At 67.7% G+C, this 55950-nt stretch carries 54 protein-coding genes and 1 pseudogene (1 of these 55 only partly in view); 33 read left to right on the top strand and 22 right to left on the bottom strand.

Features of this window, described 5'->3' with window-relative positions; translation table 11 throughout:
• The 7 genes from LVY72_RS11590 to LVY72_RS11560 form a co-directional block, all read left to right on the top strand.
• On the top strand, positions 1 to 374 hold the 3' portion of the coding sequence (locus LVY72_RS11590; RefSeq protein WP_237820972.1) for an MBL fold metallo-hydrolase. The gene continues 448 nt to the left of window position 1, outside the view; 374 of the gene's 822 nt are visible here — the last part of the coding sequence; the start codon falls outside the window, past its left edge; its stop codon occupies positions 372 to 374.
• Entirely contained in the window at positions 371 to 1177 is an 807-nt protein-coding gene (locus LVY72_RS11585) for an MBL fold metallo-hydrolase (protein ID WP_237820970.1), read from the top strand. The genes LVY72_RS11590 and LVY72_RS11585 overlap by 4 nt, the downstream gene beginning before the upstream one ends.
• A 66-nt stretch (positions 1178 to 1243) precedes the next feature.
• The gene (locus LVY72_RS11580) at positions 1244 to 2164 is read left to right on the top strand and encodes a polysaccharide deacetylase family protein (RefSeq protein WP_237820968.1); all 921 of its coding nucleotides are present in this window, start codon (positions 1244 to 1246) and stop codon (positions 2162 to 2164) included.
• A 26-nt stretch (positions 2165 to 2190) separates the two neighbouring features.
• Entirely contained in the window at positions 2191 to 2589 is a 399-nt protein-coding gene (locus LVY72_RS11575; RefSeq protein WP_237820966.1) for a cupin domain-containing protein, read from the top strand.
• A 54-nt stretch (positions 2590 to 2643) separates the two neighbouring features.
• Positions 2644 to 3369, top strand: a complete 726-nt coding sequence (locus LVY72_RS11570; RefSeq protein ID WP_237820964.1) for an aldolase/citrate lyase family protein — start codon at positions 2644 to 2646, stop codon at positions 3367 to 3369.
• 107 nt (positions 3370 to 3476) lie between these two features.
• Positions 3477 to 4085 carry a cupin domain-containing protein gene (locus LVY72_RS11565; RefSeq protein ID WP_237821146.1) on the top strand — a complete coding sequence of 203 codons (609 nt, stop codon included), beginning with the start codon at positions 3477 to 3479 and terminating at the stop codon, positions 4083 to 4085.
• On the top strand, positions 4085 to 4804 hold the full coding sequence (locus tag LVY72_RS11560) for a maleate cis-trans isomerase family protein (RefSeq protein ID WP_237820962.1): 720 nt from the start codon (positions 4085 to 4087) through the stop codon (positions 4802 to 4804). The genes LVY72_RS11565 and LVY72_RS11560 overlap by 1 nt, the downstream gene beginning before the upstream one ends.
• On the opposite strand, the gene LVY72_RS11555 is transcribed toward LVY72_RS11560, so the two are convergent.
• Positions 4801 to 5739 carry a polysaccharide deacetylase family protein gene (locus tag LVY72_RS11555; protein ID WP_237820960.1) on the bottom strand — a complete coding sequence of 313 codons (939 nt, stop codon included), beginning with the start codon at positions 5737 to 5739 and terminating at the stop codon, positions 4801 to 4803. The two genes, LVY72_RS11560 and LVY72_RS11555, sit on opposite strands and share 4 nt — an antisense overlap.
• 100 nt (positions 5740 to 5839) lie before the next feature.
• Here LVY72_RS11555 and LVY72_RS11550 point away from each other — a divergent pair, with 100 nt between their 5' ends.
• The 3 genes from LVY72_RS11550 to LVY72_RS11540 are packed head-to-tail and all read left to right on the top strand — an operon-like array spanning position 5840 to position 8803.
• Positions 5840 to 7213 (top strand): amidohydrolase family protein, encoded by a 1374-nt coding sequence (locus LVY72_RS11550; protein WP_237820958.1) that lies wholly within the window; start codon positions 5840 to 5842, stop codon positions 7211 to 7213.
• Positions 7210 to 7398, top strand: a complete 189-nt coding sequence (locus LVY72_RS11545) for a hypothetical protein (RefSeq protein ID WP_237820956.1) — start codon at positions 7210 to 7212, stop codon at positions 7396 to 7398. The genes LVY72_RS11550 and LVY72_RS11545 overlap by 4 nt, the downstream gene beginning before the upstream one ends.
• A complete protein-coding gene (locus LVY72_RS11540; RefSeq protein WP_237820954.1) occupies positions 7391 to 8803 on the top strand; it encodes an amidase in 1413 nt (470 codons plus the stop codon). The genes LVY72_RS11545 and LVY72_RS11540 overlap by 8 nt, the downstream gene beginning before the upstream one ends.
• Before the next feature lie 53 nt (positions 8804 to 8856).
• On the opposite strand, the gene LVY72_RS11535 is transcribed toward LVY72_RS11540, so the two are convergent.
• Together LVY72_RS11535 and LVY72_RS11530 are read right to left on the bottom strand one after the other, a co-directional pair.
• Complete coding sequence (locus tag LVY72_RS11535) at positions 8857 to 10077, bottom strand: MFS transporter (protein WP_237820952.1); 1221 nt, start codon at positions 10075 to 10077, stop codon at positions 8857 to 8859.
• 161 nt (positions 10078 to 10238) lie between these two features.
• Positions 10239 to 10805: a hypothetical protein gene (locus tag LVY72_RS11530; RefSeq protein WP_237820950.1), complete on the bottom strand. Its 567-nt coding sequence runs from the start codon at positions 10803 to 10805 to the stop codon at positions 10239 to 10241.
• 558 nt (positions 10806 to 11363) lie between these two features.
• On the opposite strand from LVY72_RS11530, the gene LVY72_RS11525 reads away from it, so the two are divergent.
• Positions 11364 to 11645 carry a DUF3040 domain-containing protein gene (locus tag LVY72_RS11525; protein WP_237820948.1) on the top strand — a complete coding sequence of 94 codons (282 nt, stop codon included), beginning with the start codon at positions 11364 to 11366 and terminating at the stop codon, positions 11643 to 11645.
• Positions 11646 to 11690: 45 nt separating this feature from the next.
• Complete coding sequence (locus LVY72_RS11520) at positions 11691 to 12005, top strand: hypothetical protein (RefSeq protein ID WP_237820946.1); 315 nt, start codon at positions 11691 to 11693, stop codon at positions 12003 to 12005.
• A gap of 78 nt (positions 12006 to 12083) precedes the next feature.
• Here LVY72_RS11520 and LVY72_RS11515 read toward each other — a convergent pair whose 3' ends face one another.
• Positions 12084 to 13982: an FAD-binding monooxygenase gene (locus LVY72_RS11515; protein ID WP_237820944.1), complete on the bottom strand. Its 1899-nt coding sequence runs from the start codon at positions 13980 to 13982 to the stop codon at positions 12084 to 12086.
• A gap of 320 nt (positions 13983 to 14302) precedes the next feature.
• Here LVY72_RS11515 and LVY72_RS24890 point away from each other — a divergent pair.
• The 3 genes and pseudogenes from LVY72_RS24890 to LVY72_RS11500 form a co-directional block, all read left to right on the top strand.
• Positions 14303 to 14557, top strand: a pseudogene (locus LVY72_RS24890) (hypothetical protein); the annotation flags it as partial.
• Positions 14558 to 14622: 65 nt separating this feature from the next.
• Complete coding sequence (locus LVY72_RS11505; protein ID WP_308190770.1) at positions 14623 to 15234, top strand: helix-turn-helix domain-containing protein; 612 nt, start codon at positions 14623 to 14625, stop codon at positions 15232 to 15234.
• Positions 15231 to 15779 (top strand): DUF6036 family nucleotidyltransferase, encoded by a 549-nt coding sequence (locus tag LVY72_RS11500; protein ID WP_237820940.1) that lies wholly within the window; start codon positions 15231 to 15233, stop codon positions 15777 to 15779. The genes LVY72_RS11505 and LVY72_RS11500 overlap by 4 nt, the downstream gene beginning before the upstream one ends.
• Positions 15780 to 15894: 115 nt before the next feature.
• Here the strand turns inward: LVY72_RS11500 and LVY72_RS11495 are convergent, their stop codons facing one another.
• The 4 genes from LVY72_RS11495 to LVY72_RS11480 are packed head-to-tail and all read right to left on the bottom strand — an operon-like array spanning position 15895 to position 22605.
• Entirely contained in the window at positions 15895 to 17055 is a 1161-nt protein-coding gene (locus tag LVY72_RS11495) for a Wadjet anti-phage system protein JetD domain-containing protein (RefSeq protein ID WP_237821144.1), read from the bottom strand.
• Positions 17056 to 17060: 5 nt separating this feature from the next.
• Positions 17061 to 20456 (bottom strand): ATP-binding protein, encoded by a 3396-nt coding sequence (locus LVY72_RS11490; protein ID WP_237820938.1) that lies wholly within the window; start codon positions 20454 to 20456, stop codon positions 17061 to 17063.
• Positions 20453 to 21154, bottom strand: coding sequence for a DUF4194 domain-containing protein (locus LVY72_RS11485; protein ID WP_237820936.1), 702 nt, complete (start codon positions 21152 to 21154; stop codon positions 20453 to 20455). Before LVY72_RS11485 ends, LVY72_RS11490 begins: the two co-directional genes overlap by 4 nt.
• Entirely contained in the window at positions 21151 to 22605 is a 1455-nt protein-coding gene (locus LVY72_RS11480; RefSeq protein WP_237820934.1) for a DUF3375 domain-containing protein, read from the bottom strand. The genes LVY72_RS11485 and LVY72_RS11480 overlap by 4 nt, the downstream gene beginning before the upstream one ends.
• Before the next feature lie 578 nt (positions 22606 to 23183).
• On the opposite strand from LVY72_RS11480, the gene LVY72_RS11475 reads away from it, so the two are divergent.
• The 12 genes from LVY72_RS11475 (at position 23184) to LVY72_RS11420 (ending at position 33110) form a co-directional block, all read left to right on the top strand.
• Positions 23184 to 23966: an ABC transporter ATP-binding protein gene (locus tag LVY72_RS11475; protein WP_237820932.1), complete on the top strand. Its 783-nt coding sequence runs from the start codon at positions 23184 to 23186 to the stop codon at positions 23964 to 23966.
• Between the two features lie 191 nt (positions 23967 to 24157).
• On the top strand, positions 24158 to 24847 hold the full coding sequence (locus LVY72_RS11470; RefSeq protein WP_237820930.1) for an ABC transporter permease: 690 nt from the start codon (positions 24158 to 24160) through the stop codon (positions 24845 to 24847).
• Between the two features lie 72 nt (positions 24848 to 24919).
• Positions 24920 to 25969 (top strand): ABC transporter substrate-binding protein, encoded by a 1050-nt coding sequence (locus LVY72_RS11465; RefSeq protein ID WP_237820928.1) that lies wholly within the window; start codon positions 24920 to 24922, stop codon positions 25967 to 25969.
• Between the two features lie 28 nt (positions 25970 to 25997).
• Complete coding sequence (locus tag LVY72_RS11460) at positions 25998 to 27140, top strand: FAD-dependent oxidoreductase (RefSeq protein ID WP_237820926.1); 1143 nt, start codon at positions 25998 to 26000, stop codon at positions 27138 to 27140.
• Positions 27137 to 27727 (top strand): amino acid synthesis family protein, encoded by a 591-nt coding sequence (locus tag LVY72_RS11455; protein WP_237820924.1) that lies wholly within the window; start codon positions 27137 to 27139, stop codon positions 27725 to 27727. The genes LVY72_RS11460 and LVY72_RS11455 overlap by 4 nt, the downstream gene beginning before the upstream one ends.
• Positions 27728 to 27759: 32 nt before the next feature.
• On the top strand, positions 27760 to 28506 hold the full coding sequence (locus LVY72_RS11450) for a class II aldolase/adducin family protein (RefSeq protein ID WP_237820922.1): 747 nt from the start codon (positions 27760 to 27762) through the stop codon (positions 28504 to 28506).
• Positions 28507 to 28535: 29 nt separating this feature from the next.
• Positions 28536 to 29468: a 3-hydroxyacyl-CoA dehydrogenase NAD-binding domain-containing protein gene (locus LVY72_RS11445; protein WP_237820920.1), complete on the top strand. Its 933-nt coding sequence runs from the start codon at positions 28536 to 28538 to the stop codon at positions 29466 to 29468.
• Between the two features lie 3 nt (positions 29469 to 29471).
• Positions 29472 to 30329, top strand: a complete 858-nt coding sequence (locus LVY72_RS11440; RefSeq protein WP_237820919.1) for an alpha/beta fold hydrolase — start codon at positions 29472 to 29474, stop codon at positions 30327 to 30329.
• A complete protein-coding gene (locus LVY72_RS11435; RefSeq protein WP_237820917.1) occupies positions 30305 to 30751 on the top strand; it encodes a YbhB/YbcL family Raf kinase inhibitor-like protein in 447 nt (148 codons plus the stop codon). The genes LVY72_RS11440 and LVY72_RS11435 overlap by 25 nt, the downstream gene beginning before the upstream one ends.
• Positions 30752 to 30828: 77 nt before the next feature.
• Complete coding sequence (locus LVY72_RS11430; protein ID WP_237820915.1) at positions 30829 to 31605, top strand: IclR family transcriptional regulator; 777 nt, start codon at positions 30829 to 30831, stop codon at positions 31603 to 31605.
• A gap of 256 nt (positions 31606 to 31861) precedes the next feature.
• Positions 31862 to 32053, top strand: coding sequence for a hypothetical protein (locus LVY72_RS11425; RefSeq protein WP_237820913.1), 192 nt, complete (start codon positions 31862 to 31864; stop codon positions 32051 to 32053).
• Positions 32054 to 32153: 100 nt separating this feature from the next.
• A complete protein-coding gene (locus LVY72_RS11420; RefSeq protein WP_237820911.1) occupies positions 32154 to 33110 on the top strand; it encodes a hypothetical protein in 957 nt (318 codons plus the stop codon).
• Between the two features lie 79 nt (positions 33111 to 33189).
• Here the strand turns inward: LVY72_RS11420 and LVY72_RS11415 are convergent, their stop codons facing one another.
• From LVY72_RS11415 to LVY72_RS11395, 5 genes are all read right to left on the bottom strand, one after another.
• Positions 33190 to 33771 (bottom strand): hypothetical protein, encoded by a 582-nt coding sequence (locus LVY72_RS11415; protein WP_237820909.1) that lies wholly within the window; start codon positions 33769 to 33771, stop codon positions 33190 to 33192.
• Positions 33772 to 33825: 54 nt separating this feature from the next.
• Positions 33826 to 35814 (bottom strand): primary-amine oxidase, encoded by a 1989-nt coding sequence (locus LVY72_RS11410; RefSeq protein ID WP_237820907.1) that lies wholly within the window; start codon positions 35812 to 35814, stop codon positions 33826 to 33828.
• A gap of 224 nt (positions 35815 to 36038) precedes the next feature.
• Positions 36039 to 37553 carry an APC family permease gene (locus tag LVY72_RS11405; protein WP_237820905.1) on the bottom strand — a complete coding sequence of 505 codons (1515 nt, stop codon included), beginning with the start codon at positions 37551 to 37553 and terminating at the stop codon, positions 36039 to 36041.
• Between the two features lie 37 nt (positions 37554 to 37590).
• Positions 37591 to 37728, bottom strand: coding sequence for a hypothetical protein (locus LVY72_RS11400; protein ID WP_237820903.1), 138 nt, complete (start codon positions 37726 to 37728; stop codon positions 37591 to 37593).
• Between the two features lie 84 nt (positions 37729 to 37812).
• Entirely contained in the window at positions 37813 to 39303 is a 1491-nt protein-coding gene (locus LVY72_RS11395) for an aldehyde dehydrogenase (protein ID WP_237820901.1), read from the bottom strand.
• A gap of 159 nt (positions 39304 to 39462) precedes the next feature.
• On the opposite strand from LVY72_RS11395, the gene LVY72_RS11390 reads away from it, so the two are divergent.
• Positions 39463 to 40056, top strand: coding sequence for a TetR/AcrR family transcriptional regulator (locus LVY72_RS11390; RefSeq protein ID WP_237820899.1), 594 nt, complete (start codon positions 39463 to 39465; stop codon positions 40054 to 40056).
• A gap of 81 nt (positions 40057 to 40137) precedes the next feature.
• On the opposite strand, the gene LVY72_RS11385 is transcribed toward LVY72_RS11390, so the two are convergent.
• The 7 genes from LVY72_RS11385 to LVY72_RS11355 form a co-directional block, all read right to left on the bottom strand.
• Complete coding sequence (locus LVY72_RS11385) at positions 40138 to 41586, bottom strand: aspartate ammonia-lyase (RefSeq protein ID WP_237820897.1); 1449 nt, start codon at positions 41584 to 41586, stop codon at positions 40138 to 40140.
• A complete protein-coding gene (locus LVY72_RS11380) occupies positions 41576 to 42793 on the bottom strand; it encodes a M20 family metallopeptidase (RefSeq protein WP_237820895.1) in 1218 nt (405 codons plus the stop codon). Before LVY72_RS11380 ends, LVY72_RS11385 begins: the two co-directional genes overlap by 11 nt.
• Positions 42790 to 43464, bottom strand: coding sequence for a DUF1028 domain-containing protein (locus LVY72_RS11375; RefSeq protein ID WP_237820893.1), 675 nt, complete (start codon positions 43462 to 43464; stop codon positions 42790 to 42792). The genes LVY72_RS11380 and LVY72_RS11375 overlap by 4 nt, the downstream gene beginning before the upstream one ends.
• A 33-nt stretch (positions 43465 to 43497) precedes the next feature.
• On the bottom strand, positions 43498 to 43914 hold the full coding sequence (locus tag LVY72_RS11370; protein ID WP_237820891.1) for a RidA family protein: 417 nt from the start codon (positions 43912 to 43914) through the stop codon (positions 43498 to 43500).
• Complete coding sequence (locus tag LVY72_RS24680) at positions 43911 to 45371, bottom strand: 4-hydroxyphenylacetate 3-hydroxylase family protein (RefSeq protein ID WP_237820889.1); 1461 nt, start codon at positions 45369 to 45371, stop codon at positions 43911 to 43913. The genes LVY72_RS11370 and LVY72_RS24680 overlap by 4 nt, the downstream gene beginning before the upstream one ends.
• A complete protein-coding gene (locus LVY72_RS11360) occupies positions 45368 to 45973 on the bottom strand; it encodes a flavin reductase family protein (RefSeq protein WP_237820887.1) in 606 nt (201 codons plus the stop codon). Before LVY72_RS11360 ends, LVY72_RS24680 begins: the two co-directional genes overlap by 4 nt.
• Before the next feature lie 213 nt (positions 45974 to 46186).
• Complete coding sequence (locus LVY72_RS11355) at positions 46187 to 47095, bottom strand: LysR family transcriptional regulator (protein ID WP_237820885.1); 909 nt, start codon at positions 47093 to 47095, stop codon at positions 46187 to 46189.
• A 111-nt stretch (positions 47096 to 47206) separates the two neighbouring features.
• Between LVY72_RS11355 and LVY72_RS11350 the strand changes: the two genes are divergently transcribed.
• From LVY72_RS11350 to LVY72_RS24675, 3 genes are read left to right on the top strand one after another with little or no spacing between them, the layout of a single operon-like run.
• Entirely contained in the window at positions 47207 to 48352 is a 1146-nt protein-coding gene (locus LVY72_RS11350; protein WP_237820883.1) for a M20 family metallopeptidase, read from the top strand.
• Between the two features lie 19 nt (positions 48353 to 48371).
• Positions 48372 to 49244 carry an ABC transporter substrate-binding protein gene (locus tag LVY72_RS11345; RefSeq protein WP_237820881.1) on the top strand — a complete coding sequence of 291 codons (873 nt, stop codon included), beginning with the start codon at positions 48372 to 48374 and terminating at the stop codon, positions 49242 to 49244.
• Between the two features lie 2 nt (positions 49245 to 49246).
• Complete coding sequence (locus LVY72_RS24675) at positions 49247 to 50800, top strand: amino acid ABC transporter permease/ATP-binding protein (RefSeq protein ID WP_308190767.1); 1554 nt, start codon at positions 49247 to 49249, stop codon at positions 50798 to 50800.
• A gap of 404 nt (positions 50801 to 51204) precedes the next feature.
• Here LVY72_RS24675 and LVY72_RS11330 read toward each other — a convergent pair whose 3' ends face one another.
• Positions 51205 to 52581: an MFS transporter gene (locus tag LVY72_RS11330; RefSeq protein WP_237820879.1), complete on the bottom strand. Its 1377-nt coding sequence runs from the start codon at positions 52579 to 52581 to the stop codon at positions 51205 to 51207.
• 315 nt (positions 52582 to 52896) lie between these two features.
• Between LVY72_RS11330 and LVY72_RS11325 the strand changes: the two genes are divergently transcribed.
• Both LVY72_RS11325 and LVY72_RS11320 read left to right on the top strand, forming a co-directional pair.
• Complete coding sequence (locus LVY72_RS11325; protein WP_237820877.1) at positions 52897 to 53433, top strand: type 1 glutamine amidotransferase domain-containing protein; 537 nt, start codon at positions 52897 to 52899, stop codon at positions 53431 to 53433.
• Complete coding sequence (locus LVY72_RS11320; protein ID WP_237820875.1) at positions 53426 to 54433, top strand: PDR/VanB family oxidoreductase; 1008 nt, start codon at positions 53426 to 53428, stop codon at positions 54431 to 54433. The genes LVY72_RS11325 and LVY72_RS11320 overlap by 8 nt, the downstream gene beginning before the upstream one ends.
• 176 nt (positions 54434 to 54609) lie before the next feature.
• On the opposite strand, the gene LVY72_RS11315 is transcribed toward LVY72_RS11320, so the two are convergent.
• Entirely contained in the window at positions 54610 to 55914 is a 1305-nt protein-coding gene (locus LVY72_RS11315; RefSeq protein ID WP_237820873.1) for an amidase, read from the bottom strand.
• Positions 55915 to 55950: the final 36 nt, after the last annotated feature.

The following is a 55950-nucleotide window of genomic DNA, read 5'->3' as shown; positions in this document are numbered from 1 at the left end:
GGGTCTCGGTGGAGCCCGGCAGTTCCCTTGAGGTCGAAGTGATCGACGGCGTCGTCCTCGAGTTCGTTTCCCCGCTGCTCCGCCTGCTGCCGACGTTGTGGATCTTCGATCCGGAGTCGGGGGTGCTGCTGACCTCCGACGCCTTCACCCACGGCACAGACGCCGGCGCGGACCCGCGTGACGGACTGCGGAAATTCCGCTGGTTCACCCAGGCCGACACGCGGCCGATCGCCCATGACGTGCTGCGCAATGTCCGCAACCGGCAAGTGGCCGCCATCGGGCCCGGTTACGGGGTGCCGTTCACCGGCGTCGCGGAATGCGCCCGGGAAGCCGAAGGCCTGGCGGTAGCCATCTTTGAAATGGGGGGCCGATGAGCGCAGCACATGAGGCCCGGCTGATTGCCGACGGCGTGCATTGGCTGGGCGGATGCCTGGTCGCCAATGCCCCGGGCCAGGAGGTCCACTACCACGTCTCCGCCTATCTGGTGGTGGGGGCCAGGGCCTCGATCCTGGTCGATACCGGGGACCCGGCCCACCTGCCGGTGGTCATGGAACAGCTGGACACGGCGCTGGGTGGGCGTCCGTTGGACTATATCTTCCCCACCCACCCGGAAATACCCCACGCCGGCAACCTGCCCGGGCTGCTCGAGAGATATCCCTCGGCGCTCGTCGTCGGCGACGTGCGCGACTACCTCCTGCACTTCCCCGAATACGAGGACCGGTTCATTTCCAAGGCAGCCGGTGAGTGCCTCGATCTCGGCGGCCGCGAGTTCCGGTTCCTGACTGCCTTCATCCGCGACCTCGAGAACACGCTCTGGGGCTACGACAGCGGGGCCGGGATGCTGTTCGTCTCGGACGGGTTCTCCTACATCCACGACGTGCCCGCGCCGGAGGAAGACGACGAGCCGGTGCACCTGCCCGGGCAGTGCCGGATGCTCTCCGGCGAGATGCCGGTGCCCCCGACGGTCGAACAGGCGGCGTACGGCACCGGCCGGGCGCTCTACTGGACCAAGTTCGTCGACGTCGTCCCGGCCTTCGAGCAGGTCAGGGAAACGCTGGAAGCGCTTCCCGTCAGGTTCGTCGGCCCGGCACACGGCAATGTGATCGACGACGTTGAGGGCATGCTCATGACGTCGCTGGCGGCGCACCGCCAGGTCTACGAGGGAAGAGTTCTATAATGAAGAAAAATCAAAATACTGAAAAAGTTCCATGCCGGACGCCAACCAGCTGCGAGGAGTGAAGCAATGAGAGACCTGATTGGATACGGGGAGAACCCGCCGGTCGTCAGATGGCCGCATAATGCCAAGGTCGCCGTTTCCCTCGTGCTCAATTACGAGGAAGGTGCGGAGAGTTCCATCGAGGCCGGCGACGGGCGCGACGAGGATGTGTCGGTCTTCGGGGGCTGGTCCGCCGATCCCGCCCGCCGGAGCCTGATGAAAGAGTCGTTCTTCGAGTACGGCAGCCGGGTGGGCATCTGGCGCTACCTGGGCATGCTGCGCGAATACAAGGTGCCGGCGACCTTCATGGCCTGCGGCGCCGCGCTCGAAAGGAATCCCGAAGCGGCCCGGGCGATCGTCCGCGACGGACACGAGATCTGCGCGCACGGCTACAAGTGGCGGGGGACCGTCGGCATGACCCCCGCCGAGGAGCGGGCCGAAATCCGGGCCTGCGTGGCTGCGATCCAGGCCGTCGCCGGGGTGACGCCGGTGGGGTGGTACGTCCGGGAGGGGATTACCGAGAACACCCGGACGATCCTCGCCGAGGAGGGTTTCCTCTACGACTCGAACTCCTACGCCGATGACCTGCCCTACCATGTTCAGGCCGGCCCTGCCCGGCACCTTGTCCTGCCCTATTCGGGTGACACCAACGATGCCCGGTTCTGGGGCAGCGGGAGCCTGGGCACCGCGGACGAATTCTTCACCGTGCTCAAGGACACCCTCGACTGCCTGCTGATCGAGGGCGAGACCGTGCCCAAGATGATGTCGGTCGGACTGCACCTGCGGATCGGTGGGCGGCCCAGCGTCGCCCACGGCGTGCGCCGCTTCCTGGAGTATGCGCTCGCCCAGCAGGGAGTCTGGTTTGCCACCCGCGAGGAGATCGCCCGCTGGTGGCTCGAGCATCCACCGGTACGGCAGCCCGAGGCGGCCTTTGAGGGGGTGGCGTGATGGCAGCCGCGAGCAAAGGGGACGCGATGACGGATATTGCCCGGCTGGTGCACAACGTCGACCAGCAAGGTTTCGCGGAACTCGACAAGATCGGCCTGAACGGCCAGCGCGACCAGGGGCTGGTGTGCACGCTCATCTCCCGGGACCTGAGCGGTTCCGATGACCTGTGCGTCAGCTGGGGGCGGATCCTGCCTGGCCAGCACCACCTGTGTCACCACCACCCCGATGCCTCGGAATTCTATGTCGTCATCTCCGGAACTCCGCTGGTCCATCTCGGCGACACCGAGTACCGCGCCCGGCCCGGCGACGGCATCTACATCCCGCGGGGGACCCGGCATGGCCTCACGAACGACGGCGATACCGCGGTTGACCTGGTTGTCGGGGTCAGCAAGCCCGCGGACTGGCAGTTCGTCCCCGACGAGTAGGGACAGTGCCGTCCGGCAACAGCAGATCCCGCAAACTACCTGGAGGAGCCCTCGATGTCACACAACACCGCCATGCCGGCGCTGGAACGCAGCGTGGGATTGATTACTGCCGAACCGACGCCCTCGCTGCTTGCCATCCTCGTCCATGCGGGCGTGGACTTCCTGGTCCTCGATGCGGAACAGACAGGGCTAACCGTCCAGCAGTGCCGTGACGTTGTGCAGCGGTTGGCAGGCTCCGGGGTACAGGTGGCGGTCCGTGTTCCCGATCTGGAAGCGAACACGCTGGTGGCGTTCGCGAACACCGGTGTGGGTGAGATTGTCCTGCCGCAGGTGTGCAGCATCAACGAGCTTGAGCGCGCCCACGACGCGACCCGCTATGCCCCCGAGGGGTCGCGGCCGAAGCAGGTATCGCAGGCTTCGGCATTCGGGGCGGACTACTCACGTCCGCCGCGGATTACTGTGTTGTTTGAGACCGTCGACGCGGTCGAGCGGGTGGAAGACTTCGCGGCTTCCCCGTTCTTCAGCGGGGGGTGGGTAGGGCCGACGGATCTGGCAAGCGACCTGCGGCGGAGGGGGGACGGAGGCCCGGAGGCGGTGGAAAACGCGGTCCGGACCGTCGTCGGCGTGCTGTCGCGGGCGGGCCACAGCGTGGGACTCCCGGCAGCGGGCATGGAGGGCGCCGGAGATGTGTTCGCCAGCGGTGCCGACCGCTGTGCGGTCTATTGGGAGCGGGAACTGGCCTCGTTGCTGTCCGGATACGCGGCATCGCGGCTAGGATGAGTCGCCAGAGCGGCGGCAGCCTTGCGGCCAACGCCAGCAGGCAAACTGAACATCTTCGATATACTGATGAAAAGTCCGCAATAAATGAAGGGGGCGTCGTGGACGTCATGGAGGCGGCAGATAACGAGGCGAGCGAGACCCTGGACCGGGACTTCTGGATCACCCATCTGGGAGCGATGGTCAAGAACCAGCGGGTCGGCCGGTTCACGGTGGAAGAACTCGCCGACCGGGCCGGTGTCAGCGCGGGCCTGATCAGCCAGATTGAGCGGGGGATCGGCAATCCCTCTTTCGCGACACTCCTTCGCCTCGCAAACTCACTCGACCTCCCGTTGTCCAGCATGTTCACCAATCCGAACGAGGGCCGGGAACGCATGCTCGTGCGCCGGACGGACAGGCGGCGGATCGAAATTCCGTCCCAGGGCATCAGCATGGAACTGATCGTCCCGGACACCGACCGGAAGCTTGGCGTAGTCAGCATGACGATCCCCGCCAACTTCGACGGCTCCCATGTCCCGCACTCGCATGAAGGCGAGGAATGCGTCCTGGTCCAGGCCGGTACGCTGGTGGCGACCGTCGCGGGACAGGACTCCACGCTGGGACCCGGCGACAGCCTGACCTATGATGCCTCCCTGCCGCACTGGTGGAGCAACCACACGGAGTCCGCGGCGGTCATGCTCGCCATCTCCACGCCGCCCTCGCTCGGCAGGGCCCACTAGTGGATGCGCCCGGTCCGTCGTACCGCCTGGGCGTCCTGGTGCCTTCGTCGAATTCGAACGCGGAGTCGATGACCGCAGCCATGCTCGCGGACCAGCCGGATGTGGGGGTGCACTACAGCCGTTTCCGGCTGCCGCCGAGCCTCGATGACGCCATCGACGCGGAGGTGCTCGGCGAGGCCCCGGCGTTGCTGGCCGACGCCGAGGTGGCCGCGGTGGCGTTCCACGGAACGTCGGGGTCCTGGACGGGTGTTGCCGGCGACCGCGCCCTGTGCGCGGGACTGGCCGCGGCGACGGGGGCACCGGCGACCACCGCGTCCCTGGCCGTCCTGGCCGCCCTGCAGGCGCTCTCGGCCGCACGGATCGCCGTCGTCTTCCCCGGCCCGGCCGGCATCGCGCGGCTCATCGAGGAGGAATATGCCCGGCACGGCATCGAGGTGGCCGGCACCTTCGTCCCGGCAACCGTGATGTCGAATCCGCAGATTGCCCTCCTTGGCCGCGGTGACATCGAGTCGATGATGCGGCCTGCCTTCATGGGCGGTGCCGATGCCGTCGTCTGCATCGGCACCAACCTCCGCTCGGGGTACCTTGCCGCCGGCTTCGAAGCGGAGTACGGGCTGCCCGTCGTGGACAGCGCCACGGCCACGCTCTGGCACCTGCTGCAGCTCGCGGGGGCAGCCCGCCCCATCCCGGGCTGGGGCCGGCTGCTCGCCATGTCCTAAATTTCAGAGACGTGAGGGTCCGGGCCGGCGTCTCCGCCGGTCCGGAGCAGCCACCAATTGACGATCTCCTCGCGGGTGGCGAACCATACTGCCTTTCCGTTCTGCTGTGCATGGGCCAGGAACCGGCCGAGGGCGGCCGCATACGCCGGCCTGCCGATCAGGCGCGGATGCAGTCCGATGCTCATGACCGAGGGGCCGCTGCGCGTGTCGGCGAGCAGCATGTCCAGCGTGGCTGCGAGATGGCCGGCGAAGGCACCGGCCGTAGGAAACAGGCCGAGGAGGCCGGAATCGTTCGTGTCGCCGGCGTAGGGCAGCACCGGCAGCCGGGGATTGTTTGGGCCGGCCCCCCAGTGCGGCACGTCGTCGTTGAAACTGTTCGAGTCGTAGGTGAACCCTGCGGCAGCCAGCGTCTGCCGCGTGTGCGGATTGAGCCCGTCGCGCGAGTACCAACTGGTGGGGCGTACCCCGGTGCTTGCAGTGATGGCATCCCGGGATTGGATGATCAGCTGCTGCTCGTCCTCGGCGCTGAGGCCCGTATGAGTGTCCCACTGCTGGCCGTGGTCGGCGATCTCGTGGCGGTCCCGGACCAGCGCAGCCGCCACCCCCGGATTGAGCTGCAATGCTGCTGCGCAGCAGAACGCTGTGGCCCGGACCTCGTGGTGTCGAAGGATGCGCAGGAGGCGCCAAATGCCGGCCCGCGCACCGTACTCGAAGGCAGATTCCAGCGTGAGGTTCCGGGCGCCCGGAACCGCATGGGCCGGGATCCAGTGGGCTCCGAGGTCATCGGCGGAATCGCCGCGGGCCCGGCTGCGCTCGGCTCCTTCCTCCACGTTGATGACCAGCGAGACTGCCACCCTGGCGTCGCCGGGCCAGCGGAAATCCGGCGGGAACTCGCCGTAGCCAACAAATCCACGCGTGGTGGTCTGCCCTGTCAATCCGATCTCCCCTCGGTCGAGGACGGGTATTCCAAGATCCAGCAGTTGCGTCTATGGTGAAGAAACTTCGATATTCTGAAAATAGCTGACAGGGAGGGCGATGTCCACGCTGATCCAGGGCGGAACCGTAGTCCCCGGCACCGGTGACACCGTTATTGCGAACGGTGTCGTCGTGCTGCGCCATGGCCGGGTCGCCGATGTCCTGACGCGGTGGGATCCGGTGCAGGAGTTCGCCGGGGAGACCATCGACGCGGCAGGCTGCGTGGTGATGCCGGGCCTCATCAACTGCCACGCCCACGGGGTCAGTCCCGGCCCGCTCTTCCCCAGCGCCGCGGCCCGCCTGGCCGAGCAGGCGTGGATGGGAAACCTGGACCGCCACCTGCTGGCCGGCACCACCACGGTGCTCAACCTCTGCGGCTTCGCCGGCATGGACGAGGTCCGCGAGGCGGACCGGCGCCACGCGGTCCACGTACGCGGTGCCACGAGCCACCTGCCCGCAGCGCTCCAGGCCGCGCAGTTCGCCGACGGCCGGGGCCTGACTGCCCGCACACGCGCCCTGACCGTGGAACGGATGATCGATGACGGCGCCGTGGCCATCGGCGAGCTCGGCGGCGGACAGACGCTCGGCGGGGGTGGCCAGGACCTGGTCTACATCCCGGCGGCCATCGAGAAACTGACCGGCGTGCGCGTGGAGATCGGTCAGGCGCGGCGCCTGAAGGAGGCGGTGCTCGGCAGGTTCATCGATGCCTCCGCCTTCGATGCCGAGGCTCTGGACACTGCGGCCTATGAGGCAGGCTTGTCGGGACGCCTCACGATGGACGAGCTCAGAACGGTGATCGAGGACTCCGTGCTGCCCTCGTTCGTGCCCGCCATCACGGGGATCCGGGAAGGCGTGCTGGCAGCATCACGCCTGGGCGTTCCCGCCATCGTGCACAGCGCCTCCGCCACCGCACGCATCCTGCGCGACCTGATGGCCGAAACACGGGGGAACGGGGTCCAAGTGATCGCAGCCCATGTCAACCACCCGTCCCACAGTCCTGCCGAAGCACTCGAGCTTGCTGTCCTGGGACGTGGCAACGGCTGGCCGGCCGAGGCCTCGGTGTTCGACCTGCTGCACCGCCGGCACACCGTCACCACCCGCGACCACTGGGACCTACTGCTCGGCGAGCCCGGTCTGGTGTCCGTGCTCGCCACCGACTACGGACGGGACGGGGAGCACGACGAACTGATCGCGGCCGTCCAGGACGTCGCTGCCCAAGGGCACCGCCCCCTCGCCGGCGCCGTCGCCATGGCCACCTCCGCCGTTGCGGACCTGATCCCGGGTATCGCCCCGCAAAGCGGCCGTCTGCAGGCCGGCCGGGCGGCCGACGTCGTGGTTGCCGGCGCGGAAGACTTCAGGGACGTGAGGTACGTGTTCGTCGACGGCATCTGCGTCGTCCGCGAGGGGAAACTGACAGCGGAGGCCCACCGATGAACAACGCGCTGGGACCCGCACACCGGGACCGTATCCTCGCCGTCGTCGACGAAACCACTGCACAGCAGGACTGGCAGGCCCTGGAACACTCCTACCAGGACTTCAGAAACGGAATCGATGAGCTCCGGGAGTATTTTGGGCAGCTGCAGGCGGCCCCGAAGGAAAGGCGGGGCACCGATGACTGAACCATGGGAGTTGGGTATCGCCGAGGCCGCTGCGCTGATCCGCACCCGCCGGCTGTCCGCCGTCGAGCTGCTGGATTCCGTCCTCGAGCGCCTCCGCAGCACGGAAGAATACGCGCACGCCTGGGCCCATGTCGATGCCGAGGGGGCCACGGCTGCAGCCCGGGCCGCCGACGCGCAGACAAGCAACGGCCGGATCCCGGGCCCCCTCCATGGCATTCCCCTCGGGATCAAGGACGTCATCGACGTCCGAGGCCTGCCGACCGAGGGCGGGTCGGCAGCGCTGAAGGGAAATGTCGCCACCGCCGACGCCGGAGTTGTCCGCCGACTCCGCCGGAACGGGGCGGTCATCCTCGGCAAGACGGTGACGTACGAGTTCGCCTTCGGCCAGGGCAGCCCGCCTACACGCAACCCCTGGGCCCCGGGCCGCTACGCAGGCGGGTCGAGCATAGGGTCCGGAGTCGCCGTCGCGGTGGGCAGCGCGCCGGGCGCCCTCGGCACGGATACCGGCGGTTCGGTGCGGAACCCGGCGGCCGTCAACGGCCTCGTCGGGCTCAAGCCGACACGCAGTTTGGTCGATGGTTCGGGAGTCCTGAACATCAGCCACACCCTGGACCACATCGGACCGATTACCCGCAGCGTCGTGGACTGTGCGGTCCTGCTCGATGGGATGCTGGACGACGCTGCGGCCGTACGGATGGGCGGGCCGTTGGCCGGGCAAATCCAGGGACCGGTCGAGCCAATCCGGGTGGCCGTGGACCGTGCCATGTGGTCGCAGTGGGGAGTGGCACCGGAGGTGCGTTCCGTCCTCGAAGGAGCCCTGGCAGTCTTAGGCGGCCTTGGGGCTGAAGTCATCGACGTGTCGATTCCGGAGCTGGCCATGGCCCTTCCCGCCAGCCTGGCCATATCCCTGTCGGAAGCCGTCAGCCATCACCAGCAACGTCTTCGCCGTGACCCGCAGGCATACCTGCAGGGCACCCGAATCATGATCGAGACGGGGGCCCTGATTTCCGCTGAGGACATCCGCCTGGCCCGGGACGTGCGCGGCTACCTTCGGGAGTCCCTGTCCGGCGTGATGGACAGCAGGGGCATCGACATCCTGGTTTCTCCCACTCTCCCGGCCATCGCTCCGCTGGCGTCAGCAATGTCCCAGGAACTGACCGGCGACGCCTCGCAAGACTCCCTCGCGGGCGCCCTGAAAATGCTTTCCTGCGCGAATTTGACCGGCATGCCGGCCGCGAGTGTGCCGTGCGGCTTCACCAGCGGCCAGCCCGTGGGAATGCATCTGATGGGACGGGAGTTCGACGACGCCAGGGTACTGGCCGTCGCGCACGCCTACGAGGACGCAACGTCATGGCGGGGCCAGGTGCCGGTCAAGGAGCTGCCATCCCCGGCTTCCGCCCGATGAGGGTTCTGCTCTGCCCAAGGCCTTCGAGCCCGGTGCTGCCTGCCGATGTGCCGTTACGCGCAGACCTCCAGCAGCCGCTTCCTGCCGTGCACCCCGTAGTACAGCCCGATACACGCCAGCATCAGCACCCCCAGCCAGACGTACATCCCCGGAAAACCGGTCAGCGGCAGCAGCAGCCCCAGCAGCACCGGGCCGAAGCCGGTGCCGACGTCGAGCATCAGGAAATAGGTGGCGACGGCGGTGCCCAGCCGCCGTTCGGGCACCTGGCTGACCGCGATCGCCTGCGTGCACGGCATCATGCTCCCGAAGCCGAGGCCGGCCAGGATGCCGGCGGCGGTGACGGTCCCGCCGGACGTCCCGAGCGCCAGGAGTGCCAGGCCGGCGGCGAACATCACCAGCGCCGGGTACATCACGACGTTGGCGCCCTGCCGGTCCTGGATCCGGCCGGCGAACAGGCGCGCTGCCAGCACGGCCGCGGCGAAGACCAGGAAAAACAGTGCGGCGGACGGGGCGGCGCCGCGCGACTGGGCGTAGGAGGACAGGAAGGACAACACGCCGGAATAGGCCAGGCACCCGACCAGCATCACGCTGCCGATCGGCAGGACTGCCGGCTCCAGGACCTTTTCCAGTACCGCGCGGGGTGTCCGCGGCTGGCTGCGCGGCTTGCCGCCCGGGCCATGCCCGACGGCGGCGGCGGCCGGCGCCGGCCGCCGCTCGGGCAGCTTCAGGAAGAGGGAGACGCCGAATGCGGCCGCCGAGCACCCGGCGCTGAACAGGAAGACGCCGTCGTATTCGCCGCCAGCGGAGAGCAGTACCGCCAGCAGCGGCCCCAGGGCGGTGGCCACCGAGGTGGAGACGGCGAAGTAGCCGGTGCCTTCGCCGCGCCGGGCGGCCGGGATGAGGGCCTGCGCGCCGGCGGTGACCGCGGTGTGGCCGACTCCGAAGGCCACGCCGTGGAGCAGGCGCAGCACGAGCAGCATGGCCAGCGAGCCGGCCGGAATGTAGAGCAGGGATATCGCCGCGAACACCGCCAGGCTCACCATCAGGACCCGGCGCCGGCCGGCGGCGTCGAGCAGCGGCCCGGCGAAGAAGCGCGAGACCAGCGCGCCGACGACGAAGGCGCTGGAGGCAAAGCCGGCGGCGGTGTCGGCGGCCTGGAACCGCTGGACCGCGTAGAGCGCCATGGAGGTCATCAGCAGGTAAAACACCATGTAGATGAACAGGTTCGCGCCGATCGCGAGCACGAAGTTCCTGGTCCACAGTTTCTCCTGCACCCGGCTGCCTCCTGTTTTCTGGTTGTCGGTACCCGTCGGTCCCGCAGTGTCGATTATGCCGCCGGGCGCAGCGGGCAACGAAAGACGCCTGACGCCGGCGTCCGTCCCGGAACCGGTGGCGGCTCCCGGGACGGACGCTTGGGGCGTTTCCCGGACGGCCGTCAGTAGGTTCCCCACTGCCGGACATCCCACAGGCGGGCCGGCTGGGCCGGCGCCGGGTCCGTGAAGCGGGAGGATCCGAGCACGGTGGGCGAGGCGTCCTCGAGCGTGACGGCCTGCCGGTTCAGCTGGGCCGGGTTTGCCGGATCCCAGTGTCCCTGCTTGACCCGGTTGATCAGCACCTGGGTGGCGGTGGCCTGTTCGGCGTCGGTGAAGGTGCAGTGGCCGGCGGCCTTGACGAAGGTCTGGCGTAGCTGGGCGTTGTCCCCGGCCGCGCGCACCACCGAGGCGTAAGCGGCCTCGTCCGCCGTCGGCCCGGCCGGGTCCCCGGTGGTGTGCAGGCTGAGCACCGGGACGTCGAGCCCGCCGGTGAAGGTGCCGATCCGTTCCACGGTGGCCACCGCGTCCTTGTCCGCGGTCAGCCGGGGTGTGCCTGCCAGAGTGGCGAGGTCGGCGTCCAGGTCGGCGCCGTCGTTCCAGGAGAAGCTGCCGCCGACGGTCTGCTCGAAGCCGGCACACGCCCGAACCCACGGCCAGCGGCAGCGCGGCGGCGGTCGGATTGTGGACATCAATGCCACGGTCATGCCGAATTCTTCCCGGCAGAAATCCTTTGTGCGAGCCTCTTTTCCTGGCTGCAGAATTCGTTGGGGAATCCGTCAGGCGTGTGCTCAGTGGCTTCACCAAAGAAATCTTTGATGCCGACTTTTCGGCGACGCCGGCGCTGGGCAGGATTGCTTTCGCGTCCGGGCTGCGCCGCGTATTTTCACACCGGTTCCCGCATCCCTGGTTCACGAGGTCACCCGGGAGCAGCCTGCCCTCATCCTCCGTGACCGGGCAGCGGTCATGCGGCCTGGCCCGGACCCGGCGCCGGTTTCTCCTGGTGGGCGGGCCGGATCGCAGCGTTATTGATTTCGTTTCGATTTTTTGTGGCATAAAAGCTGGATTCGCTTCGGTCAGTCAAATTTTTGCTGGCGAATTTCAATCATTCGGCTGCTTGGCGTGGCAGGGTGGGATCTTTTGGCTTAATTTCCCGTTTATCGGTAGGCTGGGATTGGGCCGCTGAATTTATTTCGCGTAAGAGGCGGCGAATTAGACGCGGACGACACCGCCTGGATAAGGAGGTTCCAATGCCTTTGACAGATGAAGAACGAAAACGGCTGGAGCAATTGGAGCGCGAGCTGAGCCTCGAGGATCCCGAGTTTGCCCAGAAGCTGCGCCGCGGCCTGGTCGTGGGCCCGTCCGTGCCGGGGCTGTGGGACCTGGTCCTGCTGGTGACCGGCATCCTGATCCTGCTGGCAGGTGTTGCCATGCAGTTCATCCTCGTGGGGGTTATTGGTTTCCTCCTCATGGGTGCCGGCGCCTATCGACTGAGCGGCCAGCCACAACCGTCCAAGGCCCTGCGCCGGTAGCAGGCCCGGGCATATCAAAGAGCGACACGAACGGAGGGAAGGGATATGAGGCAGAACCTAACAGCCTTCTCCATGACCGTGGCGCCCCGCAAGGGCGCTGAACACATTTTCCGCAGCAGCGTTGAACACCTTGCCGCCAACGGGGTGGGCAATGCCAGATTCAGCGTTGTTGAACTGACCGACAGCAGGGCCGTGCTGCGCGGGGAAATAACCGGCGATCCCCGGCTGGTCACCGATCGGAGCCTCGCCGAGTTCCTGACCGACACCCTGGCCGTCAAGGAAGGCATCCACCTGGACCTCGAAGTCCGGATCGAGGCCTGGCCGCTGCCCGCCGGGGCGGCGGGGGCGGTGGCGGCGTAGCCGCTGCCGGTGGCCCTTAACGGAAGGACGACGGCGGCACGCAGGTGCCGCCGTCGTCCTTCCGTTATCTCAGATGGGTCAGTGCTGCGGCTGGCCGGTCCGCAGCAGCGGAGCGAAGAACGCCCCGAGTTCGGCCGTTGCGGTCAGCGGCAGCACGTTGGCCACGTACTGGTCCGGGCGGACGACCACGACGACGCCGTCGCGGGAGAGCCCGCGCACATCGAAGATGTCCTCGTCCTTGGCCGTGCCGTAGACCTTCTCGAGGTCGGTCAGCTGGAACGGCCCGACCGCGGGCTTGAACACGCTAGGCACGGCCGTGATGTCGATGTCCTCGTGCTTCTGCTGGTAGATGACCTTCACATCGAACCAGGCGTCGAGGTCCGCGCCCTCCGGGGTGGCCGCGAGCGGTGACTCCGGGGCGTTCGCCAGCCATTCGGCCAGGTCCGCGACCGGCGATTGGGCGCCGGCCTGCGCCGCGTCCGCGAAGACGTAGATCCGCCAGCGGCCGTCGGCGGTGGCCTGGTGGCCGAGGTGGATCGGGTTGGTGTCGCAGACGCGGGAGACCTTCGCGGACTTGAAGCGCTTGCCGATCGGGAACCCGGTGGCCAGGTCCTGGTGGGTGCGCTCGGCGGTGAGCATCGAGGGCTTGTACTCGGTCATGAACCCGGCCGGGAATTCGGCGGTGCGCACGTAGAAGTCCTCGAGCTCCGAGGGGTCGGCGAACTCCTCGGGCTTCTTGGCCATCATCGTCGACCATTCCTTGTCGAAGTCGATGAGGTTCTTCGCGATGACCTGGCGCTCGGCCGAGTAGGTGGAGAGCAGGCTCTCCGGGCTGCGGCCCTCGAGCACGTGCCCCAGCTTCCAGCCGAGGTTGAAGCCGTCCTGCATGGACACGTTCATGCCCTGGCCGGCCTTGGCGGAGTGGGTGTGGCAGGCATCGCCGGTGATGAAGACGCGCGGGGTGCGGGTGCCGCGGTCCTCCGCGAGCACGTCGTCGAACCGGTCGGTGAGGCGGTGGCCGACCTCGTACACGCTGTGCCAGGCGACGCTGCGCACGTCGAGCGTGTAGGGGGTCAGGATTTCGTTGGCCTTGGCGATGATCTGCTCGATCGTGGTCTGGCGCACCTTGCCGTTGTCGTCGTCGGGCACCACGCCCAGGTCCACGTACATCCGGAACAGGTAGCCGCCTTCGCGCGGGATGAGCAGGATGGAGCCGCCGTCGTGCGACTGGATGGCGCACTTGGTGCGGATGTCGGGGAAGTCGGTGTTGGCCAGCACGTCCATGACGCCCCAGGCATGGTTGGCCGCGTCGCCGGCCAGGGTGCAGCCGATCGAGGCGCGGACCTTGCTGCGCGCGCCGTCGCAGCCGACCACGTACTTGGCGTGCACGGTGCGCGCCTGGCCCTCGTTCGGGCCGGCGCTGCGGACCAGCGTGACCTTCACGGGGTACTCGCCCTCGTCGGTCACCTCAAGGCTGCTGAACTCCCAGCCGTAGTCCGGGGTCAGGCGGGTGGGGGAGTTGGCCGCGACCTCGGCGAAGTAGTCGAGCACGCGGGCCTGGTTGACGATCAGGTGCGGGAATTCGCTGATGCCCATCTCGTCATCGATGGCACGGCCGCCGCGGACGATGCGCCTGGGATCCTGCTCGTCCGGGCGCCAGAAGTTCATCTCGGTGAGCCAGTAGGCCTCGGCGGTGATCTGCTCGGCGAAGCCAAAGGCCTGGAAGGTCTCGACGCTGCGGGCCTGGATGCCGTCGGCCTGGCCGAGCTCCAGCCGGCCGCCGCGGCGCTCCACCAGGCGCGTGGTGATGCCCGGGAACTGGGACAGCTGGGCGGCCGTCAGCATGCCCGCGGGCCCGGAGCCCACGATGAGCACGTCGACCTCGTCGGGAAGCTCCGTGGGGCGGTTAATGCCGACGCCGGCCGCCGGCTGGACGCGCGGGTCGCCGGATACGTATCCGTGATGGTGAAACTGCACGGGTGGTCCTCACTTCTGTATGCCGCTAGCTGGTGATGGTGTTCGATATTGGAACTTTAGGTTCCATAATCGAATAGAATGTGATGTAGCTAATGTACGGCAATCATGACGAAGGTAACAACTGCTGTTTCGGCACGTGCCTGACGGGGCGCCGGGGCCTGGTCCCCGGTTGCCGGTGGTGATCAGAGCACGACGGCGGGCGCGCGTCCGCCGTGCTTCAGGGCGCCTACAGGCTGCTGATGACGCGGAGCCGTCAATGTCAGGCTGCCGCCGGCGAGGTCGAAGACGAGCGGGATCGCCGGGTCGAAGGTGTCGAGCGCAAGGTGGGCGACTGGCTGGTGAAACTGCGTGGTCAAGAAGAGCCTGCACGCCGAAGATCTGCGGGTGGCCTGGTCTGCGGATCCGGATCCGGTGATGGACAGCGCCGGCTGCAGTGAGCGGTGAACCACACCCTGGCCCAGATCGGGATCGGTGAACGCCTCGGGGTGCTCAAGGACTACCCGACGAAATGGTCAGCCGGTGCGGCGGGGCCTGAGACCGTCCGCCCGCTGGACCGGCTGGTGCTGGGTGCATGACGTACTTCATCGGCTAGCCATTCGCACATTATGATTGATATATCCGACAAAAGGGTGGGGTTGAAGTGCAGCACTTCCGGGATGCCGGGGAACTGGGTGGGTTGGTGAAGCAGCACCGCATTCGCTGCGGATTGTCCCAAGAGATGCTCGCCCGGAACGCGGGTGTCGGCCGATCGACCGTCGTCGACCTGGAACGGGGCCGGAACGTTTCGCTGGGAACCGCCCTGAAGGTCCTGTCCCAGCTGGATATGGGTCTTGGCGTCGCCGGCCCCGAAGCTGCATCGGCGCTTTTCTGGACGGCGGACCAGGCGGCCCGGGAGATCAAACGGGAACTGCGCCACGGCGACCGGGATTTTGCCATGCGGATCCTGGTGATGGCTGCGGACTATTTCGACGGCCTTGGACCGGCCGACCGCCGACTGTTCCTTGCAGAGCCCTCGTCCACGGGGCGGAAGCGCTGGGACGCGCTGCTGGCCCGGACCCTTGCGTATAAGTGCCGCCGACACGGGATGGAGCCGCCGGCCTGGACAAAAGTCCCTCCGCTGCCCAGCAAATGGTACGCCACCCCGCGCCGGCGCATATCCCAAGCGTGGAAGCAGCGGATGGCCGAGAACACGCCGGCAGAATTTGCCGAGGCCAACATCGTGTTTGACGCCCGTAACCTGGACGCGGCGTGAACGCGGTCCGCAGGACCTCCTACGATGCGCAGCAGGTCAAAGACCTGCTGCGCGAACTGGCCCGCCGGCTTCTGGGCCGGGACGTCGCAGCGGACATCTACCTGGTCGGCGGCGCCGCCATTGCGCTGGAGTACAGCTCCCGCCGCTCGACCGCCGACATCGACGCCACATATCAGCCGGAACAAACGGTCAACGACGTCGCCCGGGAAATGACCACAGACCTGGGCCTGGATCCCAAATGGCTGAATAGTTCGGCCAAAGCCTGGCTGCCCAATGGCACTGACCTGGAAGCGACAACGGTCCTCATAGCAGAGAACCTGACGCTCCGCGTGGCCTCACCCCGGTTCCTACTGGCCATGAAGCTGGCCGCCGGCCGGGACCGAGACATCCACGACATCGCCGTGCTCTGCCGTGCCCTGGGCATCCAGAGCGCAGAGGAAGCAGTCGACATTGCGTTCGAACTGTACGGGGAAGAATCGATGCAGCTGGGCAACCGCGATGACCTCCTGCTGGTTGCCCAGGAGGCCCTCGGCACACCCGTTTGAGAAAGGCGCTGACCGGCATTGTTCGGCGGAGTTGCCGGCAGGGAGCACTTGGCGGGCGCTGGCCGCGGTGCGAAACGACACGCCGTCGTGCGTCAGAGAAACAGACCGTGTTGTCTCAGCGTCCAGGCCCCGAGGCCGTTTCCCCCAGAGCCCCCAAACCGGTTGCCGAGCGCAGGGCGGCCAGGCACATCGGCCAGGCAAGGCGTTCCTGCTCCAGCCGTACGTTTCCACGCCCGGCCAGTTGTTGCAGCACCAGACGCTCATCGGGCAGCAGGTGCTGCGTTTCGCCGGTGAAGGGTTTCGGCTCCGGCACGCATAAATCGCTGAAGGCATCCAGCGTGCCGGTGTCCATGAGGACTGCTTGAACTTCAAGGTCCTGGGCGCGCAGCCGGTTGAGGATGCCGAATCCGTGGCTGTCCAGGTCGCCCCAGTACACCACGCCCGTCGCACGCACCCAGGGGATGCGGGCCAGCCGTTCCACTGCATAGCCCGAGCCGTGGATGACCACTGCGCCGGCCCACTCGGGCATGGCCAGGACCGATTCCAGGTTCTCGAAAACGAAGACCGTGCGCGGCTGCACGCCGAGTCTAGCCAGTTCCGCCAGCGGTGCGGACACATCCCGCAGTCCGCCGGGCGCGAGATCCGGATCGAGGAAGCGCAAGCGGATGAGCTCCGGTCTGGCGGCCAGGCCCAGGCTGCTTGCTCCGGTGACTGCCTGATGCAGCCGCTCCACCAGGGACCGCCGGGTGCCGACCCACTTCGAGTCCACCCCGCGGATCGGCAGTTGGCGAACGTAGAGTCCGGAATCCGGATTCCCGGCCAGCCACGCCAACACGTCCAAGAGCCGGGTAAAATCGTCGTCCTCCATGGCCGCCAGCTCAGTCGCGGACCGCACCAAGGCTGCCTGCAGGTCACTGTTTGAAGCGGGAAAAGCCTCGAGTATCCGCGCACACCGCCGCGAGATCCGCCGCCAGTGCGCGCCCATGCCGCAGAACTCCGCGACGTCGCCCGGCCTGTCAAGTATCAGCCGTTCGGGTACGGACTGCCGGCCCAGGCTGGCCCACTGCCGTTCGGCCCACTCCGCCGGTTCGATCCCGGTCCACGATTTCACCCACGCGATGGCCGAGGCCTCGTCGGCGAGGGCCTGCCGTTCGGTGGGCGGATGCAGCGGCAGGGCAAGGAGCGGCCGGTTGGTCGGCGACGTGGCCCAGCTGCCGAACCAGCGCTCATATTTCCTGCGCGCCTGGGTGCGGGCCGCCTGCGGAGTCACCGGCACCGGGCTCAAAACAGTGCCGCCTCGGTGGCCTCGGACGCGGCCTCGAGGTCCGCGGGCTCACCGGGTCCGGACACACCGTCGCTGCCGGATTCGGCAATCTCCACCGAGCCGACCTGGGAATCGCGGAAGTCCTTGCAGGTCACCACGGCCATGCCGCCGATGTAGTCCTCCAGCGTCTGCAGCAGCTTCAGCGGTGTAGCCAGGACCATGTGGAAGCCAAACTCGTGGAAGATGTCCATCGCCATGCGGGTGAACCGGCTGTCCGCCTTGTCGAATGCCTCGTCCATGATCACGGTCCCGTACCGGGGGATGTCCTCGTCCTCGCCGGCCAGCTGGTAGCGGAGCGCGGCGGCCAGGCAGAACGTGACGAGCTTTTGCCGCTGGCCGCCGGAGAGCCCGGCGCTGGAGTCGTGGACGTTCACCGTCCGGCCCTCGACGTCGACCTCGGTCGCGGTGAAACGCACATGCAGGCGGGTGTCCAGGCAGTGCCGGCGCCAGGACGCGTCGGCCGCCTCGCTGGACGCCAGCCGGTCCATCAGCCGCCGCATGACTTCGAACTTGGCCTCGGCGGCGTCACGTTCCTGCACCACCCACGAGCCGGCGCTGATGGTCTGAAGGTCCGTCAGGAACTGCCGTCCCAGTTCGCCGCGGTTCTCCTTCACCACGATCTTCAGGAACCGGCCGGCGTCGAAGGCGGACCGGCCCAGCGACGTGTTGACGGGGGCGATCCGTTCGCGCACTTCGCCGGGGGCACGCCGGATTTCGTTGGCCAGCTGTGCCACGTTCTGCTGCGACTGCCGTTCCAGCAGCTCGAAGAACCGCGATTCGAAGTCGGGCAGCCGGTCCGCGACGAGCTGGCCGAGCACGGCCAGGTACCCGGCACGGTCCTCGATGACGGGACTCAGGTCTCCGGCCTTGGCCGGCCACCGGCGGGAAAACTCGGCCGCGGCCGCCATGAACGCGGTGCGGGCTTTGTCCGCCAGCGCCGTGGCCTGTTTCTCCTCTGCGGTGAGCCGGTTGGAAACGGTGAGGGCGACGTCGTCGATCACCTGATGCGAGATGCTGCGCCGCACGCCCAGGAACCGCTGTTCGAGGGCCTCAGCGAGCGGGCCGGGCACCGGATTCCAGGCATCCACGGACGCCGTGAGCTGCTCGATGACGCGGACGATGCCGGCCAGCGCGGCGGCTGCCTCAGCGTGTTCCCTTAAGCGTTCCTGCTGTGCCGTCCGGGCAGCCTGCAGCCGGGCGGCCGCCTCTTCGGCGGCGGCCTCGGCCGCCTGCAGGTCCTTGCTCGCCGCCCGCAGTTCGTCCAGCCGCTGCCGTTGGGCGGTGGTGCGCCCAAGAGCCGATTCGACGTCGAACTGGTCCCAGTCCCGCTGGTCCAGGAACTCCAGTGCCCGGACCCGCTGCTGTTCGGCGTCCTGCGCCGCCTGGGCCCGGTTCAGCCGTTCTTCCGCCTCGGCCTGCGCAGCACGGGTCTGCTTCAGCAGCACCACGAGGTGTTCCACCTTGTCCGCGTTGTCGAAGCCAAGGAGCCACTGGCTGCGGTCATCAACCCGGCTCCGGTCGTCCTTCTCATGGCGGGAGCGTGAGCGTTTGACCTGTCCCGCCCTCGTCACGGCCTGATCCGGGCCGGCCAGCCCCGCCGGGGACTCGACGCATTCGAAGTCGTACTGGCGGGAGAGCACCGCGGACAGCCAGGCGGACAGGGGGCCCTGCTGCACCTCGACGCGGTGCACCAGCGAATTGGCGGAATGCGCCGCCCGCACCGGCTCCGGGTGCGCCGGCACGCTCTCGAACACCAACCGTGTGCCGAGGAAGAGTCCGTCCACGGCCTCGCGTACGGCGGCAATGTGGGCTTCGGGAACCAGCATCACGGTGGCCAGCGGCCGCAGCACGCGTTCGACGGCGCCCGTCCAGTCGGCGAATTCGCTGCGCACCTGCAGCAGTTCACCGGCGAACGGAAAGGCCGCGGCCGGCATCCCGGCGGCCGCGGCGACCCGCTGCCGGGCCGTGACCAGGCGGTCCGGCAGGTTGGAGCGCCTGCCGCGGAGCGAGGCCAGTTCCTTCTCGAGGTCCCGCACCGAGGCCTTGGCCGCGGCGAATTCCTCGTGCAGCTGCAGCAGCGCGGCCTTGCCCTGCTGCTGGGCGGCTTCCAGCGCGGCCCGTTCCGTGCGGGCGGTGGCACGCAGTTCCTCGAATTCTGCAAAGGTTTCCGGGAACGGCACGCTGACCGCGTCCAGCCGCCCGGCAGCCTCGGCCCGGCGGACACGGACATCGCGTTCCTGTTCAGCGGCCAGGTCCAGCCGCTCCTGCTGGACTTTCAGAGCCTGGCCGCCGCGCTGGTCCGCCTGGTGGCGGGCCAGGCTGTGCGCGGCTTCGAGCTCGCCGGTCAGCGCCGTTGCCTGGGACACCGCATGGTCGGCAGCACGCACGGCCGCCTCCGCGTCGGCCCGCTCGTGCTCGGCCAGCTTCAGCTTCCAGGCGTCCTTGAAGGCCGGCAGCGCCTGGGCCAGCTGTTCGGCGGCGGCCGCGGCCGCGCTGCTGTCCTCGAAGATCCGGGACGGTTCCTCCAGCCGGCGCAGCAGCTCCACCTGCGTGCGGGCTTCCACCACGAGCCGGTGGGCCTCGGACAGCTCGCCGAACTGCGCCACGGCGTTTTCCGTCAGCGCAAAGGTCTTCGGTCTGTCCAGCATGAAGGACCGGAACAGCTCGTCCAGGTTGCCCAGCGATTTCGCGGACTGCGTCTTGTGCAGCAACAGCACGGCGTTCTCGCCCTGGATGCCGAGCAGCCGGCAGAAGCGGGCGGAGAACCGCGCATGCTGGTCCGTGATGTAGGCATCCGGCCACGCCGCCTTGATCCGCCGTGTCTCCAGGCCGTTGCGCAGATAGTCGACGAAGTCCGTCAACGACGCCTCGTCCTGCAGCAGCAGGCTGAGCTCGGACACTTCGGCCGGCGTATTGCTGCCGCGGCGCAGGTGGTAGAGCTTGGCCAGGACCACGGGCTTGCCGCCGGTGCCGTTCGTGTACCGCAGCAGGATGCCGCTGAAGGTGGCCCCGGTGCGCAGGTAGTCGCTGGAAACTTCTCCGGTTTCCTCGTCCGCACTGCGCCGCCAGGCGCCGCGCAGATAGCTGACCAGGCTGCGGTCTTCCCCGCGGGCGGCGGTGTCCTGCGCGGCAGCGTTGAAACGCAGCTGCATCCGCGGCGTCAACACCGCCGAGACTGCGTCCACCAGCGAGGACTTGCCGGAGCCGGAGTGCCCGGTGAGCAGGAAGCCCCGGCGGGCAACGTCCACCCGGTGATGGCCCTGGAAGGTACCCCAGTTCAGGACCTCCAGCCGGTCCAGGCGCCATTGGCCCGGGCGGATCCGGCTGCCGACGGCGCGATCGTCGGGGGTCATTCGCCCTCCTCATCCCCGGCGGTGTCCGCACCCTCGGACGCTACGCCGTCGTCGACGTCGGAATCCGGGCGGGCCTCGGCGGCGAGCCGGCGGTACTCCTGCTGCACCGCGGCGATTTCCTCCGGCCCGAAGACCAGCCGCAGGACCGGTGAGACCTCGTACCGGCCCTCGGTGGACGTGGCGGCCAGCAGCCCGTACTTGACCATTTTCTGCCACGAGGAATTGACCCGCTTGGCAAACCCTGCCGGGTCCGCATTGTCCTTGCCGCGGTACACCTGCAGCTGGTCCGCTACTTCGTCAGCGCCGACGATGGTCTTGCCGCCGCCGGCTTCATGGAGCAGCTGCTGGCGCAGGTGCAGCAGCAGCGCAGTGTCCAGGAAGGTCAGTGTGGCGGTGCGCAGGACCTTGGGCGTCTCGGCCTCTGCACTGATATTGCGCACAAAGGCAACCTGCGCCGCCTCGTCCATGACGAGCTCCAGGAACAGGTCCGCCAGCCGGGAACGGATCGACTCCTCGTCCGCGAGGAGCGCGGTCCACAGATTCGAATGGCTTGCGGCCGAGAGATACGGGCCCCGCAGCAGCTGGACCAGGGTGCGGCGGGACGGCTCGCGCAGGGCGCCGGGGTCGCCGTCCCATAGTGCGACGCCGGAGCCCTGCACGGCAGGCACGCCACCGGAGGCGATGGCTGGCTCGGTCACGGATTGATCCTTTCGCAGAACAGGTAGCGGCCCACGCTGCCGCGGCGGATGACGCCCTGGGCGGACTGCCAGGCGATGTCCTCGCGGCCGTCCAGCGGGCGCGCTTGCTCCTCGGCCAGGACGAGCAGGCCCACCACGCTGGCGACGCCCTGGGTTGCGGGATGCGCGGCCAGGACGTCCGAAATGGTGGCCGGTCCCTGTGCGTCGAGGACCCGGTTTATGTTGCCGGTCAGTTCCTTGAAATCGATCTCCGAGGCGCGGGCCAGCTCGCGCAGATCCTCGATGTTCACCGGTGCCGGTTCATGGGCGATGACTTCCTGCGCTGACTCGAAATCGGCAGGGTTGTGTAGTTTCAGCGCCGACACGGACCCGAGCGGGACGCTGGTCAGGTCCAGGACCAGCTGCGTCCGGGCATACGGGCGGACGGTCCGGGCCGTGTCCATCGCCTCCCTGAGGGCGTTGCGCAGACTCTGGTTGATGAGCCGGTCCTCCTGCAGTTCCTGGGACTGGACGAAACGGCGCAGGCTGCGGCTGAAGGCCGTCATGACTGCGTGGATTTCCGAGCTGCGGTCCTGCAGGGTGGGCAGGATGCGCCGCAAGGTGCGGGTCTGGGCCGGGGTGAGGCGTTCGATGAAGTCCCGTTCCAGGATGCCGGCGATGCTGTCTTCGAACTCGAGTCCGCGTTCGGGGTCCAGCAGCAGGGCATAGAATCCGCTGAAGCTGCGGCCGGCCTCCGATTGTTCCAACAGGTCGACGCCGCGGAAGATGTCCTCGAGCACCGTGCCGCGGGATTCTTCCTGCCCGATCAGCCGCTCGCGGAGCGACCGGTTGAGCTTCTCCAGGTCGCCGCGGACGCGGGCGAAATCGGCGGGAACTTCTTCGACCAGGGACAGGATGTCCCGGGCACGCTCCACGGCCTGTTCCGGAGGGAGAATATCGACGTCGCCGGCGGCGACCCGGCCGATCAGCTGATCCAGCCGGTCCCGTTCCTCCTGCAGCGACGCCAGGCGCGCAGCGGTGTCCGGATCGGTGTCGCGGGCCAGCACCCGGAGCCGGTCGAGAATGGTAGCGAGGCGGGACTCGGTGACCGCCTGGCGGGGTTCGGCGAGCTGGCTGACAAAGCGAATGGCCGCGAACGCACCCTGGGAGAGCTCCAGAGTCTCTTCGCGGGCGGCCTCCGAGGTGCGCCGGATCAGGATATTCTCGTTGCGCCATTCCGCGCAGTAGGCCTGGGCCGTTTGCGGCAGGTCGAAACCGTTGCCGCGCAACTCCTCAAGGTCTTCCTCGAGCCGTTCGAAGAGCACCGGTGCCGGCAGGCGGCGCTGCTCGCCGCCAAGGTGCCCGCCCAGCAGCGCCACCGCCACAGCAGCGTTCCGGGCGCGCAGCATCCTCCACGCCGGTTCTTCGCCCAGCAGTCTTTGCGCGGTTAGCGCCGAACGGAGGATGTTCACCGGCCCAGCTTAGCCAGTGCCGATGACAGAAAGGCCTTCTCGCAGGGCTGCTGCAAAGTCCACCGGCGTGCTGGGGGCCTGCGGCCGCGCTCACGGCTGTGGCCGGTGCGCCGGTATCACGGCGCCGGGCTGCGCCCGCCCGGACTTTGCCATCGCCTGGATTGCTGGAAGGCGTCGTGAACCGTGCGTTGGCGTGGAACGGTGAGGAGGGGCCCATCATGGCCCCGTCCGCGCATAGGTAATAGCCGGCGTAGGTAATGGCCGGCGCTTGTGAAGCGCGTGTCCGGGCCTCTGGAACTCTGTCACTCCGTGACTCCGATTCACGAAGACATCGTGCATCGGGGCGGCACGGAGGGTTCCGGGTGAAAGGCGGTCAGGCGCCCCCGGCCTGCGACTTAAATTCCCGTACAGCGGGAAGGCGGCGGACAGGAAAATGCTCGCTTCTTCAGGTGAAACGCAAAGTTAACAAATAACCATTGACGCCTGCATGCTCTGCTCTATATTCTCTCATGCTAAGAGCTAGCTATTAGATGCTAATAACGACCGATGAGGCACAGATCAGTAGAGAGGTGCACTTCATGGAGTTTGAAGGAATCAAGGCGGAAGGTGTCGAGAAACGGTACGGCAGCGGTGCGTCCGCGGTAACCGTGCTCGAGGGGCTCGACCTGGAAATCCAGCCGCACAGTTTCGTTTCACTGCTGGGCCCGTCCGGCTGCGGCAAAAGCACATTGCTGAAGATCCTGGGCGGCATCGAGAGCGCCAGCGCGGGGGACGTCACGGTCAACGGGGTGCCCGTGGGGGAGGCGGTCCGCCGCCGCCAGTTCGGGCTGGTACCCCAGAAGGCGGCCCTGCTTCCGTGGAAGACTGCACTGGAGAACGCCCGGATGCTGCGCCAGATCGCCACCCGCCGGAAGCGCGGAGCGGACATTGAGGAGGCGGCCGCCAAGGCATTGGAGATGGTCGGCCTCACCGAAGCTGCCCACAAGCTTCCGCATGAGCTCTCCGGTGGCATGGCCCAGCGCGTCTCCATTGCCCGCGCCTTGGCGCTGGACCCCCAGATCCTGCTGATGGACGAGCCCTTCGGGGCGCTGGATGCGATCACCCGCGACGAGATGAACCTGCGTCTGGCCGATGTCTGGGCCGAGACCCGCAAGACAGTCGTCTTTGTCACCCACTCGATTCCGGAGGCGGTCTTCCTCTCGGACGTCATCCACGTGATGGGTACCAAGCCGGGCCGGATCGTCGAAACCCTGGAAATCGACCTGCCCCGGCCGCGCACCCTTGAAGTCTTCGACACTCCGACCTTCCAGGAATACGCGGCGCATCTGCGCCATCAGCTTGAGCCGAAGGCGGTGGCCTGATGACCAATGACAGCACCGGAACTCTCATCCGGAAAACCTCGGACAGGCTGGGCCGGCCACCCGCAGGACACCCGGCCGGTGCCGTAAATCGGGAATCCGTCCGGAAATTCAAATCCTGGCTGGTGCGGATCTGGCCCAGTGCCGCGGTATTTGTGGCGGTGGTCCTGATTTGGGAAATAAGCGTCGGAGTATTGAATTTATCCAGCTTCGTCATTGCCAAGCCCAGCGAATTCATGCAGGAAATGTGGATTTCCCGCGAAATGCTGCTGGACGCCACCTGGGTTACCACCGAGGAAATCCTTCAAGGATTCCTTTTCAGTATCGTCGTCGGGATGGTGCTGGCACTTGCCCTGGCCCGCTTCCACTGGGTGGAGCGTGCCCTCTACCCGCTGATCGTGCTGTTCCAGGTGGTGCCCAAGGTGGCGCTGGCGCCCATCTTCATCCTCTGGTTCGGCTACGGGCTGGCCCCGAAAATCATCCTCATCGTGGTCATCGCCTTCTTCCCCATCACGCTGAACATGCTGGTCGGACTCAAGGCCATCGACAAGGAACTGCTGCTGCTGATGCGCTCCATCGGGGCCACCCGCAACCAGGTCCTCACCCAGATCCAGATCCCCACCTCATTGCCCTACCTCTTTGCCGGACTCCGGATCGCCATCACCCTCGCCGTGATCGGCGCCGTCGTCGCCGAGTTCGCCGGCGCCCAGAACGGGCTCGGCTACCTCATCCAGTTCGCCTCGACCCAGCTGGACACCCCGCTGATGTTCGCGGCCCTGATCCTGGTCTCCCTCCTCGGCCTGGTCCTCTACTACGCCATGTCCCTGGCCGAGTACCTGCTCGCCCGGAAGTACCCGCACATCACCCTTCAGGCGACTAACTGACGGTCCCCGCGACCCAATCACCGTCCGATCCGCTCCACCTTTCTTGCTCCACCTTAACTAAGGAGAGTCATCATGAAGATTTCCCATGCCCTGACAGCGTCCCTGGCCGCCGGCAGCCTCCTGCTCCTGACCGCCTGCGGGTCCAGTTCCAGCCAGGCTGAAGCCAAACCTGAGGCAGCCGGTCCCGACAAGGTGACCGTGCAGCTGGACTACCAGGTCCGCGGGAACCATGCCATGTTCCAGGTGGCCAAGGACAAGGGCTACTTCAAAGACGAGGGCATCGACGTCACCGCCATCAATATCGGCACCGGCTCGCCGAACACCCTTCGCCTGGTCGGCACCGGCGGCGCCGACTTCGGCTTCGCCGACCTGCCCTCGCTGGTCACGGCCCGCACCCAGGATGTTCCGGTGAAGGCTATCGCCGCCGTCAACCAAGTCTCGCCGCTTGGCCTGTGCTCGCTGAAGGACAACGTGGAGCTCACCAGCCCGGCCTCCCTGCAGGGCAAGACCATGGGCGTCCACACTGCAGGTTCGACCTACATCTTCTACCAGGCGCTGCTGGCCAAGAACGGCATCGACAAGAAGTCCGTCAAGGAGCTGACCGTCACCCCGCCCTTTGAGAACTACCTGATGCAGAAGCAGGTGGACGCGGTCGTCTGCTACGAAGACGCCGAGGTTCCGCTGCTGGAGCAGCATGCCGGCGGCAAGGACAAACTGAGCATCCTGCGTGGGTCCGACTTCGGGTACGACGCCTATGGTTCCGGCCTGTTCACCACGGACAAGCTGATCGAAAGCAATCCGGACCTGGTGCAGCGGTTCACCAACGCCTACCTGAAGGCCTTCGACTGGGTGGCCCAGAACCCGGACGATGCCGCCGCGCTGCTGGCCGGGTCCTCCCCGGAACTGGCGGACAAGAAGGACCTCTTCGCCGCGCAGTTGAAGGCCGACGTCGATTTCACCTTCACCTCGGACCAGACCAAGAAGCAGGGCCTGGGCGCCATGGATGAGCAGCGGTGGAAGTCCACCATCGGCATCCTGGCCGACCAGAAGGTCATCAAGAGCACCCCGGAAACCTCCGCCGTCTACACCAACGAGTTCATCGAGAACTCGAAGGCCAACTGACGGGAGCGGGAGGACAACCATGCTGACAATGACGGAGAAAAACGGACGGCACGCCGAGATCGCCGGGGCAGGCTTTGCCGGCCTGACCGCGGCGACGGCGCTGGCCCGGATGGGCTGGACGGTCCGGGTCCACGAAAGCGGCAACGAACTGCGTGAACAGGGCGCGGGCATCGTCCTGTGGCACAACAGCCTGAAGGTGCTTGAATCCATCGGGGCCCTCGAGGCGGTCCTGCAGGATTCCATGACGCCTCCCTTCTACGAGACGCGCATGCACCACGAAAGCGTCTCGCACGAGGACTTCGGCGGGCTCTTCTGGCGCACCGCCACCCGCCCGTACCTCTACAAGTGCCTGCTGGAAGCGGCCCAGAGGGCCGGTGTCGAGATCGTGACCGGGTCGGAGGTCGTCGCGGCCTCGCCGGCCGGGACGCTGACCCTGGCCTCGGGCCGGACGCTGGAGGCGGACCTCGTGGTGGGGGCCGACGGCGTGAAGTCCCAGGTGCGTGATTCGATCGGCTTCGAGCAGGAGCGGTGGAAGTCCCGCGACGGCATCACCCGCTTCCTGGTGCCGCGGCTGAAGGACGAGCTGGGCGAGGGCGAGTGGGACAACGTCATCGACTTCTGGAACCTGGAACCGCGCTACCTGCGCGTGCTCTATGTTCCCTGCAACGAGCGGGAGCTGTACATCGCGCTCGGCGCCCCCCGCGCCGACGAGCAGGGCAGCCGCACGCCGATCGACCTTGAGCTGTGGACCTCGGCCTATCCCGAACTGGCCCCGGTCCTGGCGGCGGCGGCCCAGGCTCCGGACCCGAAGTACTACGGCTACGAGACCACGGTGCTGGAAAAGTGGAGCGAAGGCCGGGTGGCGCTGGTCGGCGACGCCGCCCACGCCATGTGCCCGGCCCTGGCCCAGGGCGCCGGCACCGCGATGCAGAACGCCTACACCCTGGCCGTGGCCGCTACCGAGGCCAGCCTCGGGGACCTGCCTGACGCGCTGGTCGAGTGGGACCGGCTGGAGCACCCGGTCACCGAGCGCTGCCAGCGCCGCTCGGCCGACTACGCGGCGAACCGGGGCATGGCCAAGGGCAACCAGTTCACCGAGGAGAATCTCGAAACCGCCAAGTACGACCCCACCGACCCGGGGCGCCACGCCCTGACAGGAGCACGGAAATGACCTATTTGATCGGGGACTTCTACGAAGTCCGGGAGTTCCACAGCACCATCCAGGAAATCGTCCACGAGGGCGGCCCGGCGGCCGAAGAGCCCCTGTTGAAGGCCTGCGTCGGCGCCGTCATCCGGAACCCGTTCGCCGGGCGGTACGTCGAGGACCTCTCGCCCTTGACCGCCCCGAGCGCCGCGCTGGGCACCGAGCTGGGACGCCGCGCCGTCGCGCTGCTGGGCGGACGGAAGGTCGAAGGCTACGGCAAGGGCGGCATCGCCGGCCTGTCCGGCGAACAGGACCACGTGGTCGCCTGCGTCACCACCGTCTTCGGCAATGCCTTCCGCGACGCCATCGGTGGAGGTGACGCCTGGATTTCCTCCGCCACGAAGACCGCCGCCGCCGGCACCGCGATCGACATCCCGCTGGCCTTCAAGGACGAGGTCTACGTGCGGTCGCACTACGACGCGATCCCGTTCCAGGTCCCGGACGGTCCGCGCCCGGACGAGCTGCTGATCTGCGTGGCCGTCTCCACCGGAGCCCGAGTCCACCACCGGGTCGGCGGCATGACCGTCGCCGAATACCAGGCCTCCCTGTCCTAGCCCCCATCGATCCATCAGGAGAATCCGCAATCATGCAAGATTTCGACAGCCTCTACAGCAACGACCAGTCCGTCCTCAGCACCCTGCACCAGTTGGCCCGCGCCCACCGCATCCTGGAGATGGAAGGGCATGGGGACATGTCCCTGGGCCACATGAGCTACCGCGACCCGGAAGGCCGCGGCATGTGGCTCAAGCGCGGCAACCTCGGCCTGGACGAGGTGCAGGCCGAGGACTTCCTGCTCGTGGACTTCGAAGGCAACGTGCTCGAGGGCAAGGGCATCCTGCACCTGGAATGGCCGCTGCACTCCGAGCTCTACCTGGCCCGCCCGGACGTGAACTTCATCGGCCACTCGCACCCCTTCTACACCACGGCCTTCGCCACCACCACCGCGGAATTCGGCCCCTACACCAACGAAGGTGTCTGGTTCGCCAAGGACGGGGTGCCGCGCTTCGACCTGACCTCGAACATCATCACGAGCATCGAGCTGGGCAAGGAGCATGCCACGGCCATGGGCAGTTCGCTGGCCATCCTGCTGAGCAACCACGGCTGCAGCTTCGTCGGCGAGACCGTCCAGGACGTCACCCTCGCCGGGGTGTTCCTGGAACGGGCGTGCAAGTTCCATCTGACCCTGGCCACGTCCGGCTACGACTACCGGCTGCCTCCGCAGGAGGAAACCGACTTCAAGCTCGAGGAAATCTACCGGCCCAAGGCCCGCAACAACTTCTGGAACTACTACAACCGCCGGCTCGACCGCCTGGAGAAGTCCGGACGCCTCTAGCCCCCGCCTGCAGAACTTCAAGGAGAGACATGCCAATTCCCGCCATCACCACCGTCATCGGTTCCGGCAGCATGGGCCCCGGCATCGCCGCGCTGCTGGCCCGCAGCGGCAGCCAGGTCCGGCTCAACGACATCAGCCAGGACGCGCTCGACCGGGCCCGGAAGGTCATCGACGGCGCCGCCGCCGTGCTGGACGAGCTGGGCACCCCGTCCGTCGACGGCGGCTCGGTCACCTACGAGACGGACCTGCGGGCCGCCCTCGACGGCGCCGATTTCGTCATCGAGGCGGTCCCCGAGAAGCTGGAGCTCAAGCGGACGGTCCTGGCCCAGGTCGAGGGTCTGGTGGACCCGTCCACCATCATCGCCACCAACACCTCCGGCATCCCGATCACCACGATGGCCGAAACCCTGCAGCACCCGGAACGCTTCATCGGGATGCACTGGTCCAACCCGCCCCACCTGATCCCGATGATCGAAGTCATCAAGGGCGAGCAGACCTCCGAAGAGGTGGAGAAGGAACTCGTCACCATCGTCGAGTCCTTCGGCTACGAGGCCGTGCGGGAGAAGGAGAAGGCCGGGTTCGTCGAGAACCGGGTGCTGTACGCCGTCCTGCGCGAATGCATGTCCCTGCTCGAAGAGGGTGTCGCCACCCAGCAGGACCTGGACACCTGCATCAAGTGGGGCGTCGGCTACAAGCTCGCCGTGATCGGGCCGATGCGCCTGGTGGACATGGCGGGCCTGGACATCTACGAGTCCGTGGCCGGCTACCTGAACCAGGACCTGGACGACCGCAAGGACGTTCCGGAGCTGGTGGGCAAGCTGACCGCCGCGGGGCGGCTGGGCATGAAGAGCGGCCAGGGCCTCTACGACTACGCCGAGGGTGAGGTGGACGCCAAGCGCGCCGACATCATCAAGGGCCTGGTGGCGGTACGCAAGACCCTGTCCGAAATCACCCCGGTCTGACCGATGGACAGCACCAGCCTGCAGTATGCCGAGGTCGACGGCGCGCGACTGTGCTTCCGGGACAGCGGGGAAGGCCGGCCGCTGCTCTTCCTGCACGGCACCTCCGCCAGCCTCGGCGTGTGGGACGGCGTGATCGGGCATCTGGACGGCGGCTACCGGGCGGTCGCGCTGGACCAGCGCGGCCACGGGCGCAGCAGCAAGCCGGCCCACGGCTACTCGCAGCAGGACTTCGCCCGGGACATCCTGGGCCTGGTGTCCAGCCTCGGGCTGAAGGACGTGGTCCTGGTCGGGCACTCGCTGGGTGCCCGGAACGCCGTCGTCGCGGCGGACGCGGCACCGGAACTGTTCGCCGGCGTCGTGGCCGTCGATTACCTGCCCTTCGTGGAACCGCAGGTGATCGACGACCTGGAGAACAGGGTGTTGGGCGGATTCCGCAGTTTCGGCACCGAGGCGGAAATCGTCGACTACCTGTGCGCGCGGTACCCGCGGACCCCGCGGGCCGCACTGCAGCGCCGGGCCGCCTACGGTTACCAGCGGCAGGAAGACCGCTTCCTGCCGCTGGCGGACCCGGAGGCCATGCGCGGCACGGTGGACAGCTTCCGCACCGACTTCGCCGAAGCCTTCCGGTCGGTCCGCGTGCCGGTGGCGGTGCTGCGCGGCGAACACAGCGCGATTGTCTCGCCCCGGGCCTACGCCCGGTCCCAGCAGGAGCGCCCCGACTTCAGCTACATCACGGTCCCGGACTGTGACCACTACATCCCGGAGGTCGCACCGGAGGCGATAGCCCGGGCGATCACCACACGTTTCCCCGCAATCGATATGAAAGGCCAGGCCTCATGCCCCTCAACATCCAGGATCTGAAAGTAACGGTCGACGAGATCGAACCGGGAGCGCGCATTCCGGACCGGTTCGCCGCCGACTACGGCAACGAAACCCCGAAGGTCTCGGTCTCGGGAGTCCCCGCCGGAACGGTGGAGCTGGCCCTGATCCTGCACGACCCGGACGCGCCGCTGGCCAACGGGTTCACGCACTGGACCGCCTATGGAATCGCTCCGGTGGACGGGCTGGTCAGCGGTGAAGTCCGGCTGGGCCCCAACGGTATCGGCGAAGCCGCGTACACCGGCCCGCAGCCGCCGGCCGGCCACGGCACCCACCACTACTATTTTTGGGTCTACGCCCTCGACACCAAGGTAGCGGGCACCCCCTCGCGGGAAGAGTTCCTGGCCGCCTACGCCGGCAACATCCTCGAGCAGGCCCGCCTGGTCGCAACATTTGACGCCTGACCGGTACAGCCGGCGCCGCTTACCGCGGCGCCGGCCGCAGCGGTAAAGTCAGCATACCCAGAAGGAAGTGAATCAACATGGCAGGAAGCGGCAAGACTCCCGGCGTCGACAGCGCCCGCCGCGTCCTCAACGTGCTGCTGCTGTTTGAGGACCACCAGTCCCTGACGGCGGAGGAGATCGCCTCGATGATCTCCATCTCCATTCCCTCGGCCTACCGCTACGTCTCGCTCCTGCGGGAAATGGCGCTGGTGGAGGAAGCCGGCGGCGGACGCTACGTGCTCACCACCCGCGTGCTGGCCCTGGCGGAGTCGGTGGATACCTCCACGCACGTGCGCCTGGCAGCAGTGGACGTGCTCGAAGAGCTCCGGCAGGCCACCGGGGAGACGGCGCTGCTCATCGAGCAGTCGGGGGACTACGCAACGTGCACCGCGATCCGCGAGTCGGATATGGCGATCAGAATCTCCTACGCCCCGGGGGCGATCCAACCGCTGCACCGCGGGGCCGGGGCCAGGGTGCTGCTGGCCAGCCAGGGCGAGCCATGGATCCGCCGCTACCTGGACCGGGTCGATCCGTCGATGCCGGCCAGGAACCGGGACCGCCTGATCCTGACCCTGCAGGAGCAGCTGAAGGCGCCGTATGCCGCCAGCCGGTCGGAACTGGACGACGGGGTGTGTGCAGTCGCGGCTCCGGTCACGCTTGGCGGCCGCGTGGTCGCGTCGCTCTCGGTGGCCGGCCCCGAATACCGCATCACGCCGGCCATGGTGGAAAAATTCGGCAACCTGGTGCGCCAGGCCGCCGATGGCCTGGAAACGCGGCTGAACCCACGGGCAGGAACGGAGTCACGCGTATCCTGAGGTCCTGGGCCGGAATACCGGCCCAGGACCGGCCCGCCGCGGCGGGGCTGTCCTGCGGAACCTCCTCAGCAGGGTGGCTGCGTCATTGACCCTCATCCCGTGCCAAGTTAACTTGTAATCGTGCGGAACAAGCCCATCATTGCCCCGTCGGCACGCAAGCGCGGCGTCAGTGATGAAGATGCCGCGCTCTGTTGAGGAAATACTGAAGCACGCCGACGCACTGGCGAAGCGATTCGAGGAATATGAGCCTCGGTCCATGGATGAGCGGAACGTGGCTGCCGTGCTGGCGCTTCGCGATGCCGTCATCGAACGGTCCGAAGCGGAGAGGCATCTAAGTAGGGCGGTTGCCCAGGCCCGGGCTGCGGGGCTGCCGTGGTCCACGATCGGGACGTTCCTCGGCACCTCGGGGGAAGCTGCACGCCAGCGCTACGGCAAGGCCGCGGTCTGAGACCGGACTGCGGCAGGGGGGACAGTCAGGGTCCAAAGCGGGGCCTGATCAGGGGAAATCCCGATCCGCCCGGCCCCGGCTCCCGCTTAGCCTGAACCTCGTGTCCACGACGAACCTGAAAACAGCCCCGTACCCGCGTCCCCTTACTTCGTCACTGCACCGCGGCTGGCAGCAGCTCTCCGCGCCGGCCAGGGTCCTGACCATCGTCGGCCTGCTGATGTTCGTCTCCGCCGCCTTCCATACCGTGGTGTTCCTGTTGTCGGACACCTCCTGGGACGGTCCGGTCTCCTGGCGCAAGCCGGTCACCTTCGGCGTGTCCCTCGGACTGACCGCCGTCACGCTCGCGCTGATCGAGTCCCGCCTGCGGCTCCGCCGGTGGGCCTCCTGGGCCCTGCTGGGCACCCTTGCGGCCACGTTCGTGGTCGAGGAGGTGCTGGTCGCGATGCAGGCCTGGCGCGGCGTGCCCTCGCATTTCAACACCGCCACGCGGTTCGACGCGATGGTGTTCTCGGCCATGGGCATGACCGTGATGGTGATCGTCGTCGTCATCCTCGCCCTGGCCGTCCTGAGCTTCACCTCGGCCAAACCCGGGACCCCGGCCCTCACGCTGTCGATCCGGGCCGGCATGCTGCTGCTGGTGGCCGGCCAGTTCCTCGGCGCGGCGATCATCGCCGTCGGCGAACCCGCCCTCGCCGCCGGCAACGAGGCGGCCGTGTTCGGTCCCCACGGGGTGGTGCTCGGCGCCGCCGGCATCCTGAAGTCCCCGCACGGCGTCGCGCTGCACGCCATCCAGGTGCTGCCGCTGCTCGGCTGGCTGGTCCAGCGCCTGGACTGGACGGACGTGCGACGGCGGCGGGCCGCCTGGAGCGCGGCCGCCGGCTATGCGCTGCTGCTGGCGGTGAGCGTCTTCCAGGCCTTCACCGGCCAGGCCCCGTTCGCGTTCGGCATTCCCGCCCTGCTCGCGGCACTGGCCGGAGCCGTCCTCATCGCCGTGCCCTATGCGCAGGCCGGCCGGCAACTGCTCCGGACGAACCTTGGCCGGAGGACGCGATTGTAGGCGGTATGGGGGAGTCCCCGGCCTCCACGACGCTGGCAAGGTAGCTGCGGCCGTACGGTCTGCTGCTCCTCGTTGATCATTAATGTGCCTGCATGGCCATCACGATCATGCACGCCGCGGCAGCTACCGATGACAGTGCTTCGATCAGATGTGCCCGGCTGCCCCTGCGCACCGCCCGTACCCGGTACAGCCGCAGAGACAGTCGGGCCGAAAACAGCAGGTAGGAGCCCAATCCGGCGGCCAGCAGCAGCGGGACCGGTCCGCCGCCGTGGGAATGCGCTGCCGCCGGGACAGCCTGGGCCGCCGGATCGGCGTGCATGAGCAATACCAAGGCTCCCATCACCAGCAGCGACAGCCCCCGGTGCAGGTGCATGGATGCCTTCAACGGGTCGTGCACCACCGGGATCGCTCCCCGGTGGGAGAGCGCCACAGACAGCGGGCCAGCCAGCAGCAGGATCAGGGCCCATGCCGCGCCGGGCAGCAGGTGGACCTGTTGCCCGGCGATGTCGGCCATGGCCGCCAGCATCAGGGCCATCCAGCCCGCCCCGGACGGAACAGCCAGGCGCCGCGCACCATCCCGGTGCCCTCCTGCTGCCGCGCAGCAGAGCCCCATGCCGGTGAAAACCAGCATTCCGGCGGTGAGCCAGAGGTGTAGAGCCATCGCTACAGCCTTTCAGCCGGCCCCGGGTGCGGGCACCCGGGGCCGGACGGCGGGTCAGTGCCGGCAGCATCCGGCGTCGTCGACATCCGTCCCTGGGACTCCCTGGTACGAGCTCCAGTCCGGTAGGTCCATGGCCGGGTTCTCGTCGAGGAACCCGTGCGGCTTGAACCAGAAGCCGCTGTAGTCCACCGGCATGACCGGCCAATCCTCGGTACGCGGGATATGTGTAGGCCCGAAGGAGTGCCAGAGAACGATGTCCTCGTTCTCCAAGGAACGGTTGGCCTGGACCCATTCGCCGATCCCGCCGCCGGCGTGCTGGTTCGGGTAGTCGCCGGCCGGGAACCGTTCGGCCGGGTCATACCGGGTGGCCCAGAAATGGTGTGTGGCGAACTGTGCACGCTTCCAGGCCGAGGAGCCTTCCTGCGCCATCAGCCGCGGCCCGGGCATAGGGATCAGCTGGTAGCCGGTGGGCTCGCCCACGTAGTTCTTCCGGTTTGGATTGATGACGAACCAGCTGCGTCCCGTTTCCGGGTTCGCGTCCCGCACCGCCTCCAGTTCGCGGGTCAGCGGGGTGCGATTCCAGGTGAAGGCATTGCCATGGGGGTTATCGGGTCCCATGGGGATGCCGCGGACGTTCTGCTCCTGGACCGAGTTGGCGTCGCCATCGATCGCCACGTCCAGCCGGGCGCAGAAGATGTGCTGGTGGACCGGGGCGATGACGCCCGGGGCGATCTCCGGGGCATGCCGGTTTGGCTGGCCGGGGAACGTGGCTCCGGTGTAGACGATGCCGGTGGCCTTGGCTTCCATCTGGATGGAGCCATCGAGGTAGAAGTACCAGAAGAAGCCATAGTCGTAGTTGCCGATGGTGGCGAAGTAGGACAGCACCAGACGGCGGGAGCGGCGCACCTGCGGGGCCTCGCCGAATTCGGTGTGCTTCCACAGGATCCCGTAGTCCTCTTCGTGCATGCAGACCGCGTTCGGGATCTTCACGGGCCGGCCGTCGTCGTCGGCCACAAAGGCATCGAAGTACTTGATCACGCCCAGACAGTCGCAGCCGAGCTTGAGCGAATTCGCGTTCTTGCCCAGCAGATACTCGCCGGCGTCGAAATAGCTGATCCAGAACCGGGTATTGCTGATGTCTCCGTACGGAACCACCATTTCCGGCACGGAAGCCCGGTGCAGGACCAGGCGGTCCTCGTCGCCGTCACGGAAGCTGACTTGGTTCAGCACCAGGCCGTCCTGGGCGTTGAAACCCACGCGCAGCTTCCAATTCTCCCACTCCACGTGGGTTCCCTCGACCTTGAAGGAGGGTCCCTCCGGCTGGGTGATCTCCAGCGGCTTGAGCGAGGTCCGGGCCGGACCGACGTGTTCGGGAGTGTAGTGACGCGTCTGGAGCGGGACCGGCACCGGCTCCGTCTCCGCGTAGTCGTCCTCGACCCGGGTGACCGTACCGGCGGTGAGATCGATGTGGCAGATCAGCCCCTCTACCGGGTGGGCCCAGGCGTTATCGCCCTCGAAGTTGCGGTGGAAGGTCAGCGAGCGGATCATGCGCCGGCCGGTCTCGCCCTCGTACGGGAAGAAACCGGGGGCCAGCGGCGAGAGGTAGGTGTGCGTCGTGTCAGTGATGCCGCGGCGCCGCATGGCCGCCTGCCAGCGCGGATCGGCCTTGGCGATCTGCTGTGCCCGCTCGTATTCCTCGAACAAGTATTGCGGCTGGCCGTAAGGGTGCTCCCCGTTGGGCAGCACCCGGTAGTCCGCCACTTCGCCGCGGGTGACCGAGACGACCGCCTCCGCCGCCTCGCCGGTCGCGGTGTCCAGCAGTGTGACGAGTACGGACCGGTCATAGTCATCGTCGCCGTCGACGTAGCCAGCCAGCAGCTCCCTGGTCGGCTCGACCGGGAGTAGGCGCGGGAACCGTGTCGTCGCACCGACCAGGCCCGCTTCCACGAGGAGTTGCCGGGCGGCGCTGATCTCCTGCGGGGTGAGCATGTCGAGCGGGTGGGTCACGCCCAGGTTGGAGGGCGCGATTTGTGTGGTCTGCATGGAGTTGCCTTTCAAACGATCGCCGGGGCATCTGCGGCCCGGATATTTTTGCGCTTAACCGCAAGAATAGGTGGGGTGGGAGCCAAAAGCGATGCCTTCCGCCGTCGAAAACGCCGAAGCCTGCCATCGGCAGAATCGAAGGAACTGCCGATGGCAGGGTCCCGGAACCGTCCTCCTTCAGGGCCGGTTCCGGGCCTGGCCGCACCGCTGGCGCCGAGGCGGCCTCAGTCGTGCACGGGTTGCCGTTCGGGGGCCCCACCATCGGGCACGGCCGCCGCGTCGCGCAGCCGGCGGCCGGCCAGGTAGCCTGCAATGCCCAGTGCGGCCAGGACCCCGAGGGTACCCAGCGTGAAGGCGGTATAGACCTGCTGGTCCACGCCCCAGATCTCAATAAACGGATACTCCAAGCCGACTAGCGATTCCAGGGTGCCGGGGAAGACCGCCACCCAGGACCCCAGGGCCACCCACAGCGTGCAGACCAGCCCCAGGGCGGCGAAGACACGGTTCCCGCCCGGCACCCGGAACGGCCGGTGGCTGGCGGCATCCGACAGCCGCAGCTTGACTGCTGCCGGGATGATGGCCAGGTAGGAGATCAGGTAGGTGCTGATGGAGATGGTCAGCACCACCCCGAAAATGGCGGCCGACGATCCCTCGATCAGCGTCAGCGAGGCGACGAGGAAAATGCTGGCCAGGATGCCGGAGAGCAGGTTGATCCGAATCGGGGTGCCCAGCTGCCGGTGGAACTTGCCGAAGAAACCGCCGAAGAATGCGCCGTCGGCCGCCGCGATGCCCTGCACCCGGTCGCTGACGATCATCCATGCCGCCCCCTGGGTGACGAGTACGTGGACGAACAGCGCCGCCGCGATGGTGGTCATCACCGGCGCGGCCGGACCATAGACCACGAAGACCTCGCCCACCGCCTCCATCAGACCCGAAACGCCGGTGATTTTCTCCTTCGGGATCACCAGCAGGATGGCCAGGATGGGCAGCAGGTAGCAGGCGGCGGCGACGACGGCGGAACGGGCCAGGCCCCGGGGCACATCCTTCTGCGGGTTCTTCATTTCGCCGGCCGCCCCGTTGGCCGCTTCGAAACCAAGGAAACCGAACAGCAGCAGGGGAGCCACGCCGAACAGCCCGGTCAGCGTCGGTGCCAGATCCGAACCGGCCATGCCGCTGAACCCGTGCTGGAGGCCGTAGATAAGGGTGGTCGCCACGAAGAGGACCAGCAGGCCAACCTTCGAGAACGCCCCCGAGTTCGGCAGCCACTTGGCCCAGCGCAGGCTGGCAATGGCCGTGAGCACGGTGGTCCAGATGAAGGCCAGATGGAAGAGGTAGCCGGAGATTCCGTGGGTGTCCAGCGGCAGCAGGTAATGATTGAAGGTCTCCCCGGCCAGCAGCGCCATGGAACCGCCGATCCACACCGGCGTCGTCACCCAGTAGAAAACGGTGGCAACCGAGGCCACGCCGCGGCCGAAGGCCCGCTTGACCCAGTTGTAGCAGCCGCCCTCCTCCGTAAACGTGCTGCCGGTTTCGGCAAACAGCAGGGCGTAGGGGAGCAGGAAGGTGACGGTCAGGACGACCAGCCAGGTGAAGGTCTCGCCGCCGTAGGAGGAGATCTGGCCGAGGATCTCGATGGAGATTACCGCGGCAATGGTGAGCAGGACGATGTCGAGCCGGCCAAGGGTCCGGTGCAGCTTGCCCTGTTGTTCGTCCATATAGCGGGTATTTATCGATGACATGGATGTCCTTTCCGGGGAACGGCCGTGCAGTGCAGGGTCAGCCAGCAGTGAGCGCCAGTGCGGACAGGGCCAGGATCTGGGCCGTCCTGACCAGGTCGTCGATGTCGACGTATTCGTTCACCGTGTGCAGGGTCGGCGGAAGGTCGGTGTACCACTCGAACTCCACCGGGTGCATGGCTAGCCGCCTCTCGATGCGGGCCCCCTAAGGAGTGCCGTGACATTTCTGATCTGCCTTTCTTGAAGCTGTGCCAGGGGCGGCCTAGTAGGCGGTCCAAGTGGTCTTGAGCCCCTGGTACTTGTCCAAGGCATGGAGCGAGAGGTCCCGCCCGTACCCGGAGGCCTTGAAACCGCCGAACGGGGTGCGGGCACCGAAGGCGTCGGTGGTGTTGATGGATACCGTGCCGGCCACGAGCCGGCGGGAAACGCGGTGCGCCCGGGAGATGCTGGAGGTCCAGAGCGAGGCCGCCAGACCGAATGGGGTGGCATTGGCGATCCGGACCGCTTCCTCCTCGGTGTCGAACGGGATCACGGCCAGCACCGGACCGAACACTTCGTGCTGGCCCAGTTCCGAGTCCGGATGGACGTTGTCGATCACGGTCGGTTCGAGGTAGCAGTCGCTGCCGCTGATGGTGAGCCTGCGGCCGCCGGTGACGAGGTCGAACTCGCGTGCCGCACGAGAGATGAAGCCCTCCACCCGGTCCGTGTGTGCCGCCGTGACCAGGGCACCCATGCCGGAGGCCGGGTCCAGCGGGTCGCCCGGGTAGTAGCGGGCGGCGATGCGGCCCAGGTGCGCCACGAATTCGGCGTGGACCTCGCTTTGGACCAGGACCCGGGAATGGGACGAGCAGACTTCGCCTTGGTTGAAGAACACGTCGAACGCGGCGGATTCGGCAGCCTTTTCCAGGTCCTCGACGTCGGCGAAGACCAGGTTGGCGCTCTTGCCGCCGCATTCGAGCCATACCTGTTTCATGTTCGATTCGCCGGCGTAGCGCTGGAACAGCTTGCCGACGCCGGTGGAGCCGGTGAAGACCAGGGTGTCGATATCCGGATGCCTGCCGATGGCCTGTCCCGCGCTTTCCCCGAACCCCGGCACGACATTTACGACGCCGTCCGGCAGCCCGGCCTCGGCGAAGATCTCCGCCAGCCTGATGGCCGAGAGCGGAGACTGCTCGGCCGGTTTCAGCACGACGCTGTTGCCTGCTGCAATGGCCGGGGCGAGCTTCCAGGCAGCCATGTCCACCGGGTAATTCCACGGCACGACGGCGCCGACCACGCCCAAGGGCTCCTTGGCGACGGTGGCTTGGACGCCCTCGTCCATCGCCACTACTTCCCCGTTGACCTTGTCGATGGCTTCGCCGTAAAAGTCGAACAGCGAGGCGGAGAAGGGCACGTCCAGCTCGTAAGCGTCCGTCACCCGCTTGCCCATGTCCAGCGAATCCAGCAGGGCAAGCTCCTCGGCGTTCTTCCGCAGTCCTTCGGCGATGCCTGTCATGACCCGTTTGCGTGCCGCCAGTGGCTGCCCGGCCCAGCGGCGGTCGGCGAAGGATGCGCGGGCGGCAGCCACGGCACGGTCCACGTCGGCTCCGTTGCAGGAGGCCACGTCCGCCAGCGCCTTGCCATTGGCAGGATTGATGCTGGGAAAAGTGGCACCCGACAGTGCATCGGCATGCTGGCCATCGATGAAGGCCCGGTGCGGAATATCGAGCCGCTCGGCCCGGGCCTGCCAGTCTTCCAGAGTGTGGTTCGGCATGGTGGACTCCTATTCTTTGCGGTTCACCGCAAGAATATGTGAGCTGCTTCACGAAGGCGAGGGGTTCCGGCCCCTGAATTACCGAAGCTATATATTGAAATAATCGTGAGGTCGCGCCGGACCGGTTTGCGGCCAGCCGACATAACAGGAAGGGCCTCAATGGCGCGGGACCGGGACAAGCGGATGGACGGCATTGTGGATGCCACGGTGGCTACCATTGCGCGCAACGGGCTGCCTAACCTGCGGATCAAGGACATTGCCGCCGAGGCCGGGGTCTCGGAGCGGCTGGTCAGCTACTACTACCCGGATCTGGACGCGCTGGTAGCCGCGACGCACCGCAAGGCATCCGAGAAATACTACTGGAACCGGTTGCATGCCCTGCAGCAGCAGCGCCGGCCGGAGGCCGCTCTGGCCGGGCTCATTGCCAGCGGCGTGCCGCAGGGACGTGGGGATGTGCTCTCGCGGGTGCTCTACGAACTGAGCGTCAGTGCCACCCGGATGCCGCAGCATGAACGGTTGATGAGCAGCCTCTATCACGACGAGGTCTCGCTCTATGAGCAGGTGCTGGAACAGGGCGCCAAGACGGAGGCCTTTTCCCTGGCCGGCACGTACAACGAACTGGCCAGGTCCTTTGTGGCGCTCGAAGACGGCCTGGGCCTGCAGGTACTGGCCGGCACGGACAGCCTGACCCCGGAGCAGGCCAGGGAAATCCTGCTGGGCTACGCGCGGGCGGTCACGGGCGCGGTGTTGTAGCCTGCCGGGCCGTGCCGCCGTCGAACGGCATGCCCAGGACGGCGGCGAAGTGACGGACCCTGGAAACCTCCCGCTGCCGGATCAGGTCAGCGGCAGCGGGCCGCCGGCGGCCAGCCGCAGCCCCGGGGTGGTCAGCAGTTCCGGGGCGCCGAGCACGGCCTCCAGCACGGCGTCGTCCATCAGCGCCCGGGCGCGGACGACGTCGATCACCCCGGCTCCGGTGCGCATCGCGTGCCGGGCGACCTCGGTGGCGCTGTGGTAGCCGATGTACGGCACCAGCGCGGTGACCAGCCCGATGGAATTCTCCACCCCGGCCCGCAGGCCGTCCCGGTCGGCGGTGATGCCCTCGACGCAGCGCTCGGCCAGTACCGTGCACGCGGCCGTGAGCTCGCCGAGGCTTTCGAACAGCGCCCGGGCCATGACCGGCTCGAACGCATTGAGCTGCAGCTGCCCGGCTTCGGCGGCCATGGTCACGGTCAGGTCCTTGCCGATGACGGAGAAGGCCACCTGGTTGACCACCTCGGGGATGACCGGGTTCACCTTGCCCGGCATGATGGACGAGCCGGCCTGCACGGCCGGCAGCACGATCTCGCCCAGTCCCGCGCGCGGGCCGGAGGAGAGCAGGCGCAGGTCGTTGGCCACCTTCGAGAGCTTGACCGCGATCCGCTTCAGGACACTGGAGAACTGGACCAGGGCGCCCACGTCCTGGGTGGCCTCGATCAGGTTTCCGGCCGGCACCACGGGCACGCCCGAGATCCGGGCCAGGTGGCCGCACGCCGCCGCCGCATAATCCGCGTGGGCGTTGAGCCCGGTGCCGATCGCCGTCCCGCCCAGGTTCACCTCCCGGATCAGTCCCAGTGCCTCGGCCAGGCGCAGTTCGTCTTCGGCGAGCATAACGGCGAAGGTGCCGAACTCCTGGCCCAGGGTCATCGGGACGGCGTCCTGGAGCTGGGTCCGGCCCATCTTCAGGTAGTCCCGGAACTGCACCGACTTGCGTTCCATCGCCGTCCGCAGCCCGGCCATGGCGGTCAGCAGGGAGCCGGCGGCGCGGTGCAGCCCGAGCCGCAGCGCGGTGGGGTAGACATCGTTGGTGCTCTGGCCGAGGTTCACATGCTCGATCGGGTGCAGCCGGGCGTAGTCGCCCTTGGCGTAGCCGAGCAGTTCCAGCGCCCGGTTGGCGATCACCTCGTTGGCATTCATGTTGGTGGAGGTGCCTGCGCCGCCCTGCAGGACGTCGACGACGAATTCGGCACTGAGCCGCCCGGCCTGCACCTCCCGGCAGGCCGCCATGATGGCCTCGGCGCGGCGCTGGTCCAGCTGCCCGAGCTCGCGGTTGGCCGCGGCGGCGGCCTCCTTCACGCAGCCCAGTGCCCAGACCAGGTCCGTGTGCAGGCCGATCGGCACGCCCGTCATCCGGAAGTTTTCCCGGGCCCGGGCCGTGTGCACGCCGTAGTAGGCGGCGGCCGGCACCTGCAGCTCGCCGAGCAGGTCGTGCTCTGTCCTGGTTGCGGATCCTGGCTCAGCGGACACCGAGGGCCTGCCTTTCGTCGTCGGAGGTGCTGCCGCTGTCCCGTTCCAGGCCCGCGGACATCAGGCGCCCGCGCAGGCCCGCGTCCGACGCGGCGTCGATGCAGGTGAAGGCCATGGCCTTGGCCGCATCCAGCACCGCACGGTCCGCCGCGCCGGATACGCAGTGGGCGGCGAACTCCTTCTGGTGGTTGACCGCCGGCAGCGAATCGATGCCGATGTAGGGGTGGATGGCCGGCAGCACCAGCGAGATGTTCCCCATGTCGGTGGAGGCGCGGTTCATCCGCATGTCCGGCCCGTCGTCGGCGAAGCGGCGGCCCAGCCGCACGGCATTGTCCACGTAGAGTGCCAGCAGGTCCTCGTCGGTGCGGAATTCGGAGTACGGCTTGCTTTCGGCCTCGATGTCCAGGTCGCAGCCGGTGGCCAGCGCCCCGGCCTCGAAGCAGTGCCGCACGCGCTCCTCGAGGCGGTCCAGTTCCGCCAGCGAGCCGGCCCGGACGTACCAGCGGCCCTCGGTCACCTCGGGTATCGCGTTCGGCGCCTCGCCGCCGTTGGTCAGCACGCCGTGGACCCTGGTCCCGCTGGCCAACTGCTGGCGCAGCAGGCCGATCGCCACCTGGGCCACGGTGAAGGCATCGGCGGCGTTGACGCCGCGTTCCGGGTAGGCCGCGGCGTGGGCGGCCTGGCCGCGGTAGCGGATCCTGCTGTGCGAGACGGCGAACGGTTCGGCCCGGGCCACGTCCAGCGGTCCGGGGTGGACCATCATGGCCGCATGCTGGCCGTCGAAGGCGCCGCGTTCGAGCAGTTCGATCTTGCCGCCGCCGCCCTCTTCGGCCGGGGTGCCGAACACGGTGATCCGGGCGTCCAGCGCATCGGCGATCGGGGCCAGCGCCGCGGCGGCACCCACGGCCGCCGCGGCGATGATGTTGTGTCCGCAGGCGTGGCCGAGCCCGGGCAGCGCGTCATACTCGGCGCAGATCGCCAGCCGCAGCGGCCCGCGGCCCACGCCGGCGGCAAACGCCGTCGGGAATCCGCAGAGTTCCCGGGTCACCTCGTAGCCGAACCCGGCCAGTTCGCCGCTGATCCAGCCGGCGGCCTGGTGCTCCTGCCAGCCCGGTTCCGGGTTGGCGTGGATCCGGTGGGAGAGTGCCAGGATGCGGCCGGACAGGGTGTCGATGCGGCCGGCGGCCGCGTCCTTGAGGCTTTTCACAGGTCCCCCGGCACCCCGTAGCTCGGGGCGAGGGAGGGCTGGACCGCGCGCAGCTTGTAGTCGCGCTTCTGCGGACGCCACAGCTCCCAGATCCCGGAAAGCTGGCCGATCGGGTCCTCCTCTGCCCAGTCCACACGCAGGTCCGTGACCGCCCACGGCACATCTTCGACGACGACGAGGCCGGCCGAGTGCTCCGGGCCTTCCTCGCCGCCGGCGTCGCGGCCTGCCAGCAGGCCGGCCAGCAGCCGGTCCTCGAACTCGCCGCCGGCCGAGGCATACGCCTCGGCGATGGCGTCGACGACGCCGGGCGAGGCGAGCAGGTTGCCCGCCGCGACCGCGCCGTCGAGCTCCACCGTACGGTGCGTGCCCAGCGTCCGGGCGCCGCTGAAGGCGGCGGTGCGTCCGTCGCGCCCGACGGCGGTGAGCTGGCGGTACTCGGTCTCCGGCTCCCGGGCCAGCAGCTTGGCCATCGCCTCCTCGGCCGGCGAACCGGACTCCAGCAGATCCAACAGCTTCGCGCCGAGGCCGGGATCGGTGATGTTCTGCGAGGCCACCGCCCCGGTCCCCGGCCGCAGGTGGACGCAGCGCGCCGCCACGGAGGGGCTGGACGAGGTGACAACCATGCCGAACGCGCCGGTGGCGGCATCCCTGGCTACAAGTGAGAAAGTCATAGGATCTCCTGAAATCTGGTTCTTCGAGGTTGTTCAGTTCTTGCTGATCACGGCGGTCGCGTCGATTTCGACCAGCCACTCGGGCCGGGCCAGCGCGTCGACCACGATCCCGGTGGAGACCGGGTAGACGCCCTTGAGCCAGCGGCCCATGGTCCGGTACACCGGCTCCCGGTAGCGGGGGTCGATGATGTAGACGGTCACCTTGACGATGTCCTCGAGGCTGCTGCCGGCCTCCTTGAGCAGCAGGTCGATGTTGGCCATGGCCTTTTCGGCCTGGGCCTCGACGTCGCCGATGCCGACGGATTCGCGGGTCTCGAGGTCCTGGCCGATCTGGCCGCGCAGGTAGACCACGCCGTTGGCCACCACGGCCTGGCACAGGTCGTTGTCCAGCTGCTGCTCGGGATAGGTGTCCCTGGTGTTGAATTTGCGGAGCCGGGTATGGGTGCTCATGCGCGCGATCCGTCCACCTTCTCGGAGAGGTTGGCGGCGGCCTTGACCAGGTCCAGCGGCCCGTTCCAGTCGAAGTTGCGGTAGACGGCGCCGAGCTGGGCGAACGGCGGGGACTGGGCGAACAGCTGGAAGGTCAGCCGGTGCCCGGCGTAGTCGCTGTTGAGCAGGTCGCGGGCGAAGGCCAGCAGCCGGCGGCGGTCCTCGGCCACCCAGTTCTCGTTGATGGTGTAGAACTTCTCCAGCCAGGGCGAGACTTCCGGGTCGCTGAAGGTGGCCGCATCCGGGGTGATGCAGATCTGGCCGCCGCACAGCTCCCGGGCCACGTGCATCATGGCCGGCAGCTGGGACAGGGCGAAGACCCGGCCGGTGTAGAGCAGGGACTGGTTGGGCATCAGCAGGCCGCCCGGGCTGGTCTCGGCGTTGGCGACCGCGGCGGTCAGGTGCGCGTTGATGCCTTCGCGGTAGCAGGCCAGCTGGGCGAGCTTCTCCTGCACCGCCTGCTGCTTTTCCAGACCCGTCTGCTTCACGTTCCACAGCGCGGAGCCGATCATCAGATCCGCCAGGTGCAGGGTGCGCTGGACAAACGGGAACGCGCTGTAGCGGTGCAGGGTGGAGCGGATGAACGCGGCGGCCCTGGTGTGGCGGTAGAACAGCACGTCCTCCCACGGGATCTCGACATTGTCGAAGACCACCAGGGATTCGACTTCGTCCACCCGGTTGGCCAGCGGGTAGTCGGCGGCCGGGGCGCGGCCGGCGAAGCCGTTGCGCGAAATGAACTTCAGCCCGGGGCTGGAGAGGTCCACCACGAAGCCGACGGCGTAGTCGGAGAGCTTGTCGTTGCCCCAGTTGGCGATGGTGGGCTTGGTGAAGGCCTGGTTGGCGTAGGCGGCGGCGGTTTCGTACTTGGCGCCGCGGACCACGATCCCGTTGTCCGTTTCCTTCACCACATGCAGCAGCATGTCGGGGTCCTGGTCCTGCGGGGCCTTGGAACGGTCGCCCTTGGGATCGGTGTTGGCGGAAATGTGGAACGGATCGCCCTTGATGGTGCGGGCGATGTGCCGGCGGATGTTCTCCGAGAAGCGCGGGTCCACCTCGTTGAGCACGTCCTGGCCGTCGTAGAGCGACCACATCTCGCCGATGGTCTCGTCGCCGACCCGGGTGACCACGCCGCCGGCTTCGCGTTGGACCAGTTCCACGGCGGCGCGCTTGTCCAGCCAGTCCTGCTGGGTCTTCGGCAGCCGGTTGGCGATCGCGTTGGGTTCGCCGGTCTGGTCGTCCGCATAGGTCATGACCTGGCGGGAGTGCTCTTCGTGGGCCAGGTCGTAGATCCTGGCCCGGACGTCCACCACGGGCTTGAACATCGGGTGGGTGGTCACGTCGGTGACCTTCTCGCCGTCGATCCAGATCTGTCGGCCGTCGCGGATCGACTCGCGGTATTCGTCTCCTGTGCGGATCACTGGGAATCCTCCTTCTTCTGCTGGCGGTAGGTGGGGCCGGAGCCCGGGTAGTCGGGGAAGACCGAGGGTTCGATGGGCTCGGGCTTGGCGTAGGTCTGGGCGCTGTAGATCAGCGGTTCGGCCTCGTGCGAGTCGACGGAGGTGACCCGGCCGATGTAGACCAGGTGCGTGCCGGCCTCGACGGTTTCGTGGACCGTGCAGTCGAAACTGGCGACGGCGTCGCGGATCCGCGGCGAGCCCGACGGCGCATCGACCCATTCGCCGCAGGAAAAGTCCCAGCGTTCCTTGCCCGGCCACGGCCGGCCGGCGAAGGTGTCGGCCACGTGGTCGTGCTGCTTGCCCAGGACATTGACGTTGAAGACGCCGTGCTCGCGGATCGCGGCGTTGATCGGGCTGCGCGCATTGATGCACACCAGCACCAGCCGCGGATCCGCCGAGACCGAGCACATGGCGCTGACGGTCTGCGCGAACCGCCCGGCCGGCCCGCCGGTCGACACCACGGTGACGCCGGTGGCAACCCGTCCCATGGCGGCTATGAATTCATCCCGGGGTGCCCCGGCGGCCCGGGCGTTGGTGGCCGCATCCTTGGTTGACATGGACATCTGGCCGCTCCCTTCCACTTGTGCGGTTGCTTGCACCAAGTATTGGAAGCGGCGGTGGTATGTGTCCAACAGAAGTTTTCGCCCTTATCCATCGAAAAAACAGATGGCTTGAAACCGCCGGGAAACAGTCTGGAAACGGGCGGGGTGAATAAGCGCGGGGCAGCAGGGTCCCTGCGTGGCGCGCCCGCGGCACGAAGGGCCTGCCCCGATCGGTTAAGTGAGGGCGCCCCGGCATTCGTCGATGAACGCCGTCGCCCGGCGGGTCAGGCGCACCCCGGACAGGTGCACCGCGCACACGTTCAGGCCGCGCGGCGCGCCGCTGAGCTGTTTCGTGACGAACCCGCGGCCCTCGTAGCTCATGTTGATGTTGGTGCGCTGGCTCAGGATCGAATACCCCAGTTCCCGGGCGACCAGGGCGCGCACCATTTCGAAGCTGGTGGTCCGGAACCTGATGTTCGGTTCGAGGTCCTCGGCGGCGAAGAAGGAGAGGAAGTAGTCCCCGCCGGGCGGCAGGTCGAACAGGATCAGCGGCTCGGGCGCCAGCTGCTGCAGCGAGAGGGCGCCGTTGTCGGCGAATTTGTGGTGTTCGGGAAGCACGACATACGGCGGGGTGGCGGCCAGCACGTGCGAGCTCAGGTCGCGCGGGAAGCCGCGGCGGTCGAAGTCGTAGTCATAGAGCAGGGCCAGGTCGAGCGAGCCGTTGCGCAGCTGCTCCTCCAGCGTCAGGTGCGAGCCCTCCACGAAGCTCAGGTCCACCCCGGGATGATGCTCGGTGAAGCTGGCAATAATGCGCGGCAGCAGGATCGGGGCGAGCGTGCTGTAGCAGCCCACCACCAGGCGCCCCGAAAGCGATTCGCTGGCTTCCCGGGCGGAGTTCTTCAGATCGTCCACGCCGGCCAGCAGGCGGCGCGCGTCGGCCAGCACCTGCTGCCCCACGCCGGTCAGGGACAGCCCGCGCGCATGCCGGATGAAGACCTGCACGCCCACGGCCTCTTCCAGGTCCGCCAGCGCGGTGGAGACGGCCGACTGGGACAGATACAGCCGGCCGGCGGCGGCCGTCACGCTGCCGGTCTCCGCCGCCGCAACCAGGTACTCGAGCTGCCGGAGGGTCACGCTAGACATAGATTTTTTAGAAACCCTTCATCGATTACATCTGTTTTACATGGTTATCCGCAGACTGCATAGTCGTTCTATTCCCGAACTGCCCACAACACCGAAAGGGATGGAGCCGGCATGACCGACCCGGAACTTGATCTGCTGCTGAAGACCTTGTCCATCGATTCGACCTGGGGCCGGGAAAAGGAGCTCGCGGAATTCATCGCCGGCCAGCTGCACAGCTGGGGCGTCGACGACGTCGAACTGGTCGAATCCATGCCCGGCCGGCACAGCGTCGGCGGGCGGCTCCGCGGCACCGGCGGCGGCAGGTCGCTGCTGCTCAACGGCCACCTGGACACCTACGAGGTGTCGCCGGACTGGACCAGGGACCCGTTCGGCCCCGTCGTCGAGGACGGCAAGGTCTACGGGGCCGGGATCGCCGACATGAAGGCCGCCACCACGGCGTCGCTGGCCGTGCTGCGGCGCATCGCCCTCTCCGGCTCGCGGCCCAAGGGCGACGTCGTCTTCCAGGGGGTTTCGTGCCACTTCGAAGGCGGGGTCGGCACCCGCTCCCTGCTGGAAGCCGGCTTCACCGCCGACGGTGCGATCTGCGGCGAGCCGACCGACAACACCATCGGGACGGTGCACCGCGGTGCCGCGTACCTGAAGATCACCACCTACGGCGTCCAGGCCCATACCTCCGCAAAGCAGCTGGGACTGAATGCGATCGAGACCATGGAGCCGATCCTGGCCGGCATGCGCCGGCTCGAAGGCATGATGCCCTACACCCCGCACCCGGAACTTCCCGGCGGGCCGAACCTGAACATCGGCACCATCCGCGGCGGGACCAAGCACAACCAGGTCCCGGACCGCTGCGAAATGACCTGCGACATCCGCCTGCTGCCCTCGCAGGACCCGTACGACGTCAGGCTCCAGGTGGAGCAGATGATCGGGGACCTGAAGGCCGAAGATCCGCGGATCGAGGCCACCGTGGAGTTCAGCGACCACTGGCTCAGCGGCCCGCGGCTGCCCTACGAGATCGACAGGACCTCCCCGATCTCGGTGGCGGCCGCCGAGGCGGTGTCCCGTGCCGGTGCCGAACCGGTGTACCGCGGCATCCAGTTCTGGACCGACATGGTCCCGCTGAAGCAGTTCGGCATCCCCGCGGTGAACATCGGGCCCGGCACCCCGCCATACAGCTGGGCGGACGAATGGGTCGAACTGGCCAAGTACCGGGAAATCATCGACATCTACAACAACGCAGTCAACCTGTGGTGCAACTGAGCCCCTACGAAAGGCAGCCATGAAAATCTCCCAGAAATCTGCCCTGCTGGCGGGCGCGGCCACCCTCGCCCTGGCCCTGAGCGCGTGCGGCGGCAGCGGCAGCGTAACAGGATCCACCGCCGAAGCCGGTGCCAAGGCAAAAGTCGAAACCAACACCGCCGGCATCCTGAATGTCGGCACCGACCTGACCTATCCGCCCTACGACATGCTGGAGAACGGCAAGCCGGCAGGCTTCGACGTCGAGTTCATGGACGCGATGTCCGCCGAGCTGGGCCTGACGCCGAAGTACACCGATACCCGGTTTGCCCAGATCGTCGCCGGCATCAAGGCCGACCGCTACGACGTGATCGCCTCCACGCTCTACGTTTCCTCCGCCCGGGACAAGGAAGTGGACTTCGTGCCCTACTTCCAGACCGGCAATTCCATCATCGTGAAGCAGGGCCAGCCGGCCCTGGCCACGGCCCAGGACCTCTGCGGCAAGCAGGTCGGCGTGGTCACCGCGACGGTCATTGCCAAGATCCTGCCCGCCGCCGAAAGCGACAAGTGCAAGAAGGCTGGCAAGGGCGCCATTACGGTGAAGGAATTCCCCACCGACCCGGAGGCCACTCAGGCGCTGCTCTCGGGCCAGGTCGATGCCCAGATGACGGACGCCGCGGTGGCCAAGACCGCCGTCGAAAAGTCCAAGGGACGGCTGAGCCTGAGCAGCCAGCAGCTGATCTACCCGATCGCCGTCGGCCTGGCCGTGCAGGAGGGCAATGCGAAGATGCAGAAGGCGCTCGAGGACGGGCTGGAGGCCATGAAGGCTTCGGGCAAGTACGACGAGCTGCTCCAGAAGTACAACCTGGAGGCCGTTGACCCCGCGGTGCTCGAGGAATCGCTGAAGCAGGCCTGACCATGACATTCGACTGGGCCTACACGTTCTCGCTCTTCGCCGACCCCAACCTGTGGCGGGCGGCCGGCGTCGTCGTCGCCCTGAGCCTGCTGTCCTGGGTGATTGCCAACGTCGCCGGCATCGGCCTGGCGCTGATGAAGGAATCGCGTTCCCGGGCGCTCGCCGGCATCGCCGGGGCCTATGTGTGGCTGTTCCGCAGCCTGCCGCTGCTGGTGCTGCTGGTCTTCGCCTACAACGTTCCGCAGGTCTTCCCCGCCACCCAGGTGGTCCTTGGATCCTCGTTCAACGCCGCGCTGATCGCGCTGGTGCTCAGCGAGGCGGCCTACATGGCCGAAATCCACCGCGGCGGGCTGCTCTCCGTCTCGGTCGACCAGCGCGAAGCCGCCAAGGCGCTCGGCCTGCCGTACGGCTACGTACAGCGCCACGTCGTCATCCCGCAGGCCTTCCGGATCGCGCTGCCGTCGCTGGGCAACGAGTTCGTCTCCATCCTCAAGCTCACCTCGCTGGCCAGCGTCATCTCGCTGGAGGAGATCCTGCTGGTCGGCCAGCGCCTGTACACGCAGAACTTCATGGTGCTGGAGACGCTGCTGGCGGTGGCGGTGTTCTACGTCCTGCTGGTCACGGTCTTCGACCGGCTGCGCGACCTGCTCGAGCGCAAGCTCGATGTCAGCCGCCGCCGCCCGACCGTCCACGGCGAACCCGACGCCGCCGCAGCCGGCAGCGTGGTCCGGGGGCGCGAGCGTGTCGCGCATTCGGGCAAGACACTGGTGAGCGCTGCCGGCGTCACCAAGTCCTTCCACGGTAACCAGGTGCTCAAGGGTGTCGACGTCGAGGTGCATGCCGGGGAAGTCGTCGTCGTCATCGGCCCGTCCGGGTCCGGCAAGACGACGTTCGTGCGGACCCTGAACCACCTGGAGCCGGCCGACGGCGGCAGCATCGAGGTCAACGGCCAGCTGATCGGCAACAAGCGGGGGCAGAACGGCCGCGTGGTGGCCCTCTCGGACCGCGAACTGAGCGTCCAGCGCCGCGGCGTCGGCATGGTCTTCCAGCGCTTCAACCTGTTCCCGCACAAGACGGTGCTGGAAAACATCACGCTGGCCCCCGTGCAGCTGGGCCTGATGAAGGCCGACGAAGCCACGGAGTTCGGCAGGTCCCTGCTGCGCAAGGTCGGCATGTCGGTCCATGCCAACAAGTACCCGCACCAGCTTTCCGGCGGCCAGCAGCAGCGCGTGGCCATCGCCCGGGCCCTGGCCATGAAGCCGGGCGTGATGCTCTTCGACGAGCCGACGTCCGCGCTGGACCCGGAACTGGTGTCCGAGGTGCTGGCCGTCATCGCCGAACTGGCCCAGGAGGGCATGACCATGGTCATCGTCACGCATGAGATGAAGCTGGCCCGGGATGTCGCCGACTGGGTGGTCTTTATGGAGGATGGCAACGTGGTCAAGCAGGGCCCGCCGGAGACGATCTTCGGGCCCGACGCCGAACCTCGGATCAGGCGCTTCGTCCAGAGCGTTTCGGATGTTCCGCTCGAGGTGCAAGCGCCGACGGCGCAGTAGCAGGCCCAAACCCGGTCCCGAGGCGCCGTCCGGCATGATGCCGGACGGCGCTTTTGGTGCGTGAACGGTGCGCATCGGGTCCTGCGGCGGCGATGCCGGTGGCCTGGTCGCGCCGTCGCCCGGCCGGGCCGCCGGACACTCCACGGGGAAATCGGCGGGAAGCGGCCGCGAAGGGCGGTCCCAGCGGCCGGATGCCGGCCGGATCCACGCCTGCCGGGGAGGCCGCGGCGCCCGCGCTGCCTCGGCTACAAGCCTTCCCGCGTCGTGCGGGGGCGGCTACGGCATCACTGGGAGACCGGATTCCCGGCAGTCTCAGAAGGTTCTCTGGTGCCCTGCATGACAAAGGTTCTGTGGTCCGCCGAAAGTTTCGGCGGACCACAGAACCCTGTTCTCTCCAGAGCCGTCTACAGCCGTCCGGTGCTGGAGGTGACGGACTGGTCCAGCTGGCCGGACGGTGCTTCGGCCCGGCCGGCGTAGTCCTCGGCGCCGAGCAGGTCGATGCCCTTGGTCTCCTTCATGGTCAGGATCGCGACGAGCCCGATGATGCCAACCAGGACGAGGTAGAAGGCCGGCATCATGGTGTTGCCGGTCTGCGCGATCAGCCAGGTCAGGACGTAGGGCACGGTGCCGGCGAAGATGGCCGCGGTGATGCTGTAGGCGATGGACAGCCCGGTCTGCCGGGTGCGGGTCGGGAAGAGTTCGGCGACGGCACAGGCATGGACACCCAGGATGATGGCCAGGATGATGCCGAGGCCCAGGGTGCTGACGAAGCCGGCCCACGGCGCGCCTGACTGCATAACGAGGAAGAGCGGGATGGCCAGCACAATGAGCAGCACGGCCGAGGCGATCAGCAGCGGCCTGCGGCCGATGCGGTCCGAGGCAGCTCCGAAGAGCGGGACCAGGATCAGGCCGGCGATCGAGGCAACGGTGGACAGCAGCGCGGCATTGTCCGCGCTCATCTTCAGGGTTTCTTCCTGGTAGGTGAGCAGGTAGACAAGCACGATGTAGAAGGTCACGTGCATCATGATTTCGACGCCGCTCATCTGCAGCAGCTGCTTCCAGTGCCGGGTGAACACTTCCTTCACCGGGCTCTGCGGCACGTTGTCCAGTTCCTCAAGGGACCGGAACTCGGGGGTGTCTTCGATCTTGGTGCGGATGTAGAAGCCGATCAGGCCCAGCGGGACGGTCAGCAGGAAGGGAATGCGCCAGCCCCAGTCCTGGATGGTCTCGGCGCCCATGAGGACATTGAGCAGGTACACGACCAGGGAAGCGGCCAGGAAGCCCAGCAGGCTGCCGACTTCCAGCCAGCTGACCCCGAAGCCGCGGTGCCGGCGCGGGGAGTACTCGGCCAGGAAGGCGGCCGCGCTGCCGAACTCCCCGCCGGCGGCCAGGCCCTGGACCACGCGGGCGGCGATGAGCAGCACCGGCGCCCAGAGGCCGATGGTGCTGTAGGTCGGCAGCAGCCCGACCACCAGCGTGGCGCCGGACATGGACAGGATGACGATGGACAGGGTTTTCTTCCGGCCGACCCTGTCGCCGAGGGTTCCGAAGATCAGGGCGCCGAGCGGGCGCACCCCGAACGAAATGGCGAAGACTGCGAAGACGGACAGCAGCGCCGCCGTGCCGTCCTGCTCGGGGAAGAAGACCTTGGCGATGGTTGAGGCGAGGTAGGCGTAGACGGCCCACTCGAACCAGTGGACGAACACGCCGATCGAACCTGCCGTGACGCTCTTGCGCAGGCCCTTCTGGCTGACGAGGGCTTCAGGACGTGTACTGCTCACATTTCCTCCTGGCGGGGCGGGACGGGAAGTGCTGCGGGACATGCTTTCGGGCGGGCGGCAGACGGGCCGCGGGACTTGCTGTCCGGAGTCATGGATCTCCTCGGAAGACTCAAGGTGTGGTGAGTCACAAGTGTTCTGCTTTAACGAACACGCGTCAAGAGATTTGGGGAATATTTAATTCTGCCGAAACATTCTGCCCCTGCTGCGGCATCAGGGGCGCGGCATCCAAGGCATTGGGGCGCGAGCTGTTGACAGGTGTTTGATTTAACAGAACACTTGATGCATTCATAACCGTCGTTACCGAAGGGATGCCCGATGGAGCTCAAAGACGCCGCCGTCGCGATCTTGACCGCGGACTATTTTGAAGAGTCAGAGGTCCTCTTTCCTTACTACAGGCTGCTCGGTACCGTGCGCCGCCTTGTTGTTGCCACGCCCGGGGGCGCTCCGGTCAAGGGCAAGGGCGGCTTCGGCCCGTTTGCCGCCCAGGTGGGATTTCCGGACCTGCAGGCCGCGGAGTACGACGCCGTGCTGGTCCCGGGCGGCTTCGCCCCGGACCTGGTCCGCCGCAGCCCGGAGGCGCTGGAGTTCCTCCGCAGGATGGACCAGGCCGGCAAGCCGATCGCCATGATATGCCATGGGGCGTGGGTGGCCATCTCCGCCGACATTCTTGACGGCCGGCGCATGACCAGCGTGCCGTTCATCCGGCCCGAGGTGGAAGGGGCGGGAGCCAAATGGGTCGACGAGCCGGTGGTCGTGGACGGAAACCTTGTGACTTCCCGCGTGCCCGCCGACCTGGACGCCTGGATGAACGGGTTCCTCGAGGTGCTGTCCGGGGTGGATGGCAATGACTGATGTGGCCGTGGCCGGGGCACAGGCCGGTCGAAAGGTGGCCGAAGCCGTTTACAGCGTCCGCGTGTCCGGCCGGCAGCTGGTGGGCGAAGACATTGTCTCGCTGGACCTGGTGCGGCTGGACGGCGAACCGTTTCCCGCGTGGGAACCTGGCTCGCACATCGACCTTTTCCTCGGCGAGGACGAGCTGGGCGGGACGGTCTGCCGGCAGTACTCGCTGTGGGGGCCGGTCGAGGACCGGTCCGTCTGGCGCATCGGCGTCCTGAAGGATCCCAAGAGCCGTGGTGGCTCCGTGCGGGTGCACGAGAGGCTGCTCAAGGGCGCCGAACTGAGGGTGCGCGGGGCACGGAACCATTTCCCGCTGCAGCCGGCGGACTCCTATGTGTTCTTCGCCGGCGGCATCGGCATCACCCCGATCCTGCCGATGGTCCGCGCGGTGGAACGGTCCGGGCGGCCGTGGAAGCTCTACTACATGGCGCGCAACCGGCAGCGCCTTGCGCTGCTGGACGAGATTGCCCGGCTGCCTGCCGGCAACGTGGTGCTGCATTGCGACGACGAGAGCGGCCTGATCGATCTGGCCGGCATCACCGCGGCGCTCGGAACCGCGGACCACGTCTACGCCTGCGGGCCGGGTCCGCTGCTCGATGTGCTGGAGACCATGGCGGCCGACGCCGGCCGCTGGACGTTCCACTGCGAACGCTTCGCCGCCGCTCCGCCGGCGTCCGGCACCGAGGACAAGCCGTTCGAGGTGGTCCTGGCCAGGTCCGGGCGCACCCTGCAGGTCCCGGCGGGCGTCTCGTGCCTGAAGGTGCTGCGCGAGGCCGGCGCCGACGTGGACTGGTCCTGCAGCGAGGGCGTCTGCGGCACCTGCGAGACGGAAGTGCTGGAGGGCGAGCCGGAACACCGTGACTCGGTCCTGACCAAGGAGGAGCGGGCCGCCAACGAGACCATGATGCCGTGCGTTTCCCGGGCCCGGAGCGCGCGGATCGTGCTCAACCTCTAGCGCAAAAAGCAAGGAGCGCAGGAAGCAACAAGGCCCCGGCAGCCATGAACTGCCGGGGCCTTGTCGCGTCCCCACACCCTCCCCGTCGACTTGCCGCTTAATGCCCTTTCCAGGTCTGAAAAGGGCATTAAGCGGCAAATCGACGGGAGTGGGGGGTGGGAGGGGCGGCTAGGTGGTTAATTGATGGGCCGCTGCTGCAGGCCGGCGGCAACGGTGAAGAGGGCGTCCTCCGCGCCGGGCAGCGACACCAGCTGGACCCCCAGCGGCATGGCCGTGTCCGGATCGGTCAGGCCGGGGACCACGAGCACGGGCAGCCCCAGCGCCTGCCACGGGCGGCTCATGACCGGGGCGCCGGTGGCGTCCAGACCCTCCGGTGCGGGTCCCTGGGCGGCGGGGGCCAGCAGTACGGTGCCGTAGGCCAGCTGTGCGCGGATCCAGGCGAGCTGCCCGGCCACGAAACCGTGCGCGGCGGCGTATCCGGCGTCGCTGACCGCGCTTCCGGCTTCGAACAGGGCCGCCAGCTGCGGGCTGATGGCCTCGGGGCGGGCGGCCTCGGCGCTGCGCAGCCGCACGGCGTCGTACGCCATGATCACCGAGTGCGCGTCCACAAGCCCGGCACCGCGCTCGTCGAAATCCAGGCGCTGCACCGGGTGGCCTAGGGCGGCCAGCTCCCGTTCGGCGCGTTCGAGCGCGGCCAGCATGGCCGGTTCGACGCCGAAGTTTCCGCCCGGGACCCAGCTGAGCACCGTCGCCGGAGCGGGGGCGGACGCCGGGCAGGCAGCCGGGAACGCGGCCGCGGCTCCGGCGCCGGCGAGCGTCCGGCGCAGGAAGTCCATGTCGGCCACCGAGACGGTCAGGAAGCCGAGCGAATCAAGCGAGCGGCTCAGCCCGGTAATGCCGTCTTCGGGATGGGTGCCGCGGGCGGTCACAAAGCCGGTCACGCCGCAGTAGGCCGCAGGCCTGGCGACCGAGGCCGCGGTCTGGGTGCCCAGTGCCAGCGGAACCATCCCGGCCGCGACGGCCGCGGCCGAACCGGAGGACGAACCGCCCGGGGTCCGGCTGGTGTCGTGCGGGTTGGCGGTGGGGCCCGGGCTGAAGTAGGCGAATTCGGTGGTGACGGTCTTGCCAAGCACGACGGCGCCGAGCCCGCGCAGCCGGGCGACGATCGCGGCGTCGGCGGCCGCCGGGGTGCCGTCCCGCAGTTGGGAGCCGCACCGGGTGGGCAGGCCCGCGACGTCGATAATGTCCTTGACCCCGATGGGGACCCCGTGCAGCGGACCACGCTCCGCGGCTGGCAGCCTGTCCAAACGTTCTGCCTCGGCCAACGACCCGTCCCTGTCGACTTCGACCCAGGCCCGGACCTCGGCGTCCACCTCCGCAATTCGGTCGAGGGCGCGGCGGACGGTCTCGACGGCCGTGGCTTCGCCGCCGATCAGGGACTGCGCAGTCTTCTCAAGTGATTGGGGTGCGATGTGGCGCATGGATTTCCCTTCGGTCCGCGGGTGCCGCCTGCCAGG

The organism is Arthrobacter hankyongi, from assembly GCF_022012395.1.
GTDB lineage: Bacteria > Actinomycetota > Actinomycetes > Actinomycetales > Micrococcaceae > Crystallibacter > Crystallibacter hankyongi.
The sequence above is the reverse complement of the archived record's forward strand: the minus strand, read 5'-3'. Positions and strand labels throughout refer to the sequence as shown.

What these genes read in the sequence shown, in the direction of transcription:
- LVY72_RS11315 (WP_237820873.1), bottom strand. Translation starts at nt 55,914, where the DNA reads ATGCGCCACATCGCACCCCAATCACTTGAGAAGACTGCGCAGTCCCTG.
- LVY72_RS11435 (WP_237820917.1), top strand. Translation starts at nt 30,305, where the DNA reads ATGCCCCTCAACATCCAGGATCTGAAAGTAACGGTCGACGAGATCGAA.
- LVY72_RS11350 (WP_237820883.1), top strand. Translation starts at nt 47,207, where the DNA reads ATGACCGACCCGGAACTTGATCTGCTGCTGAAGACCTTGTCCATCGAT.
- LVY72_RS11425 (WP_237820913.1), top strand. Translation starts at nt 31,862, where the DNA reads ATGGATGAGCGGAACGTGGCTGCCGTGCTGGCGCTTCGCGATGCCGTC.
- LVY72_RS11325 (WP_237820877.1), top strand. Translation starts at nt 52,897, where the DNA reads ATGGAGCTCAAAGACGCCGCCGTCGCGATCTTGACCGCGGACTATTTT.
- LVY72_RS11390 (WP_237820899.1), top strand. Translation starts at nt 39,463, where the DNA reads ATGGCGCGGGACCGGGACAAGCGGATGGACGGCATTGTGGATGCCACG.
- LVY72_RS11445 (WP_237820920.1), top strand. Translation starts at nt 28,536, where the DNA reads ATGCCAATTCCCGCCATCACCACCGTCATCGGTTCCGGCAGCATGGGC.
- LVY72_RS11395 (WP_237820901.1), bottom strand. Translation starts at nt 39,303, where the DNA reads ATGCCGAACCACACTCTGGAAGACTGGCAGGCCCGGGCCGAGCGGCTC.
- LVY72_RS11520 (WP_237820946.1), top strand. Translation starts at nt 11,691, where the DNA reads ATGAGGCAGAACCTAACAGCCTTCTCCATGACCGTGGCGCCCCGCAAG.
- LVY72_RS24675 (WP_308190767.1), top strand. Translation starts at nt 49,247, where the DNA reads ATGACATTCGACTGGGCCTACACGTTCTCGCTCTTCGCCGACCCCAAC.
- LVY72_RS11430 (WP_237820915.1), top strand. Translation starts at nt 30,829, where the DNA reads ATGGCAGGAAGCGGCAAGACTCCCGGCGTCGACAGCGCCCGCCGCGTC.
- LVY72_RS11370 (WP_237820891.1), bottom strand. Translation starts at nt 43,914, where the DNA reads ATGAGCACCCATACCCGGCTCCGCAAATTCAACACCAGGGACACCTAT.
- LVY72_RS11530 (WP_237820950.1), bottom strand. Translation starts at nt 10,805, where the DNA reads ATGTCCACAATCCGACCGCCGCCGCGCTGCCGCTGGCCGTGGGTTCGG.
- LVY72_RS11345 (WP_237820881.1), top strand. Translation starts at nt 48,372, where the DNA reads ATGAAAATCTCCCAGAAATCTGCCCTGCTGGCGGGCGCGGCCACCCTC.
- LVY72_RS11320 (WP_237820875.1), top strand. Translation starts at nt 53,426, where the DNA reads ATGACTGATGTGGCCGTGGCCGGGGCACAGGCCGGTCGAAAGGTGGCC.
- LVY72_RS11465 (WP_237820928.1), top strand. Translation starts at nt 24,920, where the DNA reads ATGAAGATTTCCCATGCCCTGACAGCGTCCCTGGCCGCCGGCAGCCTC.
- LVY72_RS11375 (WP_237820893.1), bottom strand. Translation starts at nt 43,464, where the DNA reads ATGACTTTCTCACTTGTAGCCAGGGATGCCGCCACCGGCGCGTTCGGC.
- LVY72_RS11580 (WP_237820968.1), top strand. Translation starts at nt 1,244, where the DNA reads ATGAGAGACCTGATTGGATACGGGGAGAACCCGCCGGTCGTCAGATGG.
- LVY72_RS11570 (WP_237820964.1), top strand. Translation starts at nt 2,644, where the DNA reads ATGTCACACAACACCGCCATGCCGGCGCTGGAACGCAGCGTGGGATTG.
- LVY72_RS11415 (WP_237820909.1), bottom strand. Translation starts at nt 33,771, where the DNA reads ATGGCTCTACACCTCTGGCTCACCGCCGGAATGCTGGTTTTCACCGGC.
- LVY72_RS11460 (WP_237820926.1), top strand. Translation starts at nt 25,998, where the DNA reads ATGACGGAGAAAAACGGACGGCACGCCGAGATCGCCGGGGCAGGCTTT.
- LVY72_RS11475 (WP_237820932.1), top strand. Translation starts at nt 23,184, where the DNA reads ATGGAGTTTGAAGGAATCAAGGCGGAAGGTGTCGAGAAACGGTACGGC.
- LVY72_RS11410 (WP_237820907.1), bottom strand. Translation starts at nt 35,814, where the DNA reads ATGCAGACCACACAAATCGCGCCCTCCAACCTGGGCGTGACCCACCCG.
- LVY72_RS11545 (WP_237820956.1), top strand. Translation starts at nt 7,210, where the DNA reads ATGAACAACGCGCTGGGACCCGCACACCGGGACCGTATCCTCGCCGTC.
- LVY72_RS11540 (WP_237820954.1), top strand. Translation starts at nt 7,391, where the DNA reads ATGACTGAACCATGGGAGTTGGGTATCGCCGAGGCCGCTGCGCTGATC.
- LVY72_RS11450 (WP_237820922.1), top strand. Translation starts at nt 27,760, where the DNA reads ATGCAAGATTTCGACAGCCTCTACAGCAACGACCAGTCCGTCCTCAGC.
- LVY72_RS11455 (WP_237820924.1), top strand. Translation starts at nt 27,137, where the DNA reads ATGACCTATTTGATCGGGGACTTCTACGAAGTCCGGGAGTTCCACAGC.
- LVY72_RS11405 (WP_237820905.1), bottom strand. Translation starts at nt 37,553, where the DNA reads ATGTCATCGATAAATACCCGCTATATGGACGAACAACAGGGCAAGCTG.
- LVY72_RS11575 (WP_237820966.1), top strand. Translation starts at nt 2,191, where the DNA reads ATGACGGATATTGCCCGGCTGGTGCACAACGTCGACCAGCAAGGTTTC.
- LVY72_RS11525 (WP_237820948.1), top strand. Translation starts at nt 11,364, where the DNA reads ATGCCTTTGACAGATGAAGAACGAAAACGGCTGGAGCAATTGGAGCGC.
- LVY72_RS11550 (WP_237820958.1), top strand. Translation starts at nt 5,840, where the DNA reads ATGTCCACGCTGATCCAGGGCGGAACCGTAGTCCCCGGCACCGGTGAC.
- LVY72_RS11565 (WP_237821146.1), top strand. Translation starts at nt 3,477, where the DNA reads ATGGAGGCGGCAGATAACGAGGCGAGCGAGACCCTGGACCGGGACTTC.
- LVY72_RS11400 (WP_237820903.1), bottom strand. Translation starts at nt 37,728, where the DNA reads ATGCACCCGGTGGAGTTCGAGTGGTACACCGACCTTCCGCCGACCCTG.
- LVY72_RS11585 (WP_237820970.1), top strand. Translation starts at nt 371, where the DNA reads ATGAGCGCAGCACATGAGGCCCGGCTGATTGCCGACGGCGTGCATTGG.
- LVY72_RS11355 (WP_237820885.1), bottom strand. Translation starts at nt 47,095, where the DNA reads ATGTCTAGCGTGACCCTCCGGCAGCTCGAGTACCTGGTTGCGGCGGCG.
- LVY72_RS11490 (WP_237820938.1), bottom strand. Translation starts at nt 20,456, where the DNA reads ATGACCCCCGACGATCGCGCCGTCGGCAGCCGGATCCGCCCGGGCCAA.
- LVY72_RS11440 (WP_237820919.1), top strand. Translation starts at nt 29,472, where the DNA reads ATGGACAGCACCAGCCTGCAGTATGCCGAGGTCGACGGCGCGCGACTG.
- LVY72_RS11360 (WP_237820887.1), bottom strand. Translation starts at nt 45,973, where the DNA reads ATGTCCATGTCAACCAAGGATGCGGCCACCAACGCCCGGGCCGCCGGG.